This window comes from Burkholderia sp. BCC0405 (genome assembly GCF_902833075.1).
Classification (GTDB): domain Bacteria; phylum Pseudomonadota; class Gammaproteobacteria; order Burkholderiales; family Burkholderiaceae; genus Burkholderia.
Genome location: NZ_CADFEO010000006.1, coordinates 230687 through 288357, shown reverse-complemented (window position 1 = coordinate 288357; position 57671 = coordinate 230687). Strand labels below are relative to the sequence as shown.

Sequence of the window (57671 nt, the reverse complement as noted above, 5' to 3'; positions counted from 1 at the left end):
TGATCGCCTAGAGATCGCTGGGCGCAAATGGAGACATATTTACGAATCACTTCACCCGTGTCATACATATTGCCTACCATCGTCGCCGCGCAGTAGGTCCGCTGGTACCTTACCTGCGGACGTCTGTGAACGTGCTGTGAGGGACCGGGTTTGGCCGATCCGAGCCGGACGCCCCAACATCCACCTCGCCCCCTGCATCAGGTTCGGCCCAGCCTGCGGTCGACGGCTTCGGTTGCAACGCGTGCGCCTGGTGACTGTCGGCCGCCGGTCAGCGCAGCGCCGAGTTCCGAGTTCCGAATCGAATGGCGAAAATTCAGCGTGACGTGAATCTCGACATCACCAGTTGCTCGCTCCCCGGCTACGCCTTTTTCGTATAAGTGCTGCACCACCCTTTCGCATTGACCAGCTTGCCGCCGAAAATCGCGCACGGCCCCGTCGTGGCGCCGGCCTTGCCCTGAAAGAACTGGCAATTCGCACAGGCCTCGCCCGCCCGGAATTTCGGGTACTTCGCACGGTCGACCCGGCTGGCGTCCGTCTTGTAGCCGAGCGCCCGGGCATTTGCATCGGTTTCCTGCACGACACCGGCACCGGCATCTGCCGCCGCCGCGCGGCGTCCGACGGCGAGCGCGGAGGCGAGAACGCTGGTGACCGCAATAAAACGTCGGCGTGAAAATTTCATGGAGGCCTCCCTTCAGGTTTGCGTGAACGGATGTCCGGGAAGCGTCGTTCCCCAAAGACGCGATGCCGTCCGCTCCGACACGGCGCCCATCGCCCGTGGATCGGCCGGCGAACGCATCAGCGAAAGAACAGCGCCCGCATCCCGAACGTGTGATGCGCCTCCGCCGCCATCAGCACCATGAGCACCAGCAGGCACAGCGGCGGTATCAGGATCGCGTACACCAGCGCCAGACGCTCCCACATCATGTGCATGAAGATCGACACGATCAGCCCGGCCTTCGCGATCATCAGCACGACGATCAGCACCCAGCGCATCAGGCCCTGCACATTGAAGTAATCGACCAGGTACGAGAACGTGCTCAGCACGAACAGCAGGCCCCAGATCTTCAGGTAGAGGCCGATCGGATGCTGCTGGCCGTGCGCGGCGTCGGGTCGATCGGCGGGATCGGTATGCTCCATGGCCTGCCTCACCACAAATAGAACAGCGCGAAGATGAACACCCACACCAGGTCGACGAAGTGCCAGTACAGGCCGGCGATCTCGACGATCTGGAAGTTGCCGTGTTCGGTGAACCCCGGCTGCAGGATCTTGCGTGCGATCAGCAGCAGGTAGATCACGCCGCAGGTCACGTGGAAGCCGTGGAACCCGGTGATCGTGAAGAAGCACGCGCCAAACTGCGCCGCGCCCAGCGGGTTGCCCCACGGGCGAATCCCTTCACGGAAAATCAGGTTGCTCCATTCGAACGCCTGCAGCGACAGGAAGGTCGCGCCCAGCAGCGCGGTCGCCAGCAACAGCGCGGCGGCGGGCCTCGCGTTGCGCCGGTAGCCGAAGTTGACGGCCATCGCCATGGTGCCGCTGCTGCTGATCAGCGTGAACGTCATGATGGCAATCAGCAGCAACGGCACTTCCACGCCGCCGACGCTGAGCCCGAACACTTTCGCGGTATCGGGCCACGGCGCCGTGGTCGACATGCGCACCGTCATGTAGCCGATCAGGAAGCTGCTGAAGACGAAGGTGTCCGACAGCAGGAAGATCCACATCATCGCCTTGCCCCACGGCACCCTGAAGGCTTCGCGGTCGGACGACCAGTCCGTGACGATGCCGCGCCAGCCGTCTGGCCGGGCATCGGCGGGCGGGGCCGCAGGCGATTCGGCCGCCGATTCGGTGTGGATCGTGGGCGCGGTCATGGCGCGGCTCCATACACCGGCCCGCAGATGGCGACGACGATCCCGGGGGTCAGCCACCACATCGCCGCCAGCAGCACGAGCCAGACCGCGAGCAGGAAATGCCAGTAGAGCGCGCACAGCGCGATGGCGCGTTGAGCGCGGAACGGGTCGGCGCGCCGGAGCTGCGCGATCGTCACGCCCCACGCCGCCAGCCCGCCCAGTACATGCAGCCCGTGCAGGCCGGTGAGCAGGTAGAGGAAGCTGTTGGACGGATTGACGGCAACGGTCTGCCCGGCCGCCGACAGCACGCGCCACGCGGCCAGTTGCCCGATCACGAACCCGGCCGCGAGCACGCCGCCGCCCACCAGCCACGCCGTGCGGTGCAGGGTCGGTTGCCGGGCACGCTGCATCGCGATGCTGGCCAGCGCGAGTGCGCCGGTGTTCCACCACAGCAGCGCCGGATGCGGGATCGGCTGCCAGTCGGATTCACGCATGCGCATCGCATAGGCAAGCAGCAGCAACGCAAACAACATCGTCGCAACCGCCATGAACACGGCCAGGCCGGTGCGGCCCGCATTCGGCAAGCCGGGTGGCGCATCGGGCACGAAGGGGCGCGGCAGCGTGGTCATTTGTGCGCCTCGCCGGGGTGCAGTGCCGGATGGGTCGGTGCAGGTTCAGGCGCGGTCTCGGGCGGCTGGTTCTGCGGCACGAAGTCTTCCTCTTGCCCCGGCGGGCTGTATTCGTACGCCCAGCGATAGACGACGGGAAGCGTCGCGCCCCAGTTGCCGTGCACGGGCGGCGTTTGCGGCGTCTGCCATTCGAGCGTGGTGGCCCGCCACGGATTGCCGCCGGCCCGCCGGCCGCGCACGAGGCTCCACGCGAGGTTGAACAGGAACAGCAACTGCGCCGCCGCGACGATCAGCGCGACGATCGTGATGAACGTGTTGAGCGTCTGCGCGGAATGCGGAATGAAGCTGTAGCCCTGATACGCGTAATACCGCCGCGGCATGCCGAGGATGCCGAGATAGTGCATCGGGAAGTAGATCGCATAGGTGCCGACGAAGGTGATCCAGAAGTGCGCGCGACCGAGCGTGTCGTCGAGCATGCGGCCCGTCACCTTCGGGTACCAGTGGTAGAGGCCGCCGAACACCACCAGGATCGGCGACACGGCCATCACCATATGGAAGTGCGCGACCACGAAGTACGTGTTCGACAGCGGGATGTCCACGCTCACGTTGCCGAGGTAGAGGCCGGTCAGCCCGCCGAGCACGAAGGTGCTGATGAAGCCGATGGCGAACAGCATCGGCACGGTCAGGTGGATATCGCCGCGCCACAGCGTCAGCACCCAGTTGTAGACCTTGAGGGCGGTCGGGACGGCGATGATGAGCGTGGTGGTGGCAAAGAAGAAACCGAAGTACGGATTCATGCCGGCGATGAACATGTGGTGCGCCCAGACCACGAAGCTCAGCGCGCCGATGACGACGATGGCCCACACCATCATCCGGTAGCCGAAGATGCTCTTGCGCGCGTGCGTGCTGATGAGATCCGACGCGATGCCGAAGGCCGGCAGCGCGACGATGTAGACCTCCGGATGCCCGAAGAACCAGAACAGGTGCTGGAACAGCAGCGGGCTGCCGCCGGCGTGCTTGAGCGTCTGCCCCATCGACACCACGGCCGGAATGAAGAAGCTGGTGCCGAGCGTCCGGTCGAACAGCATCATCACCGCCGACACGAACAGCGCCGGAAACGCCAGCAGCGCCATGATGGTCGCGATGAAGATGCCCCACACCGTGAGCGGCATGCGCATCAGCGTCATGCCGCGCGTGCGTGCCTGCAGCGTGGTGGTCACGTAGTTCAGGCCGCCCATCGTGGCCGCGACGATGAAGATCGCCAGCGACACGAGCATCAGCACGATGCCCCATTCCACGCCCGGCGTGCCCGGCAGGATGGCCTGCGGCGGATAGAGCGTCCAGCCGGCGCCGGTCGGCCCGCCCGGCACGAAGAAGCTCGACACCAGCACCAGCACGGCCAGCAGGTAGACCCAGTAGCTCAGCATGTTGAGAAACGGGAACACCATGTCGCGCGCACCGAGCATCAGCGGGATCAGGTAGTTGCCGAAGCCGCCGAGGAACAGCGCCGTCAGCAGGTAGATCACCATGATCATGCCGTGCATGGTGACGAACTGGTAGTAGTGGTTCGCGTCGATGAACGCGAACTTGCCCGGAAAGCCGAGCTGCAGCCGCATCAGGTCCGACAATACGAGGCCGACGAGGCCGATCGCGATGGCCGTCAGCGCATACTGCACGGCGATGACCTTGTGGTCCTGGCTCCACACGTAGCGGGTCCAGAAGCTCTGCGAGACGTGGTCGGTGTGCGCATAGGTCATGGCGTCTGCTCCGTCTGCTCCGTCTGTTCCGCTACGGCTGGGCCGCGGTGCGGGCCGGTGTCCCGCCCTGTGCCTCGATATAGGCCACCAGCGCGGTCAGTTCCTGCTCGCTCAGGTCGAAGTGCGGCATGATCGGCGAGAAGCCCTTCACGACGCGGGCCGTCGGATTGCGGATGAACGCGCGCAGATAGGCTTCGTCCACCTTCGCGGTGCTGCCGTCGGCCATCGTTTCGGTCTTGCCGTACAGGCCTTTCCAGGTCGGGCCCACGAGCGGGCTGCCGTCCACGGTATGGCAGGCGACGCAGCCCTTGGCCGCCGCGAGGGTCTTGCCCAGGTTGGCAAGCGCCTGCGCGCTGCCGCCCGCCGCGGCCGGTGCGGCCTGCACGTGGGCCAGCTGCTGCTGCGCGAACGTGGTCTGCCGCGCCAGCCAGCGCGAGAACGCGGCTTCGTCCTCCACCACCACCACGCCGCGCATGCCGGAGTGGCCGATCCCGCAGAGCTGCGCGCACAGAATGTCGTAACGCCCTGCCCTGGTCGGCGTGAACCAGAAGGTGGTCACCATGCCCGGCACCATGTTCATCCGCGCGCGGAACTGCGGGACGTAGAAGTCGTGCAGCACGTCGCGCGACCGTGTCAGGACCTGGATCGGCCGGTTGAGCGGAAGGTGCACCTCGGGGCTCTCGATCAGGTAGTTGTCGCGTCCGTTCGGGTCGGCGGGATTCAGGCCGAACGGGTTGTCGTTGCTGATGTAGCGCACGTCGGTCGTGCCCAGCTTGCCGCCGGGGCCGGCGAAGCGGAACCGCCATTGCCATTGCTGGCCGAGCACTTCCATCTGCAGCACGTTGCGCGGCGGCCGGATGTAGTCGGCGTAGACGAACAGCCCCGGCGCCAGCAACGCCGCCACACCGACGACGGTCAGGCCGATCAGCCACCATTCCAGCTTCCGGTTGTGCGGTTCGTAGGCCGCGCGATGCCCGCTGCGGTGGCGATAGCGCACCAGTGCGACCACGATGAACAGGTTGATGGCGATGAAGAATGCACCGGTGATGACGAGCGTGATCGTCAGCATGTCGTCCATGCGCACCCAGTTCGACGCGATCGGCGTGATCCACCACGGACTGGCAAAGTGAAACCCCACCGCCAACAGGATGATCAGGACCAGGGCAATCGCAAGGGCCATAGGCCGCCTCGCCGTGTGTCACTCGCCAGAGCCGCCGACACCAGGTTCCGTGTCTCCCGCGGGCGCCGCGCGTTCAAGCTCGGCGCGGCGGGAAGCGCGATGGGTCAGTCGCCCGCGTTCTGCTTGCGCAATCGTTCCAGCCTGCCGTAGGTGATGGCCGCAACCACGCCGAACAACAGGTTGGCCAGCAAGGGCCCGGAACCGCGCTCGGAGACGAACCACGGGAACACGGCCGTCATGACGTAGAAGTTCCACCCATACGCGACGATCCCGAACGCCAGCCCGATCACGGCTTCCATGCCCACGCTCGAATCGAAGCGGAAAGGCGCCATGATCGCGGCGAGCATCATCCCCATGATCGCGCCGAGCACGTAGTGCAGCAGCAGCGCCATCGCCACGATTTCAAGGTTGAACTGCGTCAGCTGGCCGAGCGCGCTGCGGCCCATCACCATCGCCGCGATCTTGTGGGTCGGTTGCCACGGGCTTGTGCCGAGCACGAGGGTCGACCAGACGAATTCCAGCGCGATCACCAGCGCACCGCCCGCGAGCCCGGCCACGGCAGCGGCGACCCAGTCGGGCGTACGACGCTCCCAATGGTGAGATTGAATGTGCAGTTCCATACGACCTCCTTGCCGACGGTTCGACGTCGGCGCTTCGGTTCCGAAGGCGTCTCGCGAGTCGGCCCTGCGCCCCTGGCGCGATCCGGCCTCGCGGACAGGGTCGCCTGCACAACCGGCGAACGCCCCGCTCGTCGCGTGGCACGGCGGCGGCGTTCCGTTCGCGGTTCCGGATCGGCGCCTTGGCGGCCCGTCGGCGCGTCACGACGCGCGGCCACTGCCATGCAACGGCGCGATCGGCGAAACGCATCGATGAACCAGGCGGTCGGGCAGGCCGGCTTGCTGTCGCGCGTCAGGGGAAAATCGGTGTAGTAGGCTCGGCGCCCTCCAGGTCCGCCTTCGGAAAATGCTGGGCGACCATTTCTTCGATTTCCTGCTCTCGCAATGCCGGCACGTCGGCCATGATCAGGATCTGGCCTGCCTGTATGGCCTCGCGAAACCGCTGGAGTCGCGCGTTCGGCTCGGCGATGCCGATCATCGCGGCGGTCCACGCCCCGAAACCCGCTCCCGCCAACGTCAACCCGACGACGGCGCCGCCCGCGATCACGAGCTCGGCCGGGGGAAATACCAGCGCGACGAGTCCGATCAGCGCACCGGCCGCGCCGCCGAGCGCGACACCGCGTTCGAGCGCATGCACGACGTCGCTGCTTTGCAGCAACGATGCTTCGGGCAACTGATCGAGTGTGACACTGTGATCGGCGAGAACGTGGATATGGCGCCAGATGATACGTGCGCGCAGTAGATCGTCGACGATGGCCTTCGCCATCTGCGTATCGGGTACGAGGAAATAAAGGCGTCTCATATGGCACCCCTTTCTTGCCATCAACTCGTCCTCAAGGGACTGTTTTCTATTCTATGTCAGCAGCGGCAGCGCGGTGATTCCGCAGACGAGGCGGGGCCGCCGCAGCGCGCTGCGTCGATGGCATCCGACCGGCGCTATCCACGTTTGCGCAACGGCTCCAGCAAGCCTCGCAGGCCGTTGTGATCGATCTCGTGCATCAGCGCAAGCTGCCGGCCGATTTCGCCGCGCGGAAACCCTTCGCGGGCCAGCCAATTGAGGTAAGGCCCGGGGAGGTCGGCAATGAGCCGGCCCTTGTATTTACCAAAGGGCATGGTGACGGTGACGAGGTGTTCGAGGTCGGGGTTTTGCATGCCGGTATTGTGCACGGCTTTTCGCGTCGGTCGCAGGCCTCGCGGAAAGGACGCTGCAAACCGCCTGCACCCCTTTTCCGGCCTGCTAGACTGGAATTCCCCCCTGCAAACGATGGAGGGAATCATGTTGTCCGTCTACGTCGTGAAGACCGGCGAGCAGTTCCTCTGCACCGCCGAGGATGGCGATATCGGCATGGCACCGGCGGTTGAAGATGCCACGTCGTTTGGTTCGTATGAGGAAGCGGAAAAGGCGGCGCACGTGCATGCCGACCCCGGATACGAAATCGTGGCCGTCTGCGTGCTCAGACACTGACAGGGCGCCCGCTGCCGGGCGCTAGGCGACGAGATGCCGCTCGCAGTTTCGCTGGCGCCATGCGACGCGGGTGCCGTGACCGGCTGCGTCCGAAATCACCTGCGTCCGGAATCACCTGCGAACGGATTGCGTGTCGGGCGGCTCACGATGGGGGCGCCGTGCGCGTCGGCAGTCCTGCCGCATCCGGTGCGACGCAGCGCACGCGCTACGCGGAACGTGGCATTCCTGAAACGCCTGGCATACGGCGCGTACGCCCCGTATGCGGCGCTACAGGAATCGGCGCGCGTTGCACCGCGTCTATCGTCTCGGCCCTTTCATGCCCTCCGACTCCATCGCCGCGTGCCACTCCTCGTTCGCCTCGATGGGATCCATCGCTTCGTCAACCGAAGCCGTCGCACGCTCGGCGGCTGCCCGGGTTTCGTCCGCCGCGGAAGCCGGATCGCCGTCGCCGTCACCCGGGGGATGCAGCATGTCCTTGAGCATTGCGCTCAACTCCGGCGTGTCCCATGGCAGCCCGCGCCGAGTTCGATCCTTGATGTAGTGCCTCACTTCCGCGTCCTGCTCCACGGTCAGCGGCAACCCTCGGAAGGTTCTTTGGGGGCCAGCGTCGATCATCGCATTCTCCTGTTTCCAAGGCATTTTCAGTGTACTCGCCATTGCAGGCACGGGAGACGCAATCGCTGCGCGCTTGCGTCGAATCAAACGCGAGGACTCGACAGTCAGGCAGCGGCCGGCAACCGACGTCCTCCTGATTCCCTCGAATCCCGGACAGGTCATCCAGGCCGCCGGACGACCCGGCGTGATCGCCACCCGGCCCGACATTTGACGGATTGGTGCAGTGCCGCGTTTGCTCCGGCGCCAGGCGAATTCACGTAAACGGTCACGCTTTCAATCGATAGACGCGTCAACGAGGGCAACGAACGTGAACGCTCAAACCGCGCCATGCGCGGCGATGTTGCGATATTGCCCTTTGAAATACAGCAATGGCTGCGTGGCGGCCGCTTCCTGCCGGTTCAACGCCTTCACTTCACCAATCACGATCAGGTAATCGCCCGCGACGTGTTCGGCGTGGATTTCGCAATCAAGCCAGTGGAGGCTGCCGGCAATGATCGGGTTACCCAGCGGCGATTCCTGCCATTCGACTCCATGCCACTTGTCCGTGCCTCGCCGGGCAAATTGATTAGAAATCCAGACTTGCCCCTCTGACAGGATATTGACGACGAATCGACCTGCCTGGCGAATCCTGGGATAGCTGGCCGAACCGGACATGACGCTGAATGACACCAGCGGCGGGCTCATCGACACGCTATGGAACGACTGGCAAGTGAAGCCGATCGGCTCACCATCGACGTGCGATGCAATGACCGTGATGCCGGATGCGTAGTGTCCGAGCGCTTCGCGAAAGCTCAATGGCTCGATGGCCGTGCTGGAAAGTGACATGGTAGATACTGAACGCCGGGGGCGGCTCGAAAATGTCAAGGAAGGCCTGAAGCAGCCAGGAAATTTCGACTCGCTTCAGCCTTTGCCAACTGGCGCAGGATCGGGGTCTCGTACGGCGCCTCTTCCGTCGCGGACTCGCGATAGCCGAATCAATGCTGCATCAGATGCACGCGCAACATCGCCATCAACGGATACCCGCCCCCTTGCCTTTCCACAACGGCGGCTTGAACGGGGCGAGCCCCTCTTCCACGGCGTCGCCTGACCCGTTTCGATCGGAAACTATCTTCGGGCCCGCTGGCGCTTGCCGGCTTGATCGGAGTCGACAACGATGCTTGCTTCAACTGGATACTCCGGCAACCCGGGTGGCGTATTTCAGCAGATTCAGGGAGTCCTGCTAATAAACTCCCTGAAACCCATCGCCTTCGATCCTGCCGAGCATCGCATCGACTTCAGCTCAGAACGAGTTCGAGTGTTCTCTCCGGACGATTTCCGCGCCCGCACTTAAAGCATTCAGCTTGCCTCTCGCGACGTCACGAGACAAGGGCGCCATGCCGCAGTTGGTGCAAGGATAGAGCTTGTCGGCATCGACAAACTGAAGCGCCTTCCGCAAGGTGTCGGCGACTTCCTCGGGCGTTTCAATGGTATTAGTTGCCACATCAATGGCCCCCACCATGACCTTTTTACCTCGAATGAGTTCGATCAGATCCATTGGAACACGCGAGTTGCGGCATTCCAGCGAAACCATGTCGATACTGGATTTTTGCAGCTTGGGAAAGGCTTCTTCGTATTGGCGCCACTCCGACCCCAGCGTCTTTTTCCAATCCGTATTGGCCTTGATGCCATAGCCATAGCAAATATGCACGGCGGTCTCGCACTTGAGACCTTCAATTGCCCGCTCCAGGGTCGCCACGCCCCAATCATTCACTTCATCGAAGAAAACATTGAATGCGGGCTCGTCGAATTGAATGATGTCGACGCCAGCAGCCTCCAGCTCCCGGGCTTCCTGGTTCAGGATCTTTGCGAACTCCCAGGCCAGTTTTTCGCGACTCTTGTAATGATCGTCGTAAAGCGTATCGATCATGGTCATGGGGCCTGGCAGCGCCCATTTGATGGGTTGCGTGGTCTGCTGGCGCAAAAACCTCGCATCTTCGACAAAAACCGGCTTTTGTCGAGCAACGTCACCGACGACCGTCGGCACGCTGGCATCATAGCGATCACGGATTCGAACGGTCTTGCGGTGCGCGAAATCAACGCCGCTGAGGTGCTCGATGAACGTCGTCACAAAATGCTGGCGCGTTTGCTCGCCGTCACTGACGATATCGATGCCCGCATGTTGCTGCTCTTGCAATGACAAGCGCAAAGCATCTCGTTTGCCATCAATCAACTCCTCATCCTGCAACTTCCAGGGCGACCAGAGCGTCTCGGGTTGGGCGAGCCAGGAGGGTTTGGGCAAGCTGCCGGCAGTTGAAGTCGGGAACAATTTCTTCACAATAGATGACCGTGGTTTTTGGGTTAATCAAAGAGCGTAGTTAGCGGACCACTGCTCAAGAACAGCGTGGTACGGTTTGATGAAGTGCTCCTCGACAAACCTTCCCTGCTCGATAGCCAGCCGGCTGCGTTCTTCCCGATCGTAAACAATTCGGGTCAGTGAAAAATCCTGATGCTTCAGGCTTGGCCGATAGAATTTTCCTGCCGCGGAATTCGCATTGTAAATCTCGGGCCGATAGATCTTCTGGAACGTATCCATCGTGCTGATGGTGCCGATAAGCTCGAGATCGCTGTAGTCGCCAAGCAAATCGCCGGAAAAATAGAATGCCAAAGGCGCAACGCTATTCGGAGGCATGAAATAGCGAACCTTCAACCCCATTTTTTTGAAATACTCGTCAGTCAGCGAGTATTCGTCCTGCTCGTATTCAAAACCCAATACCGGATGCTGATTGGCGGTCCGATAATAGGTCCTGCTACTCGACACGCTCAGGCAGATGACGGGCGGCTTCTTGAAATTGGCCTTGTAGGCGCTTGAATTCACGAAGCACTTGAACAGCTTGCCGTGCAGATCTCCAAAATTCTCCGGCGTGCTGAACTCGGACTGATTCCTGGTGTGCTCCAGCAACAGAACGCTGAAGTCATAATCCCGCACGTAAGACGAGAAGTTATTCCCTACGATGCCTTCGATGCGCTCATTGGTCTTTCGGTCGACAATATTGGTTTTCAATATCTCGATCAAAGGGAGCGGATTGCCACGGCTTTCGCCATCAACGCTCATTTCGACGGAAATGATTTCAAGCTCGACGGCATAGCGATCACCTTCAGGATTGTCCCAATGCGCCAGCGCATTGAACCGGTTGTTAATCATCCTGAATGTATTGCGCAAGTTCTCTTGACGACTCGCACCTCTAGCCAAGTTGGCGAAGTTGGTCGTGATACGCGTGCTGTCTGACGGCCGATAGTCTTCATCGAAGCAAATACGCTTGATGGCAAATTTAAAATCCTGACTCATTTTGATCTGGCACCCTGATTTCCGAGATAAAGCCTGAATTCAGGCCGTGACTTTTCAATGCTTTCCGATTGTATTTTCTGATTTTTGCTCAGAAATATTGTTGACATCGGCATTCAAGTCGAAATTCTATGCCGGACCATCCATGAAAAAAAGTGAATTTATCTCATCGACCCATTAGCCACATTCATGGTGCGGTGTGCCTGTTGGTTTGCCCGCGCACTCGCTCCTCTCCATCCGCCCCTTCATGGCCTGACGGCACAGTCATGGCGCGCGCGTGGCGAACGCCTCGCGCGATAAGCGGATGCGCTTGCTCCGGATCGAATCGCGCGGCGAACCGTGAAATGCGGCGTGCGTGAAGAAGACGTCCCTCACTGCGGAAGCAACGGGCGACGAACGACGAATGGCATGGGCCGAAAGCCGGTTCGATCTTGTGCTGAATCGCAGCAGGCAAAGGGCGCAGGTCGGTGCCGAGTCGCTTCCGAGGCTCCAGCGCCATGCCAAAGGCCTGCCCCCTGGCGATCCGGGACATGCGTCGGACGGTACGCAGCGCGACCGGAGTTCTGCTCGAGTCCGGCGCCTTCAAGCCGTTCGGCTTGTTGATCCGGGCACGGATGGCGCGCTCAGGACTCGATCGCGGCGGCGTCGTCGCCGTAGAACTTCACGCCCAGTTGAATGCGTTCCCGGCCGCTTTCCAGGCGATGCCGATTGGTGTCGCGCAACGAGTAGACGCAGCCGCAATATTCTTGCTGGTAGAAGTTTTCCCGCTTGCTGATCTCGATCATGCGCGCCGAGCCGCCGCCTTTGCGCCAGTTGTATTCCCAATACAGCATGTCGGGATAGTGCGAGGCCGCGCGCACACCGCACTCGTTGATCTGTTGCATGTTCTTCCATCGCGAGATGCCCAACGAACTGGTGATGACCGGGAAACCGTGTTCGTGCGCATACAAGGCCGTGCGTTCGAAACGCATATCGAAGCACATGGTGCAGCGGATGCCGCGCTCCGGTTCGTGTTCCATTCCCTTGGCACGCTCGAACCAGTTGTCGCGGTCGTAGTCGGCATCGATGAACGGGATACCGAATTGCTCTGCAAACCGGATGTTTTCCTGCTTGCGGAGTTCGTATTCCTTCAGCGGATGGATATTCGGGTTGTAGAAGAAGATCGTGAAGTCGATGCCGGACGCCTGCATGGCTTCCATCACTTCGCCCGAGCAAGGAGCGCAGCAGGAATGCAGCAGCACTTTCCTGTGCCCGCCGGGTAACGCCAATGGCGTGCGTTCGATTGAGGATGCCATGAGAAGTGCCTTGAAATACGCCCGCGTCCGTCGAACGGAGTCGCCGCGCATTGTGGCCTCCGGCCGGAAGAAATGAAAATGGATATATTTTCATGTTCCCATGAAGGCCGCTCATGGAACCCGCTGCCGCGACGCATCAAGCCAGGTCCGGCCTTTTCGCCTGTTCGATAAATGCACGCAGGTAGTCGATACCGACATCCGCCTCGCGAGCGCCCAGATAGATGTGCTTGGCGATGCCGTTCTTGCCCAGCCGTACCGGCACCACATCCATCGTGTCCGCGTATTCCAGCACCAGCCAGCGTGGCAGCGCAGCCACGCCGCGGCCGCTGGCGACCATCTGCAGCATGATGTCGGTGGTCTCGATCGCCTTGTGGCGCCTGGGCGTGATTCCGGCCGGCGTGAGGAACATGCTGTAGATATCCAGGCGGTCGACCGGCACCGGGTAGGTCACCAGCACCTCATTGGCCAGCTGCTTGGGCTTGACGTATTCCTCCCTGGCCAGCTCGTGATTGCCGGCGACAACCAGGACTTGCTCGTAGTCGAATACCGGTTCGAATATCAGGCCTGGCTTGTCCAGCGGATCGGGTGTGACCAGCAGGTCGATCTCGTAACCGAACAGCGCGCCGATGCCGCCAAACTGGAATTTTTGTTTTACGTCTACGTCCACATCCGGCCACGCGGCCAGATAGGGCGACACGACTTTCAGCAGCCACTGGTAACAGGGGTGGCACTCCATGCCGATGCGCAGGGTGCCGCGCTCCCCCTGGGCGAACTGCCGCAAGCGTTCCTCGGCCAGATTCAGCTGCGGCAGCACCCGGTTGGCCACGGCCAGCAGGTATTGGCCGGCCTGGGTCAGGCGCAGGCTGCGGCCTTCGCGCAGCCAGATGTCGGTGCCGAGCTGCTGTTCCAGTTTCTTCATGCTGTGGCTCAAAGCCGACTGCGTCACGTGCAGGACGCCTGCGGCCGCGGTCAGCGAACCTTGCTTTTCCACCTCTTGCACGATGGACAAATGAATACGATCAAGCATGGTGGATGAGTAAAATTCATATTTTATTGAGATAGAGCGATTTTACTTCATCGTTTGCGCGCTTGCGATTCGCAGCGGCACCGGGCGCCTCTCGCGCCCTGCGCGGCAATGCGGTGGCGGGCGCCGATGAACCCGCGACATCGGCGCCCGCCAACCGGCCCGCGGGCCGGTCACGCTGCGTCAGCCTTCCTTGCCGCCCGCCTCCTTCCCGCCGAAGGCCTCGCACTCCGGCTTGTCCCACCGCGTCTTCACGACGCGGTTATCCGAATCGAACTGGATCTGGTACTGGCAGGTCGCGACCTTGCCGGCGTCGCGGAACTGGAACAGGTAGTTCCACGTCCGCACGTGGAAGATCCACTCGTGGAAATGCGGCGGGCCGAGCAGTTCGTACAGCTGGTTCTTCGTCACGCCCGGATGGACCTGCGCCAGGTTGGCGGGATTCGGGTACGTGCCCTCGGGCAGCGTGGCCGTATCGGCCGACGGGAACGGCGGATCGCCCTGCTGCGTGGCGCATCCGGTCAGGCCGGCGGCGGCGAGCAGCGCCGCGGCCGCGAACTTTGCAAGATTTGCGTTCATGTTTGCCATTGTCTGAATGGAAGGGAATCGGCACGGGCCGCGGCTCACCACTGATACCCGGCACCGACCACCGCGCCATACGCGCCGCGCGTGTTGGTCGAGACGGCCGCCTTGTAGACCCAGTGGTTGTTCTCCGAGATCGTCGAAATGCCGAGCGCCTGCCCGGACTGGCCGCGATACACGCTGCCGGCCAGCGCGACCATGCTCTTGCCGGGCCCGGACGGTTGCGGCAGGCCGGCCACGGCCATCGCCGTCGCCGTGCCGCCGTCCGCGTCGCGGCGGTAGCTGTCTAGGCTGTTGCGCAGGCTGGCGACCTGGCCGTCCGTGTAGCTGTTCGCCTGCGACAGCGTGTTGCCCACGCTCGCGTTCAGCTGGTTCACGTTGACCGCGTCGGTGCCCTGCGTGCCGGCCGCGACGTTGACGACCTGCCGTGCCGAATCCGCCGAGCCCACGGCGACGACGTTCGAGCGGCCGCCGTCGTTGCTGCCCGTGCCGATCGCGGCCGAATTGCTGCCCGTCGCGCTCGAGCCGACGCCGATCGCGGTCGACCCGTTGCCCGACGCCAGCGCCCCGTTGCCGACCGCCGTGCTGTTCGAGCCCGACGCGACCGCCCCCGAGCCGCCCGCCGACGAGTTCGACCCCGTCGAGCCCGGCGGCAGGTTCGTGCCGGCCGGATTCGTCGTGTACGAGCCGCCGAGGTTGGACGTGCGCTGCGTGATCAGCGTCGTCAACTGGTTGGCGACCGAGTCGAGCTGCGACACGTTCACCGCGTCGGTGCCGTTCTTGCCGGCCGCGAGGCCGGTGATCTGCCGGTTGCCGACGTTGACCTCGCCGGCCGACGACTGCGGGCTGCTCAGGCCGTACGCGATGTAGTTCGTCTGCGCGCCGACCGTCGTCAGCGACCCCGCGCCGAGCGCGACGCTGTTCGCATAGGTCGCCGACGCGCCGGCGCCGAGCGCGAGCGCATCGGTCGCCGTGCTGTGCGCGCCCGATCCGAGCGCGACGCTGCCCACGCTGGCCGCGACCGCGTTGGCGCCCTGCGCAACCGACTGCGCGCCGGTTGCCGTCGCGCCGCTGCCGAGCGCGAGCGCGTCGGCCTGCGCGGCGCTGGCCGCCTGTCCGATCGCCACGCCGCCCGGCGCGGTGGCGTCGACGATCGCGCCGTTGCCGATGCCCACGCCGTTATCGCCGTTGACGACCGTCGTCGGGCCGACCGCGACCGAATCCGTGCCCACCGCGAGCGAATCCACGGCCGTCGAGTTCGCATGGAAATACTTCTGGCTCGTGACCGCGAACGACTGCAGCGCGCCGGCCAGTTGCCGCACGGTCACGGCGTCCTGCTGCCCGGTGCCGTCCGCGACGTTGGTGATCTGGCGATACGTCTTGCTGGCGGCGTCGCCGACCGACACCGCGCCCAGCAACGTCTGGTCGGTCGTGTTGAACGGAATCGACGCGCTGCCGTTGCGGATCACGCCGGAGGCCGGCACCGTCGCGCGATCGGACACCGAGCCGGCGCCGAGCGCGATGCTGCCGTCCACCTTCGCGACCGCGTTCGGGCCGATCGCGACGCTGTCGAGCCCGAGCGCCTGGCTGTCCGGTGCGGTCGAGTTCGCGTGGAAATACTTGATGCCGTTCGCGTTGATGTTGTCGATCGCCGAGCCGACGTTGTTGTTGATCGTCGTCGAACCGTCGCTGTTGTACGTCACGTACGACGGCGCGGAAATCTTCCCGGTCGTCGGATCGTAGGTGGCCCCGCCGCCGATCGCGCCCGCCGTGCTGTTGCCGAGATTGGTGTTGTTGCTGGCGATCGAGCTGAGGCCGGTCGACAGCGAACCGATGCCCGTCGACGTCGCGGTGGACAGCGACGTCAGGTTGCTGTTCGTGCTCGACAGGCCGGTGGACAGCGAGCCGATGGTCGTCGAGGTCGAAGTCGACAGCGACGTGATCGAGCTGGTCGTCGAACTGAGCCCGGTCGACAGCGAACCGATGCTCGTCGAGGTCGCGGTCGACAGCGACGTGACGTTGCTGTTGGTCGTGCTCAGGCCGGTGGACAGCGAAGCGACGCCGGTGGACAGCGAACCGACGATCGTCGAGGTCGAGGTCGACAACGACACGATCGAGCTGGTCGTCGAACTCAGGCCGGTGGACAGCGAGTTGATGCTGGTCGACGTCGACGTGGACAGCGACGTGACCGTGCTGTTGGTCGAGCTCAGGCCGGTGGACAGCGAACCGACGATCGTCGACGTGGACGTCGACAGCGACGTCACCGCGCTGTTCGTCGAACTCAGCCCCGTGGACAGCGAACTGATGCCGGTCGACGTCGAAGTCGACAGCGACGCCACCGAGCTGTTGGCCGACGACAGGCCGGTCGACGTGGAGGTCGACAATGACCTGACGGCGCTGTTCGTCGAACTCAGCCCCGTCGACAACGAGGTGATGCCCGTCGACGTCGACGTGGACAGCGATGCGATCGAGCTGTTGGCCGACGACAGGCCGGTCGATGCGGACGTCGACAATGACGTCACCGCGCTGTTGGTCGAGCTCAGGCCGGTGGACAGCGAGGCGATACCCGTCGACGTCGAGGTGGACAACGACGTCACCGAACTGTTGGTCGAGCTCAGGCCGGTCGACAGCGAGCCGATGCCGGTCGAGGTCGAAGTCGACAACGACGTGATCGCGCTATTGGCCGACGACAATCCGGTCGACGTGGAGGTCGACAACGACGTCACCGAGCTATTGGTCGAACTCAGGCCCGTCGACAACGAGCTGATGCCGGTCGAGGCCGAAGTCGACAACGACGTGATCGCGCTATTGGCCGACGACAATCCGGTCGACGTGGAGGTCGACAATGACGTCACCGAGCTGTTGGTCGAGCTCAACCCCGTCGATAGCGAGCCGATACCCGTCGAAGCCGACGTGGACAGCGACGTGATCGCGCTGTTGGCCGACGACAGCCCGGTCGACAACGACGACACCCCCGTCGACAACGAACCGACGCTCGACGCCGTCGACGTCGACAGCGAATTCACCGCCTGGTTCGTCGCATCGAGCTGCGACCCGTTGATCGCATCCGTGCTCGCGGCGTTGATGCGCCCGGCCGCGACGTTGGTGATCTGGCGCTCGGTGCCTGCCGCGCCGACGCTGACGACGCTCGTCGGCGTCGTGCCTTTGAACGTGTACGTCACGCCGCCGATCGTCGCGCTCGCCGTCGGATTCGGCGCGGCCGTCGTCGAGCCCGAGCCGAGCGCGACATCGCCGGCATTGTTCGCCACGGCCGATGCCCCGAACGCCACCGCACCGGCAGCCGCGGCCGTCGACGTGTTGCCGAGCGCGAGCGAGCCGGCGCCCTGCGCGTTGTTCGAATTGCCGATCGCCACCGCGCCGTCGCCGTTCGCCGTGTTGTTCGAACCGGCCGTGACCGCGCCGGTGCCGATCGCGGTACTGGGATCGCCGATCGCCACCGCACCGTTGCCGCTGACCGTCTGGCCCGCGCCGAGGGCGACGGCGCCGATACCGCCGAGCACCGTCGAGTTGTTGCCGGCGGCAATCGAGCCCGCACCCGCCGCGGCCGCGACCGAGTTGCTGTCGCCGATCGCCACGGTGGAAGCCGCCGCCGCGACGCTGTTGATGCCGATGGCCGTCGCATTCGTGGCGGACGCCGTTGCACCCGAGCCCAATGCAGTCGCCGATATGCCGGTCGCGAGCGCAAGATTGCCGAGCGCGACCGCAAACTGCTGCGTCGCCGTCGACTGAACGCCCATCGCAACCGAACTGACGCCCGACGCATTGGCGCTCAAGCCGTACGCCTGGGCATTGTCGGCGCCTGCCGTCGTTTTCGAGCCCAGCGCGATCGAACTGGCGCCGAGCGACTGCGTGCCCGAACCCGGTACGCCGGCTGTCCCGCCCCAGCCGATCGCGATCGACGTCGCGCCTTTCGCGCCGGCATTGACGCCCATCGCGACGCCGGAATTGCCGGACGCCAGCGCACCGCTCCCCACGGCAACCCCGGCCGCGCCCGAACTCGTCGACTGATTGCCGAGCGCGATCGCGCCTTGATTGATGGCTTGCGACGAATAGCCGAGTGCGATGCTGGCCATGCCGGAAGAGACGGCCCCGAGGCCCAGCGCGGCGGCATACTGACCGGAAGCCGTCGCGTTGTTGCCGAGCCCGATGGCCGACACGCCGGTTGCGGACGCCCCGCTGCCCATCGCCACCGATCCGCTTTGCGTCGCATTCGACTGGTTGCCGATCGCGACCGAGTAGTTGCCCGAACCGATCGCCTGCACGCCCATCGATGCGCTGTTGACGCCGGTCGCCTGCGCGTTGATGCCGACGGCCGTCGAACCGTCGCCCATCGCATGCGCACCCGGGCCGAGCGCCGTGGCCGACAAGCCCTGCGCCGTCGACAGGTTGCCCAGCGCCGTGGAATTCTGCTGCGCGGCACTCGAACCGACGCCGATCGCGATCGACGTGACACCGCCGGTAGCCGAGCCGCCATCCGGCTGGTACTGCGCGTGCGCGCCGGCATGGAACAGCGCGAGATACGCGGACGCCATCAGCATGGTGAGCCGCCTGAGCGACGGAGCCGAAGGCGTGCCCGCGCAGGCCGCGGCTCTTCCGTCCGTGGCACGCTCCGGCGCGCCACGCGACGACGCGACGCGCTTTCCGCGCGCACGATCAAGCTCCGAAGCCGCAACCCAGGCTCCCAATGCTTCGTTCCAGATCGACTTGAACGACTTGTTCATCTTGTCTTCCCTCGGTTCTCATGTGCTGGATGACGCAACGGCGAACGCGGCGGCAGGCGAGAGCACCCTCTGCACCTTCCCGTCCGCCTCGCGACGCCTCTTATTCACTTTGGATCACTAACTAAACAGCTGAGCAACGCTGCACGACATTCGCGATGGATCGCGCGACCGCACGCCGCCCGTGTCCGTCGACACGATGCAACGCGACGATCGCCGGTTATCGAATCATGGACGCCGGCGTGGCAGGCCCGGCGGCACGCTGCGCGCCGCGCTTTCGCGCGTGCGTGCGCCGTCGCGCCGGATCAGCGACGATCTTGACTCTCATGGGAAAGCGTCACTCGGACGCCGGATGGGCGAAAGCCGGCCCGCACCCGGGGGGGCGGCCCGCCCTGTTTCATTCAGGGGGAGGATGACGCCATGCGATCCCCGGGACTGAAGCATGCGCCGCCGGTTCGTGCGAACCGGGGCGTTGGCCTGTCATGCCTGCTGTATTCATCGTTTTCGTGCCCGCCTGATTCGAAAGCGCACCGCGCGCGGCCGTCCCCCGACGGATCGAACCCTCGGACAGCCAGCGCGCAGCCACTCACCCTTTCCGTCCGGCATTCAAACGCATTTTCCGGATTTCCGGAATTGCATCGACGACTTGCCGGACGACCCCTGCCCGAATTAATCGATCGAATTTCCTTGACCATTTCGTCTCGACCGGTATCTCACATCCAACCGCATTTCAGAATTCACCGATTGCTCTTATATGACAACGTATTCGGCGAATTATGAAATTTGCATCACCCTCGTGCCAGTTATTCGTTTACCGCCGCAATCCCATATCATGGGGGATCACATCGTGCAATGTCACATTGGTATCGCATGCACCGGGATGGAACTTCGACATGCGATCCACGCGATCTCGTCCGCCTCGAAAGAACCGATTCCAGCCGCGCCGGGGCTAGTGTGCTGGTATCCGTCCGAACGAACCTTTTCTCGAGCGGAAAAATACTTTTCCCGAGCGGACGGCATTTACATTCATACATTCCGGAGCAAAACGCGATTTCCCGACTAGCACGGTTCCATGCCATGAATCGACAAAAAATTAATCAGTCAAACGCTCCGACCTTCATCTTATTTACATTCCACATACCAACACCCAGACGCACGCCAGACTGATTCTTCATTCGTAAAAAAGCCAATTTTTCGCAATTGATCCGGAAATAAAGGCCGATTATTTGAAATCGATTCGGCACGTTTTTCCGCTTCCATTCCATGCGATGGAACGCAATGGCGGCCAACACGCAGCACCTTGTCGCACAAGCCCCCACGGGTCGCGCGGAATCCTCACAACATGCGCTGTTGTCGGCATATAATTTTTCGCAACAATCGCGCACATAGCGATGCGCTCACCCTGACCGGCCACCCTTCCAACGCGTCCGCCACCATGTCATCCCGCTTGTCCAGTTCGGCGTCGCCTCGTCCCACGCCGGATCTCGCCGACGCCCATATTCTTGTCGTCGACGATCGCCCGAACGACCTGCGGCTCCTGACCGAAATCCTGCGTGCCGCACGGTGCCGGATCAGCGTCGCGTTCGACGGGCTGCAGGCCTATCACCGTGCCCAGGCGATCGCGCCCGACCTGATCCTGATGGATGTCCGCATGCCGCGCATGGACGGCTTCGCCGCGTGCCGGCTGCTGGCGTCGACGCCTTCGACGCAATCGATCCCGGTCATCATCCTGACGGCCGCGGGCGACCTCACGGATCGCATCGCCGGGCTCGAAACGGGCGCGATCGACTACATCATCAAGCCGTTCGAGCCGACCGAAGTGCTGGCCCGGATCCGCAATCACCTGAAACGGGCGCGGCGCAGCCAGCCGTTCGCCCATCTGCCCGAGCTGCCCGACAACCCCGATGCGGCCCTCGTGCGCGCGGCGTCCGAGGTCCTGCTGCGCGACCTGCGCCATCCGCCGGCGCTCGAGGAACTCGCCAGGCAGGTCGGTACGCACGAAAAGCGCCTGTCCCGCGTGTTCCGCGACCATCTCGGCCAGACCGTGTTCGAATATCTGCGCGACACGCGCCTGCGCGCCGCGATGCACTTCCTCGCGGAGACGTCGATGGGGATCGGCGACATCGCCGAGGAAATCGGCTTTTCCACGCCCGGCAACTTCGCGACCGCGTTCCGCGAACGCTTCGGCAGCACGCCGTCCGACTGGCGGCGCCAGCGCCATGCGGTCAATGCTCCTCCCGTCGCACCCGCGGAGCACCATCACGATGGGTAGGCGCCACGCGGCATGGGCAGCCGGATGTCGCGCGACGCTGCTGCTTCTGCTCGCGATGGCCGTCACCTGCGCGACGGCGCGCGCCGCGCCGGCGCCGAACCCCGCGCAACTGGACGCCGTATCGGTGTTCGAGGACGCGAGCACGACGATGTCCGCCGACCAGGTCGCCGCACGGCTCGCCGATCCGGTTCATGGCACGCCGGTGGCCAGCACGGCGTCGTTCAACGTCGAGTTCTCGCGATCGGCATGGTGGATCCGCGCAACACTGACCAACCGCGACGGCGCCGCACGCCCGCTGGTGCTCGCGATTCGCGACGCGCGCGTCGACCGGGCGGACTTCTATATCGGCCGGAACGGCCGGTGGACGCTCGACAGCCGCTTCCCGGCCGCCGGCGCCGGCGGGGATGCCGCCGGGCCGCCCTCGCGCTACCCGGCGCTCGACGTCACGTTGCGCGCCGGCGAAAGCCTCCCCGTCCTGATCCGCGTCACGTCGCGCAAGGAAATGCGGCTCGCGCCGGCCGCGTTCACGCGTGCGGCGTGGGATGCGCTGGAACGGCGCGCGACGATGTGGGACTTCGGCTTCTTCGGCGGGCTGCTCGCGCTCGTGTGGTGCGCGCTGCTGATCGGGTTCTTTTCGCGCAGCGGCGTGTTCCACGTGCTGGCCGCGGTGGCGCTGGGTACGACGCTGTTCGAAGCGGCTTACCGCGGCTATCTGGCGACGGCGTTGCCGCCTGCGCTGCGTGAATGGTCGGCGCGCGGCGAAATCGTCTTCGCGTACCTGGCGATCTCCTGCTTCATCGTGTTCATCCTGATAGTCGCCCGGCGCGAGCAGGCGAAGCTGCCGATGCGCGCGATCTACACGGCCTTCCTCGCGCTCGAAGGCATCGGCATGGTCGGCGCCGCGTGCGGCGACCTGCTGACGTTCACGTGGTTCTGCCTGCGGCTGAACGCGCTGGTCGGGATCGTCAACATCAGCGTCGCGCTGGTGCTCGCGATCCGCCGGACGCCGACCGGCCGCGTGATGCTGATTGCAGTCGCCTTCGCCACCTTCAACATGCTGATCCGCGTGCTCGACGGCATGAACACGCTGCCGCCCGCGCTCGCCTGGCTGAAATCCGACATCTTCCCGAACCCCGTCATCGCGATCGTCGGTCTCGCCACGCACCTGCTGGTGCTGGCCGCATGGATCCACCACGTCGGCCGCCAGCGCACCGAGGCGAGGAAGCGGCTCGAGCACTGGCAGCTCACCGAACAGGATCGCCTGCGCGACGAAGTCGCACGCCGCACACTCGCGCTCAACGACGCGCTGCAACAGGTGACGACCCACATGCAGCAGAAGATCGAGACGCTCGGCTACGTCAGCCACGACCTGCGCGCGCCGCTGTCCACGATCAACGGCTACGCGAAGCTGCTGCTGCAAGGCGCGACGCGCGGCCAGGCGCGGCTGATCCGCTCGATCGACCGCAGCATCCGCTACCAGCTCACGCTGATCGACGAACTGCTCGCGTTCACGAAGGCCGAGCTGCAGCCGCTCGGCGTGTCGCCGGACGCGACCGACCTGCCCGGCCTGCTCGACGATATCGGCCGCTACGCGGTCGCGCTGTGCGCGCAACAGGACAACCGGTTCGTCTACCGGCCGGCCACGCCGCTGCCGAGCACGGTGTCGATCGACGGCATGCGCCTGCAGCAGGTGTTGCTCAACCTGTTGTCCAACGCGTCGAAGTTCACGCGCGACGGCACGGTCACGCTGTCGATTCATGCCGCGCGCGAAGGCGACACCTGGCGCCTGCTGTTCGAAGTGGCCGATACGGGCATCGGGATCGACGTCAGCGGAAACCGCGACATCTTCCGCGCGTACCAGCAGGTGCAGGCCGTGAACGGCGGCACCGGGCTCGGCCTGTTCATCGCGCAGCGCATCGTCGGCGCGATGGGCGGCGAGCTGGCCGTGGCCAGCCAGCCGGGCGTCGGCACGGCATTCTCGTTCGCGGTCGTCGCGCCGGCCGTCGGGCACGCGCTCGTGCCGGTGCCGGAACTCGTCCGGCGGTTTCATCCGGACGGCGACGCCGAACCGGACCTCCCCGCGCCCGCGATGCCGTGCCCGCCCGACGATGCGCTCGACCAACTGATCCTGCTGGCCGACAACGGGCAGCTCACCGATATCGAGGCATGGCTCGGCCGGTATGCGGACGAGCCGGATTACGCGCGCTTCGTGCGAGACGTACACGAACACCTCGATGCACTGGACCTGGACGCGATCGCGAAACTGGCCGGCTCGCTGAAACATGCGCGCGGCGCCGCTGCGGCGTGCGACGCCGAAGCCGACACCGCCGGGCCGGCCTGACCGCGCGGGCCGCCGCAGCGCTCACGCGCCGATCGGGCACCGGCCGGCCGCCGGAGGCGACCGCCCGCGCATCGGCGCACCGCCCGCCGTCACGTCGGGACGCGTTGTGCCGCGCCCCCCGCCGGACAATGCGCGCGCTACAGCCGCCGCATCGTCGAAACCAGTTCGGCGCCCTCGTCGGGCGATGCCGGCCGCGCCCGCACCGGGTCGCATTTCGGTCTCGGCGCGCCGAGCCCCGTGCCGCCCGTGCGCCGCCGCGTTGCGTGCCGTTCGATCACCCGTTGCAGCACGCAGAACACGCACAGCAGCGCGCCGATCACGATCCGCGTCCACCACGAACTCAACGTGCCGTCGAACGTGATCAGCACCTGGATCGTGCCGAGGATGCCGACGCCGAACACCGAGCCGACCACGTAGCCCACGCCGCCCGTGAGCAGCGTGCCGCCGATCACGGTCGCGGCGATCGCGTCGAGCTCCATCCCCTGCGCCTGCAACCCGTAACCCGACAGCACGTACAGCGTGAACACCACGCCGCCGAGCGCCGAACAGAAGCCGCTCAGCGCATAGACGCCGATCTTCGTGCGCGCGACCGGCAACCCCATCAGCAGCGCCGAACGCTCGTTGCCGCCGATCGCGTAGACGTTACGGCCGAAGCGCGTGAAATGCGCGACGTAGATCGCGCCGGCCAGCGTCGCGAGCGCGATCAGCGCGCCGGCGCTCAGCATGCCGCCGCCGACCGGCACGCTGAAGCCCGCGATCGCATGAAACACCGGCTCGTTGATCGTGATCGACTGCGTGGTGATCAGGAAGCACGCGCCGCGCGCGAGAAACATCCCGGCCAGCGTGACGATGAACGGCTGCAGCCGGAAACAATGGATCAACGCGCCCATCGCCGCGCCATACAGCGCGCCGAACGCGAGCACCAGCGGCACGATCGCCCACACGGGCCAGTGCAGCCGCTCGGCGCCGACCGCGCAGAAGATCGTCGTCAGCGCGACGACCGAACCGACCGACAGGTCGATCCCGCCCGACACGATCACGAATGTCATCCCGATCGCGACGATCAACAGGAATGCGTTGTCGACGAGCAGCCCGGTGAGCACCTGCATCGAGAAAAAGCCCGTGTAGGTCACGGACCCGAAGCCGAACAGCGCGACGAACAGCACGATCGTCACGACGATTGGCAGCGTGCGCGGGTCGGCGAGCCGGCCAAGGAATCGGTTCATCGCGGCGTCGCTCCGGAAGTGGCGCGCGAACGCGCGGAAGACAGCAATCGCGACGCATGCCGGACGACCAGCGCGCGCGCCGCGTCCGACTGGATCAGCGTCACGACGATCACGACGACCGCCTTGACGACGAGCGTCGCCTCCGGCGGCACGCCGATCGAATAGGTCGTGTAGGTCAGCGTCTGGATGATCAGCGCGCCGAGCACCGAGCCGGCGAGGCTGAAACGGCCGCCGAGCAGTGACGTGCCGCCGAGCGTCACCGCGAGGATCGCATCGAGCTCGAGCAGCAGCCCCGCGTTGTTGCCGTCGGCGCTGCGCACGTTCGAGCTTGCCAGGATGCCCGCGAGCGCCGACATCACGCCGCAGCACAGATACACGCCGAACACGACCGCGCCCGAGCGCAGCCCGACGAGCCGTGTCGCGACCGGGTTCACGCCGATCGCACGGATGAACAGCCCGAGCGCCGTGCGGTTCACCAGCAGCGCGGTCGCGGCGATCGTCGCGACCGCGATCCACACCGCGCACGGCGCGGCCGCGAGATAGCCGCCGCCGAGCGCGAGGTAGCCGGGCGCGCCGATCGGGATGATCTGGCCGCCCGTCAGCAGTTGCGCGACGCCGCGGCCGGCCACCATCAGGATCAGCGTCGCGATGATCGGCTGCATCCCGACGAACGCCACCAGCAGCCCGTTCCATGCCCCGGCCAGCAGCCCGACGCCGAGCGCCGCGGCCAGCGCCAGGCCGACCCGCGACGGATCCGCGTCGAGCACGATCGCCGCGGCCGCCCCCGCGATCGCGACGATCGCGCCGACCGAGATGTCGATCCCGCGGGTCGCGATCACGAGCGTCATCCCGAGCGACACGATCACGAGCGGCGCCGCGCGGTTCAGGATGTCGACCGGCGCACCGAACAGGTGGCCGTCGAGCAGCGTGATCGACAGGAAGCCCGGGCGATGCGCGACGTCGAGCGCGAACAGCAACACGAGCGTCAACGCCGGCCACACGAGCGAATGACGAAACAGCGTGCGCAGCGGCGTCATGACTGGCCTCCCGCGATCAGCCGGTACACCTGCTCCTCGGACGCATCCGCGCCGGTGAGTTCGGCGACCTTGCGGCGGTCGCGCAACACCGCGATCCGGTGGCTCACGCGCACGACTTCGCTGATCTCCGACGAGATGAACAGGATCGCGAGCCCCTGCGCGCACAGCGCGAGCACGCGCTCCATGATGTCGAATTTGGCGGCGACGTCGATGCCGCGCGTCGGCTCGTCGAGGATCAACAGCTTCGGTTCCGTCGCGAGCCAGCGCGCGAGCAGCACCTTCTGCTGGTTGCCGCCCGACAGCAGGCCGATCGGCTGCTCCGCGTCGCGCGCCTTGATGCCGAGCCGCGCGATGTACGTCTCGGCGAGCTCGCGCTGGCGCGCCCGCCCGATCAACCGCCACCAGCCGCGCCGCGCCTGCAGCGCGAGGACGATGTTCTCGCGGATCGACAGCGCGGCGACGATGCCCTCCTTCTTGCGGTCCTCCGGGCAGTAGGCGATGCCGTGCCGGACCGCGTCGTGCGGCGACGCGAGCCGCGTGCGCGCCCCGTCGATCTCGATCGCGCCGGTGTCGGCGCGTTCCGCGGCGAATGCCAGCTGCGCGGCTTCGGTGCGCCCCGAGCCGAGCAGCCCCGCCAGCCCGACGATCTCGCCGGGCCGCACGTCGAGGTCGAGCGGGTTCATCATCCCGCGCCGGCCGACCTGCTGCATCGACAGGAACGGTTCCGCGCCGCCGGCAGTGTGCTCGACGGCCGCGGCGCCCGCCTGCAGCGTGTCGGGCATCCGCTCGCGGCCGGTCATTTTCGCGACGAGCGCATCGACCGGCAGGTCGCGCGCCAGGTACTCGCCTTCGCGCTCGCCGTTGCGCATCACGGTGATCCGGTCGGACACCGCATAGGTCTGCTCGAGAAAGTGCGTGACGAACAGGATCGCGATGCCCGATGCCTTCAGCCGGCGCAGCACGTCGAACAGCCGCGCGACCTCGCCGTCGTCGAGGCTCGACGTCGGCTCGTCGAGAATCAGCACGCGCGCATCGACCGACACGGCCCGTGCGATCGCGACCATCTGCTGCACGGCGATCGGATACGCGTCGAGCGAGCGCGTGACGTCGAGCGACAGGTCGAGTTCGGCCAGCGCCGCACGCGAGCGCGCATGAATCGCGTTCCAGTCGATCGCGCCGCGCCGCATCGGCTGCCGGCCCGCGAAGATGTTCTCCGCGACCGACAGGTTCGCGCAGAGGTTCACTTCCTGGTAGAGCGTCTGGATGCCGGCCGCCTCGGCTTCGCGCGGCGCGGCAAAGCGCACGGCTCGGCCGCCGACGCGAATCTCGCCCACGTCGTGCGCATGCACGCCGGTGAGCACGTTGATCAGCGTCGACTTGCCCGCGCCGTTCTGGCCCATCAACGCGTGGATCTCGCCCGGAAACAGCCGGAAACTCACGCGCTGCAGCGCGCTGACGCCCGGAAACGACTTGTCGATGCCGATCATCTCGACCACCGGCGGATGCGTCATGAACCCTCCCTCGGAGCGGTTGCCGTCCGGGCGGCCGCCACGCCACCGCCCGTGCCGGATTGGCGGTACGTTGCTCAGTACTTGCGGGTCGGCAGCACCTGGGCCGCGACGTTCATCGGGAACACCGTCTCGTTCGTCACGATGCGCTTGGGCAGCGGCTTGCCGGCGACGACGTCCTTCACCGCGCTCATCAGTTGCGGGCCGAGCAGCGGGCTGCATTCGACGTCGACGTTGATCTTGCCGGCGACCATCGCCTGGAAGCCGCCCTTCGTCGCATCGAACGACACGACGCTCACGTCCTTGCCGGGCTTGATCCCCGCTTCCTCCATCGCCTGGATCGCGCCGAGCGCCATGTCGTCGTTGTGCGCGTAGACGACGTTGATCTGCTTGCCGTAGGTCTTCGCGAACGCTTCCATCACCTGCTTGCCGCCCGCGAGCGTGAAGTCGCCGCTCTGCGACGCGATCACCTTGAATTTAGGATTGCTCTTGATCACTTCGAGCAGGCCGGCCCGCCGGTCGTTGGCCGGCGCCGAGCCGACCGTCCCCTGCAGCTCGACGATATTGATCGGACCCGGGTCGTTCTTGTAGTGCTCTTCCATCCAGTGGCCGGCGCGCCGCCCTTCCTCGAGGAAGTCCGAGCCGATCATCGTCACGTAGAGCGACGGATCCTTCACGTCGACCGCGCGATCGGTCAGGATCACCGGGATATGCGCGGCCTTCGCTTCGGTCAGCACGGGCTCCCAGCCCGATTCGACGACCGGCGAGAACGCGATCACGTCGACCTTCTGCGCAATGAACGAGCGGATCGCACGAATCTGGTTCTCCTGCTTCTGCTGCGCGTCCGAGAATTTCAGGTTGATGCCGGCCTCCTTCGCCGCGCTCTTCACCGACACGGTGTTCGCGGTGCGCCACGCGCTTTCCGCGCCGACCTGCGAGAACCCGAGCGTGATCGGCTTCTGCTGCGCGTGCGCGCCGCCAGCCAGCACCGCCGCCGCGGCAACGATCGCGCCGGCCGCCAGCTTCCTGATGAATGTCATGGTTCGTCTCCGATGATGTCGTTCTCTGCCGCTGCGCTGTTCTGCTTCTGCGTGGCGCAGGCGCGGGTCGGGGCTGCGCCGGCCGGGGCTTCCCCTCGGCCCGGTCCGCACGCCCCGCATCAGTCTAGGAACAAGCCCGATAACCTTCCAATGAAATATTGGATTGAGGCGATATCGGAATCGGCATACGTATAAACACCTAAGTACAGGGAGAAGATGGCTTCGGCGCGCCTGTGGAGTCGGTTTGAACGCGCAAAGGCCGGCGCATTCGGGAAATGCGCCAGCCTCGTGACACGCCGGGCGCTCGCCGACGAACCGGTGACGACAGCCGTGCCGGTGGCCGCTCAAGCATCGCCGAACACGCGCTTGCGGGGCGACCGCGAAACGCCGCCGCGAACGGCACGGCGACCGCCCGGCACCGCCTGATGACGAAACTGTAATCGGCGGCACCGTGTGATGACTGCCGCGGAAAATTGATCTCGGCATATTACCGACAGCCCGCTGACAGCCGGATGTCGCAGGTGCCCGGCTCCGTCCCGCTGCTTCCGCGACGCACGCCACCGTGGCCGCGGAACCCTTCTCAATCAAGCATTTGGGCGCGCCGCTCGAACAACGGCGATACCGCTCGACGATCTGCGTCCCGGCACGACAACCACCCTCGAACCTCGCGCACCCGGCGCCGCTATTTTTCGAAATCGAGCGTTACGCCCCTGTAATTCCCATTCATCGGGGCTTCCACTAGATTGAAGGCGTTCCCCATGCAACGAGGTGCAACGATGAACGCGAAACAATGGGCCCTGATCGGCTCGGGCGTGCTGGCCGCATGCCTTTCCGTACAACCGGCGATGGCCGGCGTTTCGATCGGTTTCGGCATTGCGGCGCCCGCGCCCGTTTATGTCGCGCCGGCACCCGTGTACGTCGCGCCGCCTCCGGTGGTTTACGCACCGCCCGTCGTGGCCGGGCCCGTAATGGTGCCCACGGTCGGCATCACGCTCGGCTGGCACGGCGACCGGTACTGGGACGGCCGCCGCTGGTGGAACCGGCGCGACTGGGCCGCGCGCCACCGCTGGTAAGCCGTCCCGCAACGCGGCCGCGCGGCGGCGACGCCCGGACGGCCGCGCCCGCACCGTTCGCCCGGCCGCGATTCCGACTTCGACCGCATCGCCGCCTGCGCCCGCAGGCGGCGTCGGCCCGTTGCCCGCGGACGGCCGCATGGCCGAGTGCCTGCCCCTTCCGTCGCATCCGTCCTATTGTCAGGAGTCCTCTCATGCCAGCCCGTAGCACGATGCATCGTCCATGCGAGACGCCGGCATGAGCGAAACCCCGTCCGCCGCGCCCGCGCCGCGCCGCCCGCGCCGCTGGATCGTCATCGCCGTGCTGGCCGTGCCGGTCGCGCTGATCGTCTTTCACCTGCTGCGCCAGACGAAGCCGGTTCGCGCGACGCAGGCCCAGGTCGTCAGCGTCGCGACCGCGTCGACGGGCGACATGCCGGTCGTGCTGAACGAGCTCGGCACCGTCACGCCGGTCGCCACCGTGACGGTGCTGCCGCAACTGAGCGGCTACCTCACCGAAGTCGGCTATCACGAAGGCCAGGAGGTCGCCAAAGGCCAGTTCCTCGCGCAGATCGATCCGCGCCAGTATCAGATCAGCAAGCAGCAGGCGCAGGCCCAGCTCGCGAAGGATGAGGCCAGTCTCGCGCAGGCACGCGCCGATCTCGCCCGCTACGCGCAGCTCGCCGAACACAAGTCGATCGCCGAGCAAACCTACCAGGACCAGCAGTTCACCGTGCGGCAGGACGAAGCCGCCACGCAGGCCGACCGCGCGAACATCGCGCAATACGATCTCGATCTCGCCTATTGCCACATCACCGCGCCGGTGGCCGGCCGCGTCGGGCTGCGGCTCGTCGACCCGGGCAACTACGTGACGTCGTCGAGCTCGACGGGCATCGTCGTGATCACGCAGATGAAGCCGATGACCGTGCAGTTCACCGTGCCGCAGAACGCGCTGTCGGCCGTGATCCGCCGCGTCGGCGCGGGTGCGAAGCTGCCGGTGACCGTCTATTCGAGCGACGACGACAAGCAGGTGGCCACCGGCACGCTGTACGCGATCGGCAACCAGATGGCGACCGCCACCGGCACCGTCACGCTGCGCGCGACGTTCGCGAACGACGACGAAGCGCTGTTCCCGAACGAATTCGTCAACGTGCGGCTCGGCGTCGACACGCTGCACGACGCGGTGCTCGTGCCGACCGCCGCGGTGCAGAACGGCGCGCCGGGCGACTACGTGTATCTCGTCAATGCGAACCGGACGGTCTCCGTGCACAAGGTCACCCTCGGGCCGAGCGACGGCCGCACCACCGCGATCGTCGCCGGGCTCGCGGCCGGGCAGCAGGTCGTGACCGACGGCGTCGACCGGCTGAGCGACGGCGCGGCGATCCGCATCGCGTCGAACCGGGCGGGCGGCGCGCCGGCGGCGTCGGGGGCCTCCGCTGCTGCCGCGCCGCATCGCGCCAGCCGCCGGCCTGCCGCCTCCGGCGCCGCCTGACGCCACGCGGCACCCGGCACGATGAACATTTCCCGCCTCTTCATCCTGCGGCCGGTCGCGACGCTGCTGCTGACGATCGCGCTCGTGCTGGCCGGCGCGGTTGCCGTCCGCTTCCTGCCGGTGTCGTCGCTGCCCGACGTCGACTACCCGACGATCCAGGTGCAGACCTTCTACCCCGGCGCGAGCCCCGACGTGATGGCGACGACCGTCACCGCGCCGCTCGAGGTCCAGCTCGGCGAGATTCCCGGGCTGCAGCAGATGATCTCGTACAGTTCGGAAGGCGCGTCGGTCATCACGCTGCAGTTCGACCTTGCGGTCAGCCTCGACGTCGCCGAGCAGAACGTCCAGCAGGCGATCAACGCGGCGAACAGCTACCTGCCGAGCGGCCTGCCCGCGCCGCCGACCTACGCGAAGGTGAATCCGGCCGACCAGCCCGTGCTCACGCTCGCGGTCACGTCGAACTCGATGTCGCTCACGCAGTTGCAGGACACCGCGAACAACCGGCTCGCGACGAAGATCTCCGAAGTACCCGGCGTGGGCCTCGTCACGACGGCGGGCGGCCACGTGCCGGCCGTGCGCGTCGAAGCCGATCCGCACAAGCTCGCCGCGTACGGGCTGAACATCGACGACTTGCGCACGCTGCTCGCGAACGTGAACGTCAGCCAGCCGAAAGGCAATTTCGACGGCCCCGATCTCGACTACACGATCAATTCCAACGACCAGATCACCGATCCGAACGCGTACCTGCGCACGGTGATCGCGTACCAGAACGGCGCGCCGGTGTTTCTCGGCGACGTCGCGCGGGTGTCGCAGGCGCCGCAGGACGTCGAACGCGGCGCGTGGCTGAACCGCACGCCGGCGATCGTGCTGAACGTGCAGCGTCAGCCGGGTGCCAACGTGATCGCGACCGTCGACCGGATCAAGCGGCAGTTGCCCGCGCTCGAGGCGACGCTGCCGGCCGGCATGCACGTGCAGATCGTCGGCGACGGTACCGGCGTGATCCGCGCGTCGGTGTTCGACGCCGCGACCGAACTCGTGCTGGCCGTCGCGCTCGTCGTGATGGTGATCTTCGTGTTCCTGCGCAACCTGCCGGCGACGCTGATTCCGAGCATCGCGGTGCCTGTGTCGCTGATCGGCACCGTCGCCGCGATGGTTGAACTGCACTACTCGATCGACAACCTGTCGCTGATGGCGCTGATCATCGCGACCGGCTTCGTCGTCGACGATTCGATCGTGATGATCGAGAACATCGTGCGTTACATCGAGCAGGGAATGCGGCCGCTCGACGCCGCGCTGAAAGGCGCCGGGCAGATCGGCTTCACGATCCTGTCGCTGACGGTCTCGCTGATCGCGGTGCTGATCCCGCTGCTGTTCATGGGCGGCGTGATCGGGCGGCTCTTCAGCGAATTCGCGGTCACGCTCGCGGTCACGATCCTGATCTCCGCGGTGGTATCGCTGACGGTCGTGCCGATGCTGTGCGCGCGGATCCTGCGCGCGCAGTCGGAGTCGCATCCGGGCCGCTTCGAGCGGTTCAGCGAACGGATCTTCGAGCGCACGCTCGCGGCCTACTCGCGCGCGCTCGCCTGGGTGCTGAAACACCAGACGCCGACGCTCGTCGTGGCGCTCGCCACGTTCGCGCTGACGCTGATCCTCTACGTGGCGATCCCGAAGGGCCTGTTCCCCGTGCAGGACGTCGGCACGATCCAGGGGATCAGCGTGGCCGATACTTCGGTGTCGTATGCGGCGATGGTCGAGCGCCAGTCGCAACTGGCCGACGCGCTGCTCAGGGATCCGGATGTCGCGTCGCTCACGTCGTACGTCGGAATCGACGGCGTCAACGCGACACTCAACAACGGCCGCTTTCTGATCAACCTGCGCGCGCATGGCGACCGCTCCGGCAGCGCCGGGACGATCGCGCGACGGCTCCAGCAGGAAACGGCCGGCGTGCCGGGCGTGCGGCTCTACCTGCAGCCGGTGCAGGACCTGACGCTCGACACGACGCTGTCGCCGAACCAGTACCGCTTCGTGCTGCGCGGGCCGAGCCGGCAAGCGCTGCAGCAGGTGGTGCCAGCCCTCGTCGCGAAGCTGAAGCAGCTGCATTCGATCACCGACGTGCAGAGCGATCTCGATGTCGACGGGCTCGGCGTGCAGGTGGACGTCGACCGGCAGGCCGCCGCGCGCTACGGCATCACGCCCGCGACGATCGACAACGCGCTGTACGATTCGCTCGGCCAGCGCATCGTGTCGACGATCTTCGAGCAATCGAACCAGTACCGCGTGATCCTGGTCGCGAAGCCCGAGACGATGCCGAACGTCGCGTCGCTCGGCAACCTGTACCTGCCGAGCCAGACGAGCAGCAGCGGCCAGGTGCCGCTCAGCCAGATCGCGGCCGTGCGGCTCGTGAAGACGCCGCTCGCGATCCGCCATCTCGCGCAGTTCCCGGCGGTCACGGTGTCGTTCAATCTCGCGAGCGGCGCATCGCTGAGCACGGCGGTGGCCGACGTGCGGCGCGTCGAGCGCGACGCCGCGCTGCCACCGTCGATCCAGTCGGCGTTCCAGGGCGCGGCGGCCGCGTTCGAGGATTCGCTGTCGAGCGAGGTGTATCTGCTGGTCGCCGCGCTGGTCGCGGTCTACATCGTGCTCGGCGTGCTGTACGAGAGCTTCATCCATCCGGTCACGATCCTGTCGACACTGCCGTCCGCCGGGATCGGCGCGCTGCTCGCGCTGATGATCGCCGGTACGGATCTCGACGTGATCGGGATCATCGGCATCGTGCTGCTGATCGGCATCGTCAAGAAGAACGCGATCATGATCGTCGACTTCGCGCTCGAAGCGGAACGCGAACACGGCAAGGCGCCGGCCGACGCGATCTTCGAGGCATCGCTGCTGCGTTTCCGGCCGATCCTGATGACGACCTTCGCCGCGATGCTCGGCGCGCTGCCGATGCTGGTCGGCACCGGCACCGGCTCCGAGCTGCGCCGGCCGCTCGGCCTCGCCATCATCGGCGGGCTCGCGCTGAGCCAGCTCCTCACGCTGTTCACGACGCCAGTGGTCTACCTGCTGTTCGACCGGCTGGCCGCGCGCCTGTGGCGCCGGCGTGAAGCGGCCCCGCCCGGCGCCGCCGCGCCGGACGGCGGGAGCGCATCGTGAACCCGGCCGCGCCGTTCATCGACCGGCCGGTCGCGACCACGCTGCTGGCGATCGCGATCCTGCTGTCCGGCGCGCTCGCGTACTTCCGCATGCCGGTCGCGCCGCTGCCGAACGTCGCGTATCCGGTGATCGTCGTGCAGGCGAACATGGCCGGCGCGAGCCCGGAGGTCATGGCCTCGACGGTGGCCGAGCCGCTCGAACGGCGGCTCGAAACGATCGCGGACGTGCAGGAACTCACGTCGATGAGCTACACGGGTTCGTCGATGATCGTGATCGAATTCGGCCTGGACCGCGACATCAACGGCGCCGCGCGCGACGTGCAGGCCGCGATCCAGGCCGCGCGCGCGGACCTGCCGACCACGCTGCGCTCGAACCCGACCTACCGGCAATACAATCCGGCCGACGCGCCGGTGATGGTGCTCGCGCTGACCTCCGACACGCTGACCTCCGCGCAGCTTTACGACTCGGCCGATTCGGTGATCCAGCAGCAGCTGTCGCAGATCAGGGGCGTCGGGCAGATCACGCTCGGCGGCGGCGCGCTGCCGTCGGTGCGCGTCGAGCTGAATCCGGCCAAGCTGAACAGCTACGGCATCGGCCTCGAGGACGTGCGCGCGACGCTCGGCGCGGCGAACGCGGACAGCCCCAAGGGCCACCTCGACCAGGGCGGCCATCGCTACGAGATCCTGTCGAACGACCAGATCGGCACGGCCGCGCCGTATCGCGACCTCGTCGTCGCGTACCGCAACGGCGCGGCCGTGCAGCTGCACGACGTCGCGCAGGTGCGCGATTCGAACGAGAACGTGCGCAACGCCGGCCTCTACAACGGCAAGCAGGCCGTGCTCGTGATCGTGTTTCCGGAGCCGGGCAGCAACGTCGTGAACACCGTCCGGCAGATCCGCGCGCGCCTGCCCGTGATCGAGGCCGCGTTGCCGGGCTCGGTGCACGTCGGCGTCGCGGTCGACCATTCGCAGTCGATCAACGCGTCGGTGGCCGACACCGAACGCACGCTCGGCATCGCGGTGCTGCTCGTCGTCGGCGTGGTGTTCGTGTTCCTGCTGTCGCCGCGCGCGACGCTGATTCCGGCCGTCGCGCTGCCGCTGTCGATCGTCGGCACGTTCGGGCCGATGTACCTGCTCGGCTACAGCATCGACAACCTGTCGCTGATGGCGCTGACGATCGGCACCGGCTTCGTCGTCGACGATGCGGTCGTGGTGCTCGAGAACGTCACACGCTTTCTCGAGGCCGGCTACGCGCCGAAGGAAGCCGCGCTGCGCGGCAGCGCGGAGGTCGCGTTCACGGTCGTGTCGATGAGCGTATCGCTGATCGCCGTGTTCCTGCCGATCCTGCTGATGCCCGGCATCGTCGGCCTGCTGTTCCATGAATTCGCCGTCACGCTGTCGATTGCAATCATGCTGTCGATGGCGATCTCGCTGACCGTCACGCCGATGATGTGCGCGTACGTGCTGAGTCAGCGCCACGTGCAAGCCGCGCCGTCGCGCATCGGCGGCCGCATTGCCGCCGTGCTCGACCGGTTGCGCGATGCGTATGCGCGTTCGCTCGACGCGGTGCTCGATCGCGCGCCGCTCGTCGGCATCCTGCTGATCGCGCTCGTCGCCGGCAACCTGCTGCTGTTCAGGCTGCTGCCCGCCACCTTCTTCCCCGAGCAGGACAACGGCACGCTGATGGGGCAGATCATCGCGGACCAAAGCATCTCGTTCGGCGCGATGCGGCAGAAGCTCGCGCAACTGCAGGCGATCGTCCAGCAGGACCCGGCCGTCGCGGCCGTGGCCGGCTTCACCGGCGGGCGGGCGCTGAACACGGCGAACGTGTTCGTCGCGCTGAAGCCGCTCGCGCAACGCCACGCCTCGGCCACCGACGTCGTCAACCGGCTGCGGCCGAAGCTCGCGGCCGTGTCGGGTGCGCGCCTGTTCCTGCAGGCGCAGCAGGATCTGCGGATCGGCGGCCGGCAAGCGGCCGCCGAATACCAGTACACGCTGACGAGCGACGATCCGCAGGCGCTCTATGCGTGGACGCCGCGGCTCGTCGACGAACTGAACCGGCGGCGCGGCCAGCTCGTCGACGTGAATTCGGATCTGCAGCAGCACGGGCTGCAGACGATGGTGACGGTCGATCGCGCGACCGCGAAGCGTTACGGCTTCGACCCGAACCAGATCGACAACGTGCTGTACGACGCGTTCGGCCAGCGCACCGTCTCGACGATCTACAACCAGCTGAACCAGTACTTCGTCGTGATGGAAGTCGCGCCGCAGTACTGGCAGTACCCGTCGTCGCTCGGCCGGATCTTCGCGAGCACGGCGGCCGGCAACGCGAACGGCACCGCGCAGACGCAGTATTCGTCTGCGATCGTGCCGGCGGCGGCCACGGCACTCGCCACCGGCGCCACGGTCGGCGTGACGACGACGGGCGCGAGCGGCACGACCAATGCGCAGAACGCCAACGCGGAAGCGAACGCATCGACCAACAGCATCTCGAACAGCAAGGGCGGCAGCTCGACCGGCAGCGCGGACAGCACGTCGGCGGAAACGATGGTGCCGCTCACCGCGCTCGCGCTGTTCGCGAACAGCCACACCGCGACGCAGGTGAACCACCAGGGCGGCCTCGTCGCGGCGACGATCTCGTTCAACCTGCCCCCGAACGGGTCGCTGAGCGACGCGGCCGCCGCGATCGCCGACGCCGGGCAGACGATCGGCATGCCCGCCTCGATACACGGGGCGTTCGCGGGCGCCGCGCAGGCGTTCACGAATTCGATGAACGCGGTGCCGCTCCTGATCGTCGCGGCGCTCACGGTCGTCTACCTCGTGCTCGGCGTGCTGTACGAAAACACGATCCACCCGCTGACGATCCTGTCGACGCTGCCGTCGGCCGGCATCGGTGCGACGCTCGCGCTGCTGGTGTTCGGCGTGCCGTTCTCGGTGATCTCGATGATCGGCTTCATCCTGCTGATCGGCATCGTGAAGAAGAACGGGATCATGATGGTCGACGTCGCGATCGCACTGCAGCGCGACGAAGGCGTCGACGCGCGGCGGGCGATCCACGAGGCGGCCGTGCGGCGCCTGCGGCCGATCATGATGACGACCGCCGCGGCCGTGCTCGGCGCGCTGCCGCTCGCGCTCGCGATCGGCCAGGGCGCGTCGCTGCGCCAGCCGCTCGGCGTGACGGTGATGGGCGGGCTCGTGATCAGCCAGGTGTTCACGCTATACACGACGCCCGTGATCTATCTGTATCTCGACCGGCTGCGCGAGCGACTCGCGCGCGGGTCGTGGCTGTGGCCGCGACAACGGCGGCCCGAATCGAGGCACTGACCGATGAGATCCCCCCGTTCCGTTCCCGAGCACGCGCCGCCCGCGCGGCGGCTGCGCACTTGCGTGCTCGGTGTGGCCGCCGCGCTCGCCCTCGCCGGCTGTGCGGTCGGCCCCGACTATCGCCGCCCGGCCGTCGCGACGCCCGCCACTTATCGCGAACTGCCCGGCTGGACGCAGGCACAGCCCGACGCGGACGGCCCGAAAGGCGACTGGTGGACCGCGTTCCACGATCCGCTGCTGAACGAACTCGAGCCGCTCGTCACGGTGTCGAACCAGACCGTCCGGCAGGATTACTACAACTACCAGCAGGCGCTGGCGCTGGTGCGCGAAGCGCGTTCGGGGCTGTTCCCGACGATTTCCGCGACGAGTTCCGCCACGCGGCAGCGGGCCACCGGCGCGGGCAACCCGTCCGTCGCCAACGCCGGGGCGCTCGAAGGCACCGTGAGCTGGTCGCCCGACCTGTGGGGCCAGGTGCGACGCACCGTCGAGGAGCGCAAGGCAAGCGCGCAGGCGAGCGCCGCGACCTACGCGAACGCCGCGCTGTCCGAGCAGGTGACGCTCGCGACGACGGTGATCGACCTGCGCGTCGCCGATGCGAACATCGACCTGCTCGATGCGACCGTGAAGGCCGACGAAGCGTACCTGCGCGTGATCGCCGACCAGGACAAGGCCGGCACGATTCCGCCGTCCGATCTCGTCAACGCGCAAACGCAGCTCGAAAGCGCGCAATCGAGCCTGATCGCGCTCGGCGTGTCGCGGGCGAAGTACGTGCATGCGATCGCGGTGCTGGTCGGCCGCACCCCGGAGGCGCTCGACGTGCCGCACGACGCCACGTTGCCAGCGTTGCCCGACGTGCCGGTCGGCGTGCCGTCGACGCTGCTGCAGCGGCGGCCCGACATCGCGGTGGCGGAACGGCAGATGGCGTCGGAAAACGCCGCGATCGGCGTTGCGATCGCCGCGTATTACCCGACGATCTCGCTGTCGGCGGCGGCCGGCTTCTCCGCGTCGCCGCTGGCCGGGCTGCTGAACGTCGCGAACTACGTGTGGTCGCTTGGCGCGACCGCATCGCAGACGCTGTTCGACGGCGGCGAGCGCAGCGGCGCAGTGGCTGCCGCGAAGGCCGCATACGACGCCGCGGTCGCGAACTATCGCGGCACCGTACTCGGCGCGCTGCAGAACGTCGAGGACGACCTCGCCAGCGTGCGCGTGCTCGCCGAGCAGGCGGCCGTGCTGGAACGTGCGGTGGCCAGCGCGAAGCGCGGCGCGGACATCGCGTTCAATGAATATCAGGCCGGCACCGTGGACTACACGACGGTCGCCACCGCGCAGACGACGCTGCTCGGGCTTCAGGAGAATGCGCTGACCGTGCAGCAGGAGCGGCTGGTCGCGACGGCGACGCTGTTTGGCGATCTGGGCGGCGGGTGGTCGAATGCGCAGCTCGAGGTGCAGCAGGTGAAGTCGGGGCGCATGCCGGGGTGACGGGGCCCGGTGCGTGGGTGCCGGAGGCTGCGGGCCGAGTCGGCGCCGCCACCCTTGCGGTCACGTTGACGACGGTCGCGGCGAGAATCAGGCCGCATGCGGCGCGCTTGGATAACTTCCTGATCGGAAATACTCGAGAAAAATAACTAACCAGGATCAAGCGGCAGGGCGAAAGTCTCGTGCGATGTCGCACCGAAGTATTCCCTGATGTGCCCAGTGGAAACTTCCCCTCCCTTGCGCTTGATGCCGACGCGACGCGCTTCCTCTGCATACGCCATCCACGGTACGTGGTTTACAGATTTTTGATGAATTCAAGCTCGTCGTCATACGTATATTTCTTGGTGTCCGTCATGACTTAATTCGCTCCCCGCTGAAATACCGAGCCGTGCGCTTTGGTCTTCGTCACGCCAATCCAGTTGCTGCCGTCGAACCCGATCGCATCCATCTCGCTACCGAATGTATGGAGCGTACTCACCGCATGCGAGCCCGAATCGACGGATAGCAACACTGCGCGATTGCCTTTGCATGCGTTGCCGATCACGTTCACGGTGCGATTCCCGCGGGAAACCGCATCGATACCGCAGAGCGTGCCATTGCCTGTCGAGAAACTGGACGTCACCTTGCCCGCGGGATCGACCGTCGCGACGGTCAACACGCCGGCAGGCGATACGCCGACGTCATGCACGCTACCGTCGGACGACACGACCGCCCCCGCCGACGTCACGATACCGGTCAACGGATACACGGACCGGACATATCGCTTTCTGTCGAGATCAATCTGCGACACCGCGTATCCGTCATGACCTGCGCCCGCATTTGCCAGGAACTTGCCTGCCACCAGCAGATGCTGGCCATCCAACCTGGCGGACGCGTCGGTCCAGAAGGCTCCACTCGGAAGCTGCGTCAGCACGGGCTGCCGGAGATCGGCATCGAGGTGTGCGACGAATGTGCCGAACGGCCCGCCACGCTGCAATGTCGCGCTCGTGCCGCCAGCGACATTGATTCCGGCGGGGCCGACATCGAGCATGTAGAACCACTCGTCAAAGCCGGCATGAACCGGCTGCCGCTTTTCGAGTTTGCCTGCTACCGAGAGACGGTTCACCACAACGCTCGTTTGATTGAGGGACTCGCTGCCCTGCGTGTGTTCCTCGGTCACGGCATAGATCGCGTGGCCGTCGCTACCACAGGCAACCGCCGAATTACTGACATAGCCGGAGCCATATGGAATGGCCGTGTGCCACTCCACCCGGCGGCTGCCTGCATCGACCAGGACCACCATCGCGGAACTGCTCGGCCCGGCATCGTCATAGACGTGCCCGCTGATGCAGTAGCGGTTGTTGCCGATCGGATTGATGGCGTCGGCACTGAACCCTTCCGGCGTACCGAGCGGAAGATCCATCGTCTGCGCCGACGCAACCGTCGCGTGGACCAGCATCGCGCCCAATACGGCGCGCATCCAGTACTTGACCTGCACTCCTGCCTTCATCTGCTTTTGCCTCATCTCGTCTCGTCCGGCAGCGCCTGACTGCCCTTCCCGATCTCAAGTCCTCGCCCGTCTGCTTCCGGACGTGCCTCATGCCGCCAGTTGACAGCCAACCGCCCGCGCAATGCCGTCCGGTTTGCGCAGGATTGCGTCGAGCACGATTTGCTGGCTGTACTGCAACGGTTGCTGGCTTTCGAAAAACGCCTGCTGCGGCGGCGAGACGCTGGTGCCGCCTTGCTTCTCCCAAAGCGCCCGAGATGCAGGTGCGAATCCGCAGTCGTCGAATACAACTGCGCCCGGCTCTGGCCTGTCGAGTCATCCATCACGAGAGGGTTATAGCCACTGCCGCCATACTCCTTCGAGCGATACCCCGACAGGACACCGTTGCTGTGCCATTGCGGCCGGACGCTCCCGTTGTAGACGCGGTGGAAAACGATCGGCCGGTCACAGTCCCCACCTACGTACCCGACAAGGACTTCCTCACCGACTCTCGGAGCCGGTTTCTTGTGCCCGAACGGGCTCCGATACGGGACCGTTACGCGTTGCGCGTCCACTTCGACCAGGTAAAAACCGGCGGATCCGTCGTCATGCGCAACGACCTCCCCCGCGTGCATCGATTTCACGTGCGCCAACTGGCTCTGCAAGCTATGCGGAAAGTTCGTTTCCTGGCTGGAAAGCGGCAGATTGTTTTCGATGTGCCTCTGAACCTTGACCGCCACGAATTCGCGTTGGCCGGCCGAGCTCGCAATAGGTCACGACTCGCCGCGGTACGAGCGCGTTCTCCGGCAACGCCGGGATGCTGGTCTTGAACAGGCGGTCTTGCTGGATCAGGCCGCCACGAATCGCCTGAACCACTTCGGTCATATTCATTCGTTACCCATCTTCTTGTTCTTTGCGAGCCCGAAGCGGCCCCGCACTCTCACGGGAACGGCATCCCGTTACATCGCCGCAATTCTAGCGACAACCCGTAGTCGTGAGAATGCACTTAATCTCTAAAACAACAATAAGACATGACAAAAGCTGATTCATAAATCGCGAAGAAATATGCAACTCCCAACGGGCATAAAATTCCATTTTCCATACCGCCTCCTTTCTTTTTTATTTCATTGAATATCGATCGCAATTAAAACGTAACTTTTTGTCTGGACGGGGAAAACCTGCCTCAATTTCCGCGCCCGCCTTCCCGACACGATTTCCATTACGTCATTTGACGCGCGAATTATCGAGCGCGTATCGCTTCACGCCATGGCGCGCGTGTTCGCCACCGGCGCAGCCCCGTGCTGCACGACTTTCGCCGCGCGAACGCCCGCTCCGTCGAGTCCATCGAATCGATTGCGTACACAACCATCACGTTACATCCGACTCAAGCGGAAACCTGCCGTAAACCCATCGTTGTGGAATCCCAACGGATCGGAAATTGTGTCGTGACCTAATGGCGGCTCCTGACGAAGGCCCGTCGCCTCGGCAGGAAGGAAAGCAGTTTCGCACCATGCCAGGAGAGTTCATGATGAAAGGTATCTTGAGGAAATCGCTGTTGTCGCTCGCGCTGCTGGCCGGCGTCACAGCCGCGCACGCGCAGAGCACGGTGACGCTGTACGGCGTCATCGACGAGTCGCTGCAGTTCACGCACAACGCCACGCCCACCGGCAGCAACCAGCTCGGCCTGTACTCGGGCAACCTGTCCGGCAGCCGCTGGGGCCTGATGGGCAGCGAGGATCTCGGTGGCGGGCTGAAGGCGATCTTCCAGCTCGAGAACGGCTTCAACGTCAACAACGGCAAGATGGGCACCTACAACGGCACGACGTCGCTGTTCGGCCGCCAGGCCTACGTCGGCCTGCAAAGCGCGCAGTACGGCACGCTCACGCTCGGCCGCCAGTACGATCCGCTCGTCGACCAGGTTCAGGGGCTGACCGAAGACAATTACTTCGGCAGCACGTTCGCCACCGCCGGCGACGTCGACAACTACGACAACAGCTCGCGCACCAACAATGCGATCAAGTACCTGTCGCCGAGCTACGGCGGGCTGCAGGTCGAGACGATGTACGCGCTCGGCGGCGTCGCGGGGCAAACCGGATCGGCGCAGACGTGGGCCGTGGCCGCGTCGTACAACAACGGCCCGTTCTCGCTGGCGGCAGGCTACTACGTGGCCGACAACGCGAATTCGACGATCGCGCGCACCGGCTGGTCGTCGACGTCCGACGGTACCTTCGACGGCCCGGTGAACTCGGGGTACGCAACCGCGAAGTCGATCAACATCGCGCGCGTCGCCGCCCGCTACATCGCCGGGCCGTACACGCTCGGCCTCGCGTACAGTAATTCGGCGTACAAGGCAGACGCGCAGTCGGCATTCGCGTCGACCGAGAAGTTCAACACCGGCCAGGCGTACGTCAACTACCAGGCCACGCCGGCGCTGCTGCTCGGCCTCGGCTACAGCTATACGCATGCAAGCGGCGATACCAACGCGTCGTATAACCAGGTGTCGCTGGGCGCCGACTACAGCCTGTCGAAGCGGACCGACGTGTATCTCGTCGGCGCATGGCAGAAGGCAACCGGCACGCAGCTGAACGCGGACGGCACGGTGTCGGGCGCGGAAGCGTCGATCGGCTCGTACGGCGTGGCCGGCACGAACAGCCAGGACATGGTCAGCCTCGGCATCCGCCACCGGTTCTGATCGCAAGCCGCGCCGGCCGTCGTTCGCGGCGGCCGGCGCACGTATCCTTGCACCGCGACGCACCCGCATTTCACCGCAATCGTTTGAAATATTGCGGCCTTCCAACGCACCGAAACGTGCTGCCCCTCGCGATATTGCCGAAAACGACGACCGCTCGCGCGTCATGACGCGGCATCGATTACCGATCGTGTCCATTGCCCGCTGTCACCCACCCCGAATATCTCAATAATGAGCGGCCACTCTTGCGCGGGATCCAATTCAATCCGCTTACGGCACGTCATTCACGGAGTCCTGAATATGACGAAACAATCTTGAAATTTATTTGACGATCGCGTGACCTATGCTTCCGTCACACCGCGCACCGGCCACGCCGGACGCGGCGGTCATCCCCGACAGTGAAAGTGAAAGGCCCGATCATGTATCACACGATGCGCATGGAAGTCTCCACCGAATCCGGCTATCCAGTGATCCGGTTCACGATAGACGGCCAGACGTCCGTACTCGGCGTTCACGATATCGACCAGATGATCCTGCAGCTCGCGACCGCACGCGCCGCGATGCAGCCGACGCATCCGGTCGAGCCGCCGGAAGGCCAGTATCCGCTGCAGATCGATCCGTGCTGGCGCGTCGACCGGCTCGCCGATTACGACGGCGCGGTGCTGTCGATCCGTCATGTCGGGATGGGCTGGATCGCGTTCGCGCTACCCGCCGTCAACCTCACCAACCTCGTCGAAGCGCTCGCTTCGCCGCCGGAGATGACCGCCCAGGTCAACCACGCAATGCTGAACTGATGCACGACCGGCGCTGACCCGTTTCACGCCGGATAGCCGAATCCATCCCTCATTACTTCGCAATACGAAGTGTCACTGCGATCCGTGCCGTATCGGCCCAGGTCGTGGATTTCCGTTCCTTTCTGCCAAGGACATGCCCATCATGCGAATCGCATCATCGACCGCCACGCTCGCCCGGCAACCTTCCGCCTATGCGCTGCCGGATTTCGGCGCCTGCACGTGGTGCCTGCTGCCACCCGACACACCGCCCGCTGCTTCCGGTGCCGGCCATGCACGCGCATTCGGCGCGCGCCCGATCTTCCGCTGCCGGCTCACCGGCCGCTACTCCCCGGGGCAGTCGCTGAACGCCGTCTGCGGCAACAGTTATGCCGGCGTGTGTCAGCAGGCGGAATCGCACGTCGACAGGGTGTCGCGCCTGGTCGTGCGCGATGCGCGGAGCGATGCCGAACCTCGCGTTCACGCATTCGACGACGGGATCGACTGGCAGTGAAAGCGCGTTCGATGAAGTTCGGCTGGCTCGCCCGGCTTTGCTGGCTCGCGCCGGCCGCTTTCCCCGTTCACGCGCAGCCGGTGCAGGCCGCGCAAGCCGCGCCCGATGCGCCGCCGTCGAGCGGCTTCGCGATCCAGGATATCCGCGTCGAGGGCCTGACGCGTATCGAGCCTGGCACCGTGTTCTCGTATCTGCCGTTCAAGATCGGCGATACCTTCACCGACGACAAGGCATCGGCCGCGATCCGCGCGCTCTACGCGACCGGATTCTTCAACGACGTGCGGATCGCGACGGAAGGCAACATCGTGATCGTGAACGTCGTCGAGCGCTCGGTGATCGGCACGATCGATTTCGCCGGATTGCACGAGTTCGACAAGGACGCGATCGAGAAGGCGATGAAGTCGGTCGGGCTCGTCTCCGGGCACGCATACGACCCGTCGCTCGTCAGCAAGGCCGAGCAGGAGCTCAAGCGGCAGTACCTGACGCGCGGCTACTACGCGGCCGAGGTCACCACCACGGTGAGCCCGATCGACCGCAACCGCGTGGCGCTGCTGTTCTCCGTCGTCGAGGGGCCGAGCGCGAAGATCCGGCAGGTCGCCTTCGTCGGCAACCATGTATTCAGCGACGCGACGCTGCGCGACGAAATGCAGCTGTCGACGCCGAACTGGTTCTCCTGGTACACGAAGGACGACCTGTATTCGAAGGACAAGCTCGCCACCGATCTCGACGCCGTGCGTGCGTACTACCTCGATCGCGGCTATCTGGAGTTCAACATCGATTCGACCCAGGTATCGCTGTCGCCGGACCGCAAGGACATGGACCTGACCATCGCGTTGCATGAAGGCAAGCCCTATACGATCTCGGGTATCCGGCTGGCCGGCGACCTGCTCGGGCGCGAGGCCGAACTGAACCGGATTGTCGCGATCCGGGCGGGCGAGCGCTTTTCGGCGGCGAAACTCAAGGACACGACACAGGCGCTGATCGACAAGCTCGGCGAGTACGGCTATGCGTTCGCCACCATCAATACCGTCCCGCAGATCGACCAGCAGCACCATACGGTCGATCTCACGTTGCAGGTCACGCCCGGGCGCCGCGTCTACGTGCGGCACATCGACATTTCCGGCAACACGCGCACCCGCGACGAGGTGATCCGCCGAGAAATGCGGCAGATGGAAGACGCGTGGTTCGATTCGTCGCGGCTCAAGCTGTCGAAAGACCGCATCAACCGCCTCGGTTATTTCACCGATGTCGACGTGACGACCGTGCCCGTCGAAGGCACCGCCGACCAGGTCGACGTACACGTGAAAGTGACCGAGAAACCGACCGGCACGATCTCGCTCGGCCTCGGCTACGGTTCCGGCGAAGGCCCGATCATCTCGGCCGGCGTGTCGCAGGACAACGTGTTCGGCAGCGGCCAGACGATCGCCGTCAACGCGAACACCGCGACGACGATGCGCACGCTGAGCGTGTCGCAAACCGATCCGTACTTCACGATCGACGGCGTCAAGCGCATCACCGACGTGTACTACCGGACGACGCAGCCGCTCTACTATTCGAGCACGAACGACACGAGCTTCCGGATCATCTCGTACGGGGTCGACACGAAGTTCGGCATCCCGTTTTCCGAGAGCGACATGGTGTACTTCGGGCTCGGGCTCGAACAGGACCGCCTCGACGTCGATTCGACGACTCCGCAGAGCTACCTCGACTACGTGAAGACGTTCGGCCGCGTGTCGAACGTCGCGCCGTTCACGATCGGCTGGTCGCGCGACCAGCGCGACAGCGCGCTGATCCCCGGGCGCGGCTACTACCTGCAGGCGAACGCGGAATACGGCACGCCGATCGGCACCGTGTCGTACTACAAGACCGACGTGCAGGCGCAGTACTACCACTCGTTCGCGCGCGGCCTCGTGCTCGGGTTCAATGTCCAGGCGGGCTACGGCAACGGCCTCGGCGGGCAGCCTTACCCGATCTTCAAGAATTACTTCGCCGGCGGCATCGGCTCCGTGCGCGGCTACGAGCCCGGTTCGCTCGGCCCGCGCGACGCGACGACGGGCGACCCGATCGGCGGCTCGAGGATGGTGGTCGGCAACGTCGAGATGACCGTCCCGCTGCCCGGCACCGGCTACGACCGCACGCTGCGCGTGTTCACGTTCGTCGACGGCGGCAATGTCTGGGGCACCGAGGGCAACAGCGTCGGCGCGAACGGCTTGCGGTACAGCTACGGCGTCGGGCTCGAGTGGATCTCGCCGATCGGCCCGCTGAAGATCGACTATGCGCTGCCGATCGTCCACCACACCGGCGACCAGTACCAGAAGTTCCAGTTCCAGATTGGCACGTCGTTCTGATTCCGCTCCCGGCCCGCGCCACGCCGCGCGCGGCGGCATCGTCGCCCGCCTGCGCGCAGCGGCGATCGCGCTGCTCGTCGAGGTCACGCTGTCGGTCGCGCTCGGCGTGCCGCGCAATGCCGATGCGCAGTTGCAGAATGCCGCGGCCGTCCCTTACCGGCTCGACGACGCATGGGGGCTGCGCATCGCGTCGCAGCTCGTCGAGCATCCGCTCGCGGCCGGCCAGGCCGCGACGACGTTCGGGATCGGCGCGATGGCCACCGGCACCATCGACCAGGACCTGTCGCTGCACGGCAATGCGGAGCTACGCCGTGGCGCGTCGGTCGTGAAGGCCGACGCGATCCACTACGACGCGGACACCGACATGACCGACGCATACGGCCACGTGCTCGTCGTACACGACGGCAACGCCTTCGCCGGCCCCGACGCGCATCTGCAACTCGACAGCGTCGAAGGCACGATGACGTCACCGCACTACCGCTTCAACCTGACGGGCGGCTCGGGCTCCGGCACGCGCGTCGACCTGCTCGACGATTCGCGCGAGGTGGTCTACGACGGCACCTACACGACCTGCCATTGCGCGAACGATCCGGCGTGGTACCTCAGAGCGTCGCGACTCGATCTCGACAATGCGGCGGGCGTTGGCGTCGCGCACGACGGCGTGCTTTACTTCGCGGGCCTGCCGCTGTTCGCGTCACCGTGGATGTCGTTTCCGTTGAACGGCGAGCGCAAGACCGGGGTCCTGCCGCCCACGCTCTCGATCAGCTCGACGAACGGCTATGACATCGCGGTGCCGATCTATTTCGATCTCGCGCCCAACTACGACCTGACGGTCACGCCTCGGCTGATGACCAAGCGCGGCGCGATGCTGACGACCGACTACCGCTACCTGAGCCCGACCTATTCCGGCTCGCTGTCCGTCAGCGTGCTGCCGGACGACGCGACGACGCACACCGATCGCTACTCGATCGCGTTCCAGCACCGCGAGAACCTCGGCAACGGCTTCGCCGCGTACGCGAACTACAACCGCGTGTCCGATGCGTCGGTGCCGTCGGATTTCTCGAGCGCGAACTCGCTGGTCGTCGGCTCGCAAACGCTGTTCCAGCAGGAAGCGGGCGTGACCTACAACCATGGCCCGTGGTCCATCCTCGCGCGCGTGCAGAACTGGCAATCGTTTACCACCGCGCCGCCGTACAACCGCGAACCGGAGCTCGACGCGAAGTACACGCGCTACAACGTCGGCGGTTTCGATTTCGGCGCGGACGTGAACGCAACCCGCTTCACGATCCCGACCGCCGATTCGACCGAAGGCAACCGGCTCACGTTCGACACTTTCGTCAGCTACCCGATCGTGGCGCCCGGATGGTACGTGACGCCGAAGCTCCAGTGGCATGCGGCGTCTTACGACCTCACGTCGATCGGCAGCGACGCGCCGGCCGGGCAACCGAAGACGTTCACCGTCAACGTGCCGACCGCGAGCCTCGACATGGGCGCCACGTTCGAGCGCGCGGTCCGGCTGTTCGGCATCGACATGATCCAGACGCTCGAACCGAGGCTTTACTACGTCTATACGCCGTACCGCAACCAGGCCTTCGCGCCGGTGTTCGATACCGCGCCGCTCGACTTCGGTCTCGCGGAGATCTTCACGAGCAACCGCTTCGTCGGCGGGGATCGCGTGAGCGACATGAACCGGTTGACGGCCGGTGTCACCACGCGCTTCGTCGATGCCGGCAGCGGCACCGAGCTTGCACGCTTCGTGCTCGCGCAGGAGTATGACTTTCGCGCGTCGCAGGTCACGATGCCGGGCGACACGCCACCGACGGTCGGGCCGTCCGACGTGGTCGCCGGCGCCGCGTTCCATATCGGTTCCGGCCTCGAACTGCAGCAGGCGGCCGAGTACAACCAGTCGAGCAACGAGCTGACCCAGGCGATCGCCGGCATCGACTGGAAGCCGGCCGACGGCAAGGTCGTCAATCTCGCCTACCTGTATGCGCGCGCGAACGCGACGCTCGACGACGAGGCGGAGAACCAGGTGCTGCTGTCCGCGCAATGGCCGCTGACGCACGCGCTGTCGGGCGTCGGCTCGGTCGACTACGATCTCGCCGCGCACCGGCTGGTCAGCGGGCTGCTCGGGTTCCAGTACGCGGCCGACTGCTGGGCCGTCAGCTTCGCGCTGCAGAAGTACACCAACTACAACGGCACGACGTCGCCGACCACCGGCACCCGCGTGCTGGTGCAGTTGCAACTCGACGGCCTGAGCCGCATCGACAACGGGCTGCTGCAGCAATTCCGCGCGAACGTGCCCGGGTATTCGACACCGACGCTGCCGGCGCCGACGGCGCGGTTCAGCGACTATCCGTGAGCCGCACGCTCGGCACCCGCCGCACGCTCGGCGACGGCAGTGTCGATCGCCCACGGCAATGCGCCGTCGAGCGGCCGACGACCGGACTATCCGACGCGATACATCGGCACCACGTTGCTGCCGCCCGTTTCCTGGTCCGACACGAGCGGATCGCGCGCCTGTTCGAGCAGCCAGTTGGTCAGCACCGCGATATCGAACTCGTTGCATGCATCCGGGTTCTGCACCACCACGTAGCTGCCCGATGCGACCGTGCAGTGCGGGAACAGCTCGACGAGCCTGCCCTGCTTCAGCAGCCCGTCGACCAGCGGCCGCCGCCCGATCGCGATGCCGTGCCCGTCGACCGCGGCCTGCACCAGCTGGTCGTACTGGCTGAAATGCAGCGCCCCGGCGGGCCGCAGGCGCGGCACGCCCAGTTCCTTCAGCAGGTGGCTCCATCCGTGCCACGGCCACTCGCCGCGCGGATCGTCGAGATGCAGCAGCACGTGCTTGTCGAGGTCCGCCGGCTTCATCGACGCCGCATCGCCCGCCGCCGGCATCAGGCTCGGGCTGCAGACCGCCACGACACGCTCGCGAAACAGCACGTCCGTCTCGTCCGTCGACGTATACGGCCCTGCATATCGCACGGCCAGGTGCAAACGTTTGCGTTTAAGATCTTCAATTTCGCTCGTTGCCGACACGCGTACGTCGATGTCGGAGTAGCTTGCGCGGAACGAACCGAGGCGCGGAATCAGCCACAGCGCCGCGAACGAAACGGTGGTCGACAACGAGATCGCGCGCTGGCCGACCCACGTCGAGGAAAAGATCACGCTCGACGAAGCCCATGCGCTCGTCGCCGAAGCCGGTCTCGCGGCAGTCGCGTCGATCTACAGCCCGAGCGCCGGGCTCGGCGCGCTCGGCTTCGAGATCCTGCTGAAGAAACCGGCGCTGGCCTGAGCGATGACCGACCTCGCCTTCCTCGCCGCACACGCCGCACACGCCGCCGCGCGGCTCGGCGCCGACGACGTGCACTGCTCGGCGGTCGCGCCCGGCGCGACGTTGCCGCTGTGCGTGACGCCGCGCAGCGCCGAACTCGCGACCTCGCCGGAGAGGTTCGTCGCATGGTACCGCTCGCGGCTCGACACGATCGACACGCTGCTCGACGCGTGCGGTGCGTTGCTGTGGCGCGGCTTCGCGGTACCCGACACCGCCGCGTTCGGCCGCCTCGGCGCGCTGTATCCGGCACACGCGCACGGCTACACGGCGGGCGCGGCGCCCCGCCGGCAGATCGACGGCCAGGTGTACGAGTCGACCCGCATGCCGCCGCCGTTCAAGATCGGGCTGCACCAGGAGATGGCCTACATGCCCGCGTTCCCGCGCTTGGTCGCGTTCTATTGCCGGCAGCCGGCCGACGCGGGCGGCGAGACGCCGATCTGCGACATGCGGCGCGTGACGGCGCGCGTGCCGGCCGCGCTGCGCGAACGGTTCGCCGAACGCGGCGTGATGTACCTGCGCAATTTCGCGGCGCCCGGCGATCGCGCGGACGGCCTCGCCGCCAACCCGAACCTGCCGTTCGCCGAATACCACCGGCCGTGGCATGACGCGTTCGGCACGCGCGAGCGCGACGAGGTCGAGCGGCTGTGCGCGGAGCGCGGCGTCGGCTGCCGCTGGCTCGACGACGGCAGCGTGACCGTGTCGCACGTCGGCAGCGCGCTGCGCACGCATCCTCGCACCGGCGAGACGGTGTGGTTCAACCAGGCGAGCGCGCAACACCCGAACCCGCGTTCGATGGGCGAGCTCAGCTACCGCTACCTGCAACGCATGTACGCCGGGCGCGCGGCGTTCCCGTACGAGATCCGCTACGGCGACGGATCGCCGATGCCGTTCGACGATCTCGCCCCGATCTACGACGCGTTCGACAACGAGGAGCTTGCGTTCCCGTGGCAGGCCGGCGACGTGCTCGTCGTCGACAACATGCTGGTCGCGCACGGCCGCAACCCGTACCGGGGCGCGCGCGACACGCAGGTCACGCTGTTCGACTGACAGGATGCAACGATGAGCGATTCGTTCCTCGCCTCCGTGCGCGCGCTGTTCGGCCCGCACACCGCGTTCGACCGGCCGCTGCGCACGGCCACGCCGCCGTTGCCCGATGCGCACGCGCCGGGCGCGGCGCTCGGCGCGCGCGCGATCGACGTCGCGGCCGGCGATTTCCGTTTTTCCGCGCGGCATGTGCGGTTCCGGCTCGGCGCCGTCACCGCGATCGTCGGGCCGAACGGCTCCGGCAAGACCACGCTGCTCGAGACGCTGCTCGGCTTCCGGCGCGGCGGCACCGACGTGCGCGTGCTCGACGTGCCGGCCGCGCGCTTCATGCGCGATACGCCGTCGCTACGGCGCATCGGTGCGCAATTGCAGAAGGTCGAGTATCCCGACCATCTGCGCGTGTCGGAAATCGTCGCGCTGCACCGCGCGATGTACGTGCGCGCGGATGCGGCGGTCACGGATGCGCTCGGCGTCGCCGAACTGCTCGACAAGCCGTGCCGCGCGCTGTCGAAGGGGCAGCGCCAGCGCGTCGATCTCTACGTCGCGCTCGCGCACCGGCCCGAACTCGCCGTGCTCGACGAACCGTTCACCGGCCTCGACCGCCGCTATGCGGGCGTCGTGATCGACCTGCTGCGCCAGCGCGCGCGCGGCACGAGCGTGGCGATGATCTGCCACGCGGAGGAGGAACTCGCCGTCGTCGACGATCTCGTGTGGGTGCGCGACGGCGGCGTGCGCTACCAGGGCGACAAGGACGCGCTGCGCGCCGAGTTGGTCGGCGACGCGCGCGCGGTCCTGCATTGCCGCGACGAAGCCGATGCCCGCGCGCTGCGTAAGCGCCTCGCGGCGCTGCCGGGCGTGACCGGCGTGCGCGTATCGGCCACGCATGTCGTCGAGGTGTTCGGCGATGCGACGCTGCATCCGAACGTGCACCGGATCGTCGGCGAACAGGGCATCCAGCATCTCGCGCTCGCACCGAGCACGCCGGGCGACCTGCTGCGCCTCTGTACCGAGGGCCCTTCCCATGACTAAGGTGTTCCTGATCCTGGTGCGCAACGAGCTGCTCGGCTATCTGCGCAGCCGCTCGTCGCTGTTCTGGACGCTCGTGTTCCCGCTGTTCCTGCTGAGCGTGATGCTGTTCGCGTTCGGCGGCTCGGGTTCGCTCGGCACCGCGGACATCGCGTTCGACGTGCCCGGCGGCGCAACGCCGTACAGCCGCGCCTGCGAAGCGCAGATCGTCGCCAGCTTCTCGCACAGCGACACGGTGAAGGCGACCTTCGACGGCCGCGGCGCGGCGGCCGATCGCGTGACCGTCGTGCTCGGCAACGACGTGCGCACGCCCGCGACGATCCGCTACGACTTCAACGGCTCGCTCGCGGTCAAGGCCGCGTCGCGCGTCGTCGAGATCGCGCTCGCGCGCTGCGCCGCGCAGCGGCTCGGGGTGCCCGCCGCGCAGGCGCGCTTCGAGAACGCGGCGCCGGCGCGCCGCCCGTTCGACTATGGCGCGTTCTTCGCGACCGGCATTCTCGTGATGGCGTTCATGGCGATCGGCCTCAATTCGACGACGACCGCGATCGCGTCGCTGCGCGAACGCAATACGTTCAAGCTGTACGTGTGCTTCCCGGTCTCGCGCGGCGTGTTCCTCGCCGCGCTGATCGTCGCGCGGATGGTGATGATGGCGCTGTCGGCGCTCGTACTGCTGACGGTCGCACGCGTCGCGTTCGGCATCGCGCTGCCGATCGCGACGCCGGACGGGCTGCGCGCGTTGCCGATCGTGCTGCTCGGCGCGGCGATGGTGCTCAGCATCGGCGTGCTGCTCGCGAGCCGCACCCAATCGCTGGCCGCCGCCGAACTCGCCTGCAACGTCACCTACTACCCGCTGCTGTTCTTCAGCGACCTGACGATCCCGATGCACGACGCGCCGGCCTGGCTGAAGGCGGTGCTCGCGTTCCTGCCGACCAACCAGTTCGCGGTCGCGCTGCGCGGCGCGCTGGTCGACGGCGCCCCGTACGCGCAGCTCGCGCCGCAACTGCTCGGCATGACGGCGAGCACGGCGCTGTTCCTGTTCGCCGCCGTGCGGCTGTTCCGCTGGCACGACGCATGACGCGTCGCCCGCTGTTTCGACGTTTCGACGTTTCGACGTTTCGACGAAGGAGAATCCCCCGATGAAATCGAGCAATCCCATGACCGACTACCTGCTGCACGCGAGCAACTTCCTGCCGGCGATCGTGTTCCTGTTCTATGGCCGGCTCGGCCCCGAGCAGCCGGACGTGCGCTGGACGCACGCGTTCCTGATCGGCGGCGTGCTGGCGCTCGTGCACGGCGTGTGGCTGATCCGCCGCGCGGACCGCAACAGCATCGCGCTCGGCGTCGACCTGTTCCTCGTGATCGGCGCGGTGCTCGCGCTCGTGTCGCCGACAGGTAGCCGTTTGTGGGGCGAGGAACTCGGGCCGGCCGCGATGCTCGTCTGCGTGCTGGTCGTCGGCATCGTGCATACCGCGTGGTCGGACGGCGGCTTCGTCGACGGCACGTTCGTCGACCATGCGCGGGCGCGCTCGCTGTCGATCGTGCTGCTCGCCGTCACCGTCGTCGCGCTCGCCGTGTCGATCACGATGCGCCACAGTCCGCTGTGGGGCGGCGTCGTGCCGCTGATCGCGCTGGTCGTCGTGCGCGGCCGCCTGCGCAAGCAGCTCGTGCGGGCCGGCCTGACGATGAGCGCGCTGCCCGACCGCACCGCGCAGCGGCACGCGCTCGCCGCGACGCTCGGCGACGGCTGGCTCGACGGTGCGTCCGACGACGCATGCGAGCCCTACACGACGGACGTGACGCTCCACGGCGGCATCGCGCTCGGCGTCGCGCGGCCGGCCTCGACCGCCGACACGAGCGCGCTCGCGCGGATCGCCGTCGCGCACCGCATCGCGCTCGTCGCGCAGGGCGCACGCACCGGGCTCGTCGGCGCCGCCGTGCCCGATCGCAGCGGCACGCAATGCGTGGTGTCGTTCGACCGGATGCGGGCCGTTCGCGCGTTCGACGCGGCGAATCGCAGCATCACGGTCGAGGCCGGCGTGCGGCTGTCCGACATCAACCGCGTGGCGGCCGAAGCCGGCCTCTGCCTGCCGATCGACCTCGGCAGCGATCCGGCGGCCGGCGGCCTCGTCGGCGCCAACGCGGGCGGCAGCCGCCTGATCAAGTACGGCGACGTGCACCGCAACGTGCTCGGCGTCGAAGTCGTGCTCGCCGACGCGGCGGGCACCGTGATCGACGCGCTCGCGCCGCTGCGCAAACGCAACGCGGGCTTCGACGTCACGCAATGCTTTATCGGCGCGAACGGCGCCAACGGGCTCGTGACGGCCGTGTCGTTCGCCCTCGCGCCGCTCGAACGGTCGTCGTGCGCCGCGTTCGTCGCGTTTGCGTCTTACGACGCAGCGCTCGCCGGCCTGCTCGCGTTCGAGCGCGTGTTCGGCGAGATGCTGTCGGCATTCGAATTCATGTCGGCGGCGGCCGTCGGCTGCGTCGCGGCCGCGTTTCCGGCGTTGCGCGTTCCGTTCGACGCCGACGCAGCGGCATGCTATGCGCTCGTGGAGATCGCGACCGGCATGGCGGGGCTCGATGCGCTGCTCGAGGAACGCACGATCGCAACGCTCGACGCGCTCGCGAACGAACGCGCGGTGCTCGACGCGGCCTGCGCGCCGGCCGAACGGTTCTGGCGAATCCGCGATGCACTGCCGGTCGCGGTCGCGCAGGATGGCCTGCCGCTGTCGTTCGACGTGTCGTTTCCGCGCAGCGCACTGGCCGCGTTCGTCGCCGATGCCGAGCAATGGATCGCGGCCGCGCATCCGTCGCTGCGCTGTTACGCGTTCGGGCATTTCGGCGACGGCGGCTGTCATCTCGTCGTGTCGATCCCGCATGCCAGTGCGGAGCGCTACGGGCCGCTGCAGCAGGTGGCGCTGCGCGGCGCGCTGTACGACCGCGTGGTGCGGGCCGGTGGCTGCTTCAGCGCCGAGCATGGCGTCGGGCCGGTGAACGTCGCGTACTACCGCAAGCATGTGCCGGCATCACATCGGCAGGTCGCCGCCGCCGTCCAGCACGCGATCGACCCGCTGGGGTTGATCGGGCGTGTCCGCTACTGACGCGCCGTATCGAGGCGCCATGGAGAATTCAGATGATGTTTCGACGCCCGCCCGGCCCGGGCACCGCTTCCGAACCGGACGCCGGTCAACCGTGCTCCGGTATCCCGGCCACGCTGCCCGACTCGGGTGTCGTGGTCAACGTGCGCGGCGCCGTCTACGTGATCGCGCTGTCGCCCCGCGATCACGCGCGCCCGGCGCTGTGGCGCGAGCTGGCGGATTGGCGTGATGATCGGCAGGCCGATGGACCGCCATGCAATGGGGGTGCCCCGGATGCGTCGGTCGACAGATAGGCCCTGCTCGCCGCGAGCGGCACTGCAGCGTGGCTTCGTGCTCACGCGTCTTCCGGTGACGTGAAGGGAGCGACGCATGCAAAGGCGGCGCCGGACCACCTCGGTCGTCCGGCGCCGCGACGGGCGAAGACAAGCGAAGCGCGCGATCAGAACACCGCGTGCCCGCTGATGACGCTCGGCAGCCACGTCGAGAAGAACGGCAGGTACGTGACGATGTTGATCGCACTGAAGATCGCGAGGTAATACGGCCACGCCATCTTCGTGGTCTCGCCGATCGACACGTTGCCGATCGCGCAGCCGACGAACTGCACCGAGCCGATCGGCGGGTGCACGAGGCCGAGCGAGCAGTTCAGCAGCAGCATGATCCCGAACTGCACCGGTCCGACGCCGCACGCCATCGCGATCGGCAGGAACAGCGGCGTCGTGATCAGGATGTGCGCGGCCATGTCGACGAACGTGCCGAGGAACACCTGGATGATGTTGATGTACAGCAGCATCAGCCAGGGCGCCGCGGTCGACTGCTTCAGCAGCCCTTCGATCGCATCCGGGATCTCGAGGTACGACATCTGGAAGCGCAGCATGTTGGACACCGCGATCAGCAGCAGCACGACACCCGTCGTGCGCGCCGCATGCGACAGCGCGCGGCGCAGCTTCTCGGCCGTCAGCGTCCGGTAGACCACCGCGGTCAGCACCAGCGAGTACACGACGGCGATCGCGGCCGCTTCGGTCGCGGTGGCGATCCCCTTCGCGACGCACACGAGGATGATCGCGATCACCATCAGGCCGGGCACCGCGCCGACGAAGCTGCGCAGCACCGCATACCAGCCGGGAAACGCGGGCAGCGCGGACGAACCGTCTTCACGGCGCGGATAGCCGTGACGCACGGCCTGCCAGTACGCGGCGGCGAGCACGAAACCCATCACCCACAACACCGGCAGCAGCCCCGAGAACAGCAGGTCGCCGATCGACACGCCGCTCACCGGCTGGCCGTGCAGCATGCCGGTGATGCCCTGCGCGGCGAACGCGTAGATGATCATGTTGGTCGACGTCGGCATCAGCGCGCCGGCGAGCGACGCATGCGTCGTCACGTTGACCGCGTACGCAGCGCTGTAGCCTTCGCGCTTCATCAGCGGAATCACCACGCCGCCCATCGCCGACGTATCGGCGGTCGGCGAGCCCGACACGCCGCCGAACAGCGTACAGGCGACGACGTTCGCCATCCCGAGGCCGCCGCGGAAGTGGCCGACGGTCGCCTGCGCGAAGCGCAGGATCCGGTCCGCGATGCCGCCGTGCAGCATCAGTTCGCCGGAGAAGATGAAGAACGGCACCGCGAGGAACGAGAACGCATTCATCCCCGAGATCATGGCCTGCATCGCGGTCGCGATCGGCAAGCCTTCGACCATATAGGTCAGCACGCAGGCGATCCCGAGCGCGAACGACACGGGCACGCCCAGCACGAGGAAAATCAGAAAACTGACGGACAGGATCGCGAGTTCCATGGCGTTATTGTCCCGGCGTAGAACGACGAAGCGCGAGCAGGTGCTCGAGCGAGAAGAGGATGATGGCGATCGCCGCGGGCATCGCGATCAGGTAGCGCACGCCTTCCGGAATCCCGATGATCGGGATGCGGTCGCCCATCGTCTCGGCGGCCATGCTGCCGCAGCCGGCCATGATCATGATCGCGAACACGATCAGGCACAGGTGCTGGATCGCGATCACCACCGTGCGCGAGGCCGGCGGCAGCCGGCGCACGAGCGAATCGAGGCCGATATGGCCGCCGTCGCGCACCTTCATCGCCGCACCGAACATCGCGATCACGATCACGAGCAGCAGCGCGATCGGCTCGACGAAATCCGGCGCGTTCTCGAACACGTAGCGCATCACGACCGCGTAGAACACCAGCAGCGTGAGCACCGCGAGGCACGCCGACGCGATCACGGCCAGCACGCGGAACAGCACGTCGTTCACGCAGCGCAGGAACGGCGCGGCATGCGGCCGCGCCCGCGCCGCGCCGTCCGGGGCGGCGGCCGCCCCACCCGTGGCCGCCGCGCTGTTCAGGGAAGTGCGACGCGTCACTTGGTGGCCTCGATCTCGTCGACGATCT

General features: G+C 66.4%; 45 protein-coding genes and 2 pseudogenes (1 of these 47 cut by a window edge). 19 read left to right on the top strand and 28 right to left on the bottom strand.

Going from position 1 to position 57671, the window contains the following annotated elements; all coding sequences use genetic code 11:
• Positions 1 to 358: 358 nt before the first annotated feature.
• The 9 genes from HWX36_RS12440 to HWX36_RS12400 form a co-directional block, all read right to left on the bottom strand.
• A complete protein-coding gene (locus HWX36_RS12440) occupies positions 359 to 679 on the bottom strand; it encodes a high-potential iron-sulfur protein (RefSeq protein ID WP_175952381.1) in 321 nt (106 codons plus the stop codon).
• A 116-nt stretch (positions 680 to 795) separates the two neighbouring features.
• On the bottom strand, positions 796 to 1137 hold the full coding sequence (locus tag HWX36_RS12435; protein WP_175952380.1) for a cytochrome C oxidase subunit IV family protein: 342 nt from the start codon (positions 1135 to 1137) through the stop codon (positions 796 to 798).
• Between the two features lie 8 nt (positions 1138 to 1145).
• Positions 1146 to 1865: a heme-copper oxidase subunit III family protein gene (locus HWX36_RS12430; RefSeq protein WP_175952379.1), complete on the bottom strand. Its 720-nt coding sequence runs from the start codon at positions 1863 to 1865 to the stop codon at positions 1146 to 1148.
• On the bottom strand, positions 1862 to 2473 hold the full coding sequence (locus HWX36_RS12425; protein ID WP_175952378.1) for a cytochrome c oxidase subunit 3: 612 nt from the start codon (positions 2471 to 2473) through the stop codon (positions 1862 to 1864). Before HWX36_RS12425 ends, HWX36_RS12430 begins: the two co-directional genes overlap by 4 nt.
• The gene (gene ctaD / locus HWX36_RS12420; protein WP_175952377.1) at positions 2470 to 4230 is read right to left on the bottom strand and encodes a cytochrome c oxidase subunit I; all 1761 of its coding nucleotides are present in this window, start codon (positions 4228 to 4230) and stop codon (positions 2470 to 2472) included. The genes HWX36_RS12425 and ctaD overlap by 4 nt, the downstream gene beginning before the upstream one ends.
• A gap of 31 nt (positions 4231 to 4261) precedes the next feature.
• Complete coding sequence (locus HWX36_RS12415) at positions 4262 to 5410, bottom strand: cytochrome c oxidase subunit II (protein ID WP_175952376.1); 1149 nt, start codon at positions 5408 to 5410, stop codon at positions 4262 to 4264.
• Positions 5411 to 5514: 104 nt separating this feature from the next.
• Positions 5515 to 6030 (bottom strand): hypothetical protein, encoded by a 516-nt coding sequence (locus HWX36_RS12410; RefSeq protein WP_175952375.1) that lies wholly within the window; start codon positions 6028 to 6030, stop codon positions 5515 to 5517.
• Positions 6031 to 6319: 289 nt separating this feature from the next.
• Positions 6320 to 6829 carry a DUF1269 domain-containing protein gene (locus tag HWX36_RS12405; RefSeq protein WP_175952374.1) on the bottom strand — a complete coding sequence of 170 codons (510 nt, stop codon included), beginning with the start codon at positions 6827 to 6829 and terminating at the stop codon, positions 6320 to 6322.
• Between the two features lie 134 nt (positions 6830 to 6963).
• Positions 6964 to 7179 (bottom strand): DUF3820 family protein, encoded by a 216-nt coding sequence (locus tag HWX36_RS12400; protein ID WP_085040099.1) that lies wholly within the window; start codon positions 7177 to 7179, stop codon positions 6964 to 6966.
• A 124-nt stretch (positions 7180 to 7303) separates the two neighbouring features.
• Between HWX36_RS12400 and HWX36_RS12395 the strand changes: the two genes are divergently transcribed.
• Positions 7304 to 7492 carry a hypothetical protein gene (locus HWX36_RS12395; protein WP_175952373.1) on the top strand — a complete coding sequence of 63 codons (189 nt, stop codon included), beginning with the start codon at positions 7304 to 7306 and terminating at the stop codon, positions 7490 to 7492.
• Between the two features lie 297 nt (positions 7493 to 7789).
• Here the strand turns inward: HWX36_RS12395 and HWX36_RS12390 are convergent, their stop codons facing one another.
• From HWX36_RS12390 to HWX36_RS12355, 8 genes are all read right to left on the bottom strand, one after another.
• Positions 7790 to 8107 carry a hypothetical protein gene (locus tag HWX36_RS12390; protein WP_175952372.1) on the bottom strand — a complete coding sequence of 106 codons (318 nt, stop codon included), beginning with the start codon at positions 8105 to 8107 and terminating at the stop codon, positions 7790 to 7792.
• A gap of 315 nt (positions 8108 to 8422) precedes the next feature.
• Positions 8423 to 8932 carry a flavin reductase family protein gene (locus HWX36_RS12385; protein ID WP_175952371.1) on the bottom strand — a complete coding sequence of 170 codons (510 nt, stop codon included), beginning with the start codon at positions 8930 to 8932 and terminating at the stop codon, positions 8423 to 8425.
• A 454-nt stretch (positions 8933 to 9386) separates the two neighbouring features.
• On the bottom strand, positions 9387 to 10421 hold the full coding sequence (locus tag HWX36_RS12380) for a methionine synthase (RefSeq protein WP_175952370.1): 1035 nt from the start codon (positions 10419 to 10421) through the stop codon (positions 9387 to 9389).
• A 27-nt stretch (positions 10422 to 10448) separates the two neighbouring features.
• Positions 10449 to 11432 (bottom strand): DUF1852 domain-containing protein, encoded by a 984-nt coding sequence (locus HWX36_RS12375; protein WP_175952369.1) that lies wholly within the window; start codon positions 11430 to 11432, stop codon positions 10449 to 10451.
• Between the two features lie 620 nt (positions 11433 to 12052).
• On the bottom strand, positions 12053 to 12724 hold the full coding sequence (locus tag HWX36_RS12370) for an epoxyqueuosine reductase QueH (RefSeq protein WP_175952368.1): 672 nt from the start codon (positions 12722 to 12724) through the stop codon (positions 12053 to 12055).
• Positions 12725 to 12860: 136 nt separating this feature from the next.
• Positions 12861 to 13751: a LysR family transcriptional regulator gene (locus HWX36_RS12365; protein ID WP_175952367.1), complete on the bottom strand. Its 891-nt coding sequence runs from the start codon at positions 13749 to 13751 to the stop codon at positions 12861 to 12863.
• A 180-nt stretch (positions 13752 to 13931) separates the two neighbouring features.
• Positions 13932 to 14327, bottom strand: coding sequence for an outer membrane protein assembly factor BamE (gene bamE / locus HWX36_RS12360; RefSeq protein WP_175952366.1), 396 nt, complete (start codon positions 14325 to 14327; stop codon positions 13932 to 13934).
• Between the two features lie 44 nt (positions 14328 to 14371).
• Positions 14372 to 19072: a YadA-like family protein gene (locus HWX36_RS12355; RefSeq protein ID WP_175952365.1), complete on the bottom strand. Its 4701-nt coding sequence runs from the start codon at positions 19070 to 19072 to the stop codon at positions 14372 to 14374.
• Between the two features lie 1432 nt (positions 19073 to 20504).
• Between HWX36_RS12355 and HWX36_RS12350 the strand changes: the two genes are divergently transcribed.
• Entirely contained in the window at positions 20505 to 21341 is an 837-nt protein-coding gene (locus HWX36_RS12350; protein ID WP_175952364.1) for a response regulator, read from the top strand.
• Positions 21334 to 23682 (top strand): sensor histidine kinase, encoded by a 2349-nt coding sequence (locus HWX36_RS12345; RefSeq protein ID WP_175952363.1) that lies wholly within the window; start codon positions 21334 to 21336, stop codon positions 23680 to 23682. Before HWX36_RS12350 ends, HWX36_RS12345 begins: the two co-directional genes overlap by 8 nt.
• A gap of 137 nt (positions 23683 to 23819) precedes the next feature.
• On the opposite strand, the gene yjfF is transcribed toward HWX36_RS12345, so the two are convergent.
• The 4 genes from yjfF to HWX36_RS12325 form a co-directional block, all read right to left on the bottom strand.
• A complete protein-coding gene (gene yjfF / locus HWX36_RS12340; RefSeq protein WP_175952362.1) occupies positions 23820 to 24908 on the bottom strand; it encodes a galactofuranose ABC transporter, permease protein YjfF in 1089 nt (362 codons plus the stop codon).
• Complete coding sequence (locus HWX36_RS12335; RefSeq protein ID WP_175952361.1) at positions 24905 to 25945, bottom strand: ABC transporter permease; 1041 nt, start codon at positions 25943 to 25945, stop codon at positions 24905 to 24907. The genes yjfF and HWX36_RS12335 overlap by 4 nt, the downstream gene beginning before the upstream one ends.
• A complete protein-coding gene (locus HWX36_RS12330; RefSeq protein WP_175952360.1) occupies positions 25942 to 27456 on the bottom strand; it encodes a sugar ABC transporter ATP-binding protein in 1515 nt (504 codons plus the stop codon). Before HWX36_RS12330 ends, HWX36_RS12335 begins: the two co-directional genes overlap by 4 nt.
• 74 nt (positions 27457 to 27530) lie before the next feature.
• Positions 27531 to 28493: an ABC transporter substrate-binding protein gene (locus tag HWX36_RS12325; RefSeq protein WP_175952359.1), complete on the bottom strand. Its 963-nt coding sequence runs from the start codon at positions 28491 to 28493 to the stop codon at positions 27531 to 27533.
• Between the two features lie 776 nt (positions 28494 to 29269).
• On the opposite strand from HWX36_RS12325, the gene HWX36_RS12320 reads away from it, so the two are divergent.
• From HWX36_RS12320 to HWX36_RS12300, 5 genes are all read left to right on the top strand, one after another.
• Entirely contained in the window at positions 29270 to 29566 is a 297-nt protein-coding gene (locus tag HWX36_RS12320; RefSeq protein ID WP_175952358.1) for a hypothetical protein, read from the top strand.
• A 238-nt stretch (positions 29567 to 29804) separates the two neighbouring features.
• Entirely contained in the window at positions 29805 to 31037 is a 1233-nt protein-coding gene (locus HWX36_RS12315; RefSeq protein ID WP_175952357.1) for an efflux RND transporter periplasmic adaptor subunit, read from the top strand.
• A 21-nt stretch (positions 31038 to 31058) separates the two neighbouring features.
• Positions 31059 to 34187, top strand: a complete 3129-nt coding sequence (locus HWX36_RS12310; protein WP_175952356.1) for an efflux RND transporter permease subunit — start codon at positions 31059 to 31061, stop codon at positions 34185 to 34187.
• Positions 34184 to 37510 (top strand): efflux RND transporter permease subunit, encoded by a 3327-nt coding sequence (locus HWX36_RS12305; protein WP_175952355.1) that lies wholly within the window; start codon positions 34184 to 34186, stop codon positions 37508 to 37510. The genes HWX36_RS12310 and HWX36_RS12305 overlap by 4 nt, the downstream gene beginning before the upstream one ends.
• 3 nt (positions 37511 to 37513) lie before the next feature.
• Positions 37514 to 38989: an efflux transporter outer membrane subunit gene (locus HWX36_RS12300; RefSeq protein WP_175952354.1), complete on the top strand. Its 1476-nt coding sequence runs from the start codon at positions 37514 to 37516 to the stop codon at positions 38987 to 38989.
• Between the two features lie 355 nt (positions 38990 to 39344).
• On the opposite strand, the gene HWX36_RS12295 is transcribed toward HWX36_RS12300, so the two are convergent.
• The 3 genes and pseudogenes from HWX36_RS12295 to HWX36_RS12285 all read right to left on the bottom strand — a co-directional run bounded on the left by HWX36_RS12295 (position 39345) and on the right by HWX36_RS12285 (position 41342).
• The gene (locus HWX36_RS12295; protein WP_175952353.1) at positions 39345 to 40490 is read right to left on the bottom strand and encodes a hypothetical protein; all 1146 of its coding nucleotides are present in this window, start codon (positions 40488 to 40490) and stop codon (positions 39345 to 39347) included.
• Positions 40487 to 41212: pseudogene (locus HWX36_RS12290) on the bottom strand (type VI secretion system Vgr family protein); the annotation flags it as partial. The pseudogene HWX36_RS12290 and the gene HWX36_RS12295, both read right to left, overlap by 4 nt.
• A complete protein-coding gene (locus tag HWX36_RS12285) occupies positions 41118 to 41342 on the bottom strand; it encodes a hypothetical protein (protein WP_175952352.1) in 225 nt (74 codons plus the stop codon). The pseudogene HWX36_RS12290 and the gene HWX36_RS12285, both read right to left, overlap by 95 nt.
• Positions 41343 to 41979: 637 nt before the next feature.
• Between HWX36_RS12285 and HWX36_RS12280 the strand changes: the two genes are divergently transcribed.
• The 5 genes from HWX36_RS12280 (at position 41980) to HWX36_RS12260 (ending at position 49134) form a co-directional block, all read left to right on the top strand.
• The gene (locus HWX36_RS12280) at positions 41980 to 43143 is read left to right on the top strand and encodes a porin (protein ID WP_175952490.1); all 1164 of its coding nucleotides are present in this window, start codon (positions 41980 to 41982) and stop codon (positions 43141 to 43143) included.
• A 401-nt stretch (positions 43144 to 43544) separates the two neighbouring features.
• Complete coding sequence (locus HWX36_RS12275; protein ID WP_175952351.1) at positions 43545 to 43934, top strand: hypothetical protein; 390 nt, start codon at positions 43545 to 43547, stop codon at positions 43932 to 43934.
• Between the two features lie 142 nt (positions 43935 to 44076).
• Positions 44077 to 44424, top strand: a complete 348-nt coding sequence (locus tag HWX36_RS12270) for a hypothetical protein (protein ID WP_175952350.1) — start codon at positions 44077 to 44079, stop codon at positions 44422 to 44424.
• Positions 44421 to 46772 (top strand): outer membrane protein assembly factor BamA, encoded by a 2352-nt coding sequence (gene bamA / locus HWX36_RS12265; RefSeq protein ID WP_244136400.1) that lies wholly within the window; start codon positions 44421 to 44423, stop codon positions 46770 to 46772. Before HWX36_RS12270 ends, bamA begins: the two co-directional genes overlap by 4 nt.
• Positions 46756 to 49134, top strand: coding sequence for an LPS-assembly protein LptD (locus HWX36_RS12260; protein ID WP_244136399.1), 2379 nt, complete (start codon positions 46756 to 46758; stop codon positions 49132 to 49134). Before bamA ends, HWX36_RS12260 begins: the two co-directional genes overlap by 17 nt.
• 86 nt (positions 49135 to 49220) lie before the next feature.
• Here HWX36_RS12260 and HWX36_RS12255 read toward each other — a convergent pair whose 3' ends face one another.
• Positions 49221 to 49898 (bottom strand): LysR substrate-binding domain-containing protein, encoded by a 678-nt coding sequence (locus tag HWX36_RS12255; protein WP_244136398.1) that lies wholly within the window; start codon positions 49896 to 49898, stop codon positions 49221 to 49223.
• A 16-nt stretch (positions 49899 to 49914) separates the two neighbouring features.
• Between HWX36_RS12255 and HWX36_RS12250 the strand changes: the two are divergent.
• The 6 genes and pseudogenes from HWX36_RS12250 to HWX36_RS12220 form a co-directional block, all read left to right on the top strand.
• Positions 49915 to 50067: pseudogene (locus tag HWX36_RS12250) on the top strand (class I SAM-dependent methyltransferase); the annotation flags it as partial.
• 3 nt (positions 50068 to 50070) lie between these two features.
• On the top strand, positions 50071 to 51153 hold the full coding sequence (locus tag HWX36_RS12245) for a TauD/TfdA family dioxygenase (protein ID WP_175952348.1): 1083 nt from the start codon (positions 50071 to 50073) through the stop codon (positions 51151 to 51153).
• A gap of 12 nt (positions 51154 to 51165) precedes the next feature.
• The gene (locus HWX36_RS12240) at positions 51166 to 52179 is read left to right on the top strand and encodes an ABC transporter ATP-binding protein (RefSeq protein ID WP_175952347.1); all 1014 of its coding nucleotides are present in this window, start codon (positions 51166 to 51168) and stop codon (positions 52177 to 52179) included.
• On the top strand, positions 52172 to 53251 hold the full coding sequence (locus tag HWX36_RS12235; protein WP_175952346.1) for an ABC transporter permease: 1080 nt from the start codon (positions 52172 to 52174) through the stop codon (positions 53249 to 53251). Before HWX36_RS12240 ends, HWX36_RS12235 begins: the two co-directional genes overlap by 8 nt.
• A 61-nt stretch (positions 53252 to 53312) precedes the next feature.
• Positions 53313 to 55277: an FAD-binding oxidoreductase gene (locus tag HWX36_RS12225; protein ID WP_244136397.1), complete on the top strand. Its 1965-nt coding sequence runs from the start codon at positions 53313 to 53315 to the stop codon at positions 55275 to 55277.
• A gap of 32 nt (positions 55278 to 55309) precedes the next feature.
• Positions 55310 to 55567: a hypothetical protein gene (locus HWX36_RS12220; RefSeq protein ID WP_175952345.1), complete on the top strand. Its 258-nt coding sequence runs from the start codon at positions 55310 to 55312 to the stop codon at positions 55565 to 55567.
• Positions 55568 to 55713: 146 nt separating this feature from the next.
• Here the strand turns inward: HWX36_RS12220 and HWX36_RS12215 are convergent, their stop codons facing one another.
• The 3 genes in view from HWX36_RS12215 to HWX36_RS12205 are tightly spaced (at most 4 nt apart) and all read right to left on the bottom strand, a layout consistent with a single transcriptional unit that may run on beyond the window.
• Positions 55714 to 57066, bottom strand: coding sequence for a TRAP transporter large permease (locus HWX36_RS12215; protein ID WP_039347791.1), 1353 nt, complete (start codon positions 57064 to 57066; stop codon positions 55714 to 55716).
• A gap of 4 nt (positions 57067 to 57070) precedes the next feature.
• Positions 57071 to 57643, bottom strand: a complete 573-nt coding sequence (locus HWX36_RS12210; protein WP_175952344.1) for a TRAP transporter small permease — start codon at positions 57641 to 57643, stop codon at positions 57071 to 57073.
• Positions 57640 to 57671 carry the final stretch of a TRAP transporter substrate-binding protein gene (locus HWX36_RS12205; protein ID WP_175952343.1) on the bottom strand. The gene runs 955 nt beyond the window's last position, so 32 of the gene's 987 nt are visible here — the last part of the coding sequence; the start codon falls outside the window, past its right edge; the stop codon is at positions 57640 to 57642. Before HWX36_RS12205 ends, HWX36_RS12210 begins: the two co-directional genes overlap by 4 nt.

Bases quoted from the DNA above. Each gene is read 5' to 3' on its own strand.
- HWX36_RS12405 (WP_175952374.1), bottom strand. From the start codon at position 6,829: ATGAGACGCCTTTATTTCCTCGTACCCGATACGCAGATGGCGAAGGCC.
- HWX36_RS12310 (WP_175952356.1), top strand. From the start codon at position 31,059: ATGAACATTTCCCGCCTCTTCATCCTGCGGCCGGTCGCGACGCTGCTG.
- HWX36_RS12350 (WP_175952364.1), top strand. From the start codon at position 20,505: ATGTCATCCCGCTTGTCCAGTTCGGCGTCGCCTCGTCCCACGCCGGAT.
- HWX36_RS12330 (WP_175952360.1), bottom strand. From the start codon at position 27,456: ATGACGCATCCGCCGGTGGTCGAGATGATCGGCATCGACAAGTCGTTT.
- HWX36_RS12430 (WP_175952379.1), bottom strand. From the start codon at position 1,865: ATGACCGCGCCCACGATCCACACCGAATCGGCGGCCGAATCGCCTGCG.
- HWX36_RS12220 (WP_175952345.1), top strand. From the start codon at position 55,310: ATGATGTTTCGACGCCCGCCCGGCCCGGGCACCGCTTCCGAACCGGAC.
- HWX36_RS12425 (WP_175952378.1), bottom strand. From the start codon at position 2,473: ATGACCACGCTGCCGCGCCCCTTCGTGCCCGATGCGCCACCCGGCTTG.
- HWX36_RS12315 (WP_175952357.1), top strand. From the start codon at position 29,805: ATGAGCGAAACCCCGTCCGCCGCGCCCGCGCCGCGCCGCCCGCGCCGC.
- HWX36_RS12390 (WP_175952372.1), bottom strand. From the start codon at position 8,107: ATGATCGACGCTGGCCCCCAAAGAACCTTCCGAGGGTTGCCGCTGACC.
- HWX36_RS12240 (WP_175952347.1), top strand. From the start codon at position 51,166: ATGAGCGATTCGTTCCTCGCCTCCGTGCGCGCGCTGTTCGGCCCGCAC.
- HWX36_RS12235 (WP_175952346.1), top strand. From the start codon at position 52,172: ATGACTAAGGTGTTCCTGATCCTGGTGCGCAACGAGCTGCTCGGCTAT.
- HWX36_RS12325 (WP_175952359.1), bottom strand. From the start codon at position 28,493: ATGACATTCATCAGGAAGCTGGCGGCCGGCGCGATCGTTGCCGCGGCG.
- HWX36_RS12295 (WP_175952353.1), bottom strand. From the start codon at position 40,490: ATGAGGCAAAAGCAGATGAAGGCAGGAGTGCAGGTCAAGTACTGGATG.
- ctaD (WP_175952377.1), bottom strand. From the start codon at position 4,230: ATGACCTATGCGCACACCGACCACGTCTCGCAGAGCTTCTGGACCCGC.
- HWX36_RS12215 (WP_039347791.1), bottom strand. From the start codon at position 57,066: ATGGAACTCGCGATCCTGTCCGTCAGTTTTCTGATTTTCCTCGTGCTG.
- HWX36_RS12345 (WP_175952363.1), top strand. From the start codon at position 21,334: ATGGGTAGGCGCCACGCGGCATGGGCAGCCGGATGTCGCGCGACGCTG.
- HWX36_RS12225 (WP_244136397.1), top strand. From the start codon at position 53,313: ATGAAATCGAGCAATCCCATGACCGACTACCTGCTGCACGCGAGCAAC.
- HWX36_RS12270 (WP_175952350.1), top strand. From the start codon at position 44,077: ATGCGAATCGCATCATCGACCGCCACGCTCGCCCGGCAACCTTCCGCC.
- HWX36_RS12245 (WP_175952348.1), top strand. From the start codon at position 50,071: ATGACCGACCTCGCCTTCCTCGCCGCACACGCCGCACACGCCGCCGCG.
- HWX36_RS12355 (WP_175952365.1), bottom strand. From the start codon at position 19,072: ATGAACAAGTCGTTCAAGTCGATCTGGAACGAAGCATTGGGAGCCTGG.
- HWX36_RS12365 (WP_175952367.1), bottom strand. From the start codon at position 13,751: ATGCTTGATCGTATTCATTTGTCCATCGTGCAAGAGGTGGAAAAGCAA.
- HWX36_RS12285 (WP_175952352.1), bottom strand. From the start codon at position 41,342: ATGAATATGACCGAAGTGGTTCAGGCGATTCGTGGCGGCCTGATCCAG.
- HWX36_RS12375 (WP_175952369.1), bottom strand. From the start codon at position 11,432: ATGAGTCAGGATTTTAAATTTGCCATCAAGCGTATTTGCTTCGATGAA.
- HWX36_RS12385 (WP_175952371.1), bottom strand. From the start codon at position 8,932: ATGTCACTTTCCAGCACGGCCATCGAGCCATTGAGCTTTCGCGAAGCG.
- HWX36_RS12400 (WP_085040099.1), bottom strand. From the start codon at position 7,179: ATGCAAAACCCCGACCTCGAACACCTCGTCACCGTCACCATGCCCTTT.
- HWX36_RS12370 (WP_175952368.1), bottom strand. From the start codon at position 12,724: ATGGCATCCTCAATCGAACGCACGCCATTGGCGTTACCCGGCGGGCAC.
- HWX36_RS12435 (WP_175952380.1), bottom strand. From the start codon at position 1,137: ATGGAGCATACCGATCCCGCCGATCGACCCGACGCCGCGCACGGCCAG.
- HWX36_RS12440 (WP_175952381.1), bottom strand. From the start codon at position 679: ATGAAATTTTCACGCCGACGTTTTATTGCGGTCACCAGCGTTCTCGCC.
- HWX36_RS12410 (WP_175952375.1), bottom strand. From the start codon at position 6,030: ATGGAACTGCACATTCAATCTCACCATTGGGAGCGTCGTACGCCCGAC.
- HWX36_RS12280 (WP_175952490.1), top strand. From the start codon at position 41,980: ATGAAAGGTATCTTGAGGAAATCGCTGTTGTCGCTCGCGCTGCTGGCC.
- HWX36_RS12320 (WP_175952358.1), top strand. From the start codon at position 29,270: ATGAACGCGAAACAATGGGCCCTGATCGGCTCGGGCGTGCTGGCCGCA.
- bamE (WP_175952366.1), bottom strand. From the start codon at position 14,327: ATGAACGCAAATCTTGCAAAGTTCGCGGCCGCGGCGCTGCTCGCCGCC.
- HWX36_RS12415 (WP_175952376.1), bottom strand. From the start codon at position 5,410: ATGGCCCTTGCGATTGCCCTGGTCCTGATCATCCTGTTGGCGGTGGGG.
- HWX36_RS12300 (WP_175952354.1), top strand. From the start codon at position 37,514: ATGAGATCCCCCCGTTCCGTTCCCGAGCACGCGCCGCCCGCGCGGCGG.
- HWX36_RS12395 (WP_175952373.1), top strand. From the start codon at position 7,304: ATGTTGTCCGTCTACGTCGTGAAGACCGGCGAGCAGTTCCTCTGCACC.
- HWX36_RS12335 (WP_175952361.1), bottom strand. From the start codon at position 25,945: ATGACGCCGCTGCGCACGCTGTTTCGTCATTCGCTCGTGTGGCCGGCG.
- yjfF (WP_175952362.1), bottom strand. From the start codon at position 24,908: ATGAACCGATTCCTTGGCCGGCTCGCCGACCCGCGCACGCTGCCAATC.